This window comes from Pseudoalteromonas sp. L1 (assembly GCF_021728095.1).
Taxonomy (GTDB): Bacteria; Pseudomonadota; Gammaproteobacteria; order Enterobacterales; family Alteromonadaceae; genus Pseudoalteromonas.
Map to the genome: position 1 here is coordinate 1,153,429 of NZ_JAKKCT010000001.1, position 57,671 is coordinate 1,211,099.

At 40.1% G+C, this 57,671-nt stretch carries 57 protein-coding genes and 2 tRNA genes (2 of these 59 only partly in view); 21 read left to right on the forward strand and 38 right to left on the reverse strand.

Features of this window, described 5'->3' with window-relative positions; all coding sequences use genetic code 11:
- The 15 genes from L3V38_RS05365 to L3V38_RS05435 form a co-directional block, all read right to left on the reverse strand.
- Positions 1 to 2,245 carry the 5' end (the start) of an NAD-glutamate dehydrogenase gene (locus tag L3V38_RS05365; RefSeq protein ID WP_237118629.1) on the reverse strand. 2,594 nt of this gene lie to the left of the window's left edge, so the window shows 2,245 of its 4,839 coding nt (coding positions 1-2,245); its start codon is at positions 2,243 to 2,245; the stop codon falls past the left edge of the window.
- 212 nt (positions 2,246 to 2,457) lie between these two features.
- Positions 2,458 to 4,782: an MMPL family transporter gene (locus tag L3V38_RS05370; protein ID WP_130149785.1), complete on the reverse strand. Its 2,325-nt coding sequence runs from the start codon at positions 4,780 to 4,782 to the stop codon at positions 2,458 to 2,460.
- Positions 4,782 to 5,789: a YCF48-related protein gene (locus tag L3V38_RS05375; RefSeq protein ID WP_237118630.1), complete on the reverse strand. Its 1,008-nt coding sequence runs from the start codon at positions 5,787 to 5,789 to the stop codon at positions 4,782 to 4,784. The genes L3V38_RS05370 and L3V38_RS05375 overlap by 1 nt, the downstream gene beginning before the upstream one ends.
- A 120-nt stretch (positions 5,790 to 5,909) precedes the next feature.
- A complete protein-coding gene (locus L3V38_RS05380; protein ID WP_193988957.1) occupies positions 5,910 to 7,274 on the reverse strand; it encodes a DUF1329 domain-containing protein in 1,365 nt (454 codons plus the stop codon).
- A 12-nt stretch (positions 7,275 to 7,286) separates the two neighbouring features.
- Complete coding sequence (locus L3V38_RS05385; RefSeq protein ID WP_062568985.1) at positions 7,287 to 9,371, reverse strand: DUF1302 domain-containing protein; 2,085 nt, start codon at positions 9,369 to 9,371, stop codon at positions 7,287 to 7,289.
- A gap of 310 nt (positions 9,372 to 9,681) precedes the next feature.
- Positions 9,682 to 9,903: a DUF2835 domain-containing protein gene (locus L3V38_RS05390; RefSeq protein WP_062568984.1), complete on the reverse strand. Its 222-nt coding sequence runs from the start codon at positions 9,901 to 9,903 to the stop codon at positions 9,682 to 9,684.
- Positions 9,903 to 12,497: an aminopeptidase N gene (pepN, locus tag L3V38_RS05395; protein WP_237118631.1), complete on the reverse strand. Its 2,595-nt coding sequence runs from the start codon at positions 12,495 to 12,497 to the stop codon at positions 9,903 to 9,905. The genes L3V38_RS05390 and pepN overlap by 1 nt, the downstream gene beginning before the upstream one ends.
- A gap of 42 nt (positions 12,498 to 12,539) precedes the next feature.
- Positions 12,540 to 14,018: a Na+/H+ antiporter NhaC gene (gene nhaC, locus L3V38_RS05400; RefSeq protein WP_237118632.1), complete on the reverse strand. Its 1,479-nt coding sequence runs from the start codon at positions 14,016 to 14,018 to the stop codon at positions 12,540 to 12,542.
- A 169-nt stretch (positions 14,019 to 14,187) separates the two neighbouring features.
- Positions 14,188 to 16,212: a carboxy terminal-processing peptidase gene (gene prc / locus L3V38_RS05405; RefSeq protein WP_237118633.1), complete on the reverse strand. Its 2,025-nt coding sequence runs from the start codon at positions 16,210 to 16,212 to the stop codon at positions 14,188 to 14,190.
- Positions 16,213 to 16,238: 26 nt separating this feature from the next.
- On the reverse strand, positions 16,239 to 16,889 hold the full coding sequence (gene proQ, locus L3V38_RS05410) for an RNA chaperone ProQ (RefSeq protein WP_130149779.1): 651 nt from the start codon (positions 16,887 to 16,889) through the stop codon (positions 16,239 to 16,241).
- Between the two features lie 14 nt (positions 16,890 to 16,903).
- Positions 16,904 to 17,182 carry a hypothetical protein gene (locus L3V38_RS05415; protein WP_237118634.1) on the reverse strand — a complete coding sequence of 93 codons (279 nt, stop codon included), beginning with the start codon at positions 17,180 to 17,182 and terminating at the stop codon, positions 16,904 to 16,906.
- Entirely contained in the window at positions 17,182 to 17,640 is a 459-nt protein-coding gene (locus L3V38_RS05420; RefSeq protein ID WP_237118635.1) for a GAF domain-containing protein, read from the reverse strand. The genes L3V38_RS05415 and L3V38_RS05420 overlap by 1 nt, the downstream gene beginning before the upstream one ends.
- A 125-nt stretch (positions 17,641 to 17,765) precedes the next feature.
- Positions 17,766 to 18,161, reverse strand: a complete 396-nt coding sequence (locus L3V38_RS05425; RefSeq protein WP_237118636.1) for a hypothetical protein — start codon at positions 18,159 to 18,161, stop codon at positions 17,766 to 17,768.
- Between the two features lie 145 nt (positions 18,162 to 18,306).
- Positions 18,307 to 18,397, reverse strand: a tRNA-Ser gene (locus L3V38_RS05430).
- 44 nt (positions 18,398 to 18,441) lie between these two features.
- Positions 18,442 to 18,532 (reverse strand) — tRNA-Ser (locus L3V38_RS05435).
- 259 nt (positions 18,533 to 18,791) lie between these two features.
- On the opposite strand from L3V38_RS05435, the gene L3V38_RS05440 reads away from it, so the two are divergent.
- From L3V38_RS05440 to L3V38_RS05495, 12 genes are all read left to right on the forward strand, one after another.
- A complete protein-coding gene (locus L3V38_RS05440; protein ID WP_130149775.1) occupies positions 18,792 to 19,457 on the forward strand; it encodes a Bax inhibitor-1/YccA family protein in 666 nt (221 codons plus the stop codon).
- A gap of 57 nt (positions 19,458 to 19,514) precedes the next feature.
- Positions 19,515 to 19,868 (forward strand): sulfurtransferase complex subunit TusD, encoded by a 354-nt coding sequence (tusD, locus tag L3V38_RS05445; RefSeq protein WP_130149774.1) that lies wholly within the window; start codon positions 19,515 to 19,517, stop codon positions 19,866 to 19,868.
- On the forward strand, positions 19,865 to 20,221 hold the full coding sequence (gene tusC / locus L3V38_RS05450; protein WP_237118637.1) for a sulfurtransferase complex subunit TusC: 357 nt from the start codon (positions 19,865 to 19,867) through the stop codon (positions 20,219 to 20,221). The genes tusD and tusC overlap by 4 nt, the downstream gene beginning before the upstream one ends.
- Positions 20,218 to 20,484, forward strand: coding sequence for a DsrH/TusB family sulfur relay protein (locus tag L3V38_RS05455; protein WP_237118638.1), 267 nt, complete (start codon positions 20,218 to 20,220; stop codon positions 20,482 to 20,484). Before tusC ends, L3V38_RS05455 begins: the two co-directional genes overlap by 4 nt.
- Positions 20,485 to 20,487: 3 nt before the next feature.
- Positions 20,488 to 20,817, forward strand: coding sequence for a sulfurtransferase TusE (tusE, locus tag L3V38_RS05460; protein ID WP_062568972.1), 330 nt, complete (start codon positions 20,488 to 20,490; stop codon positions 20,815 to 20,817).
- Complete coding sequence (locus L3V38_RS05465; protein WP_237118639.1) at positions 20,817 to 21,464, forward strand: pseudouridine synthase; 648 nt, start codon at positions 20,817 to 20,819, stop codon at positions 21,462 to 21,464. Before tusE ends, L3V38_RS05465 begins: the two co-directional genes overlap by 1 nt.
- Positions 21,457 to 21,891: an NUDIX hydrolase gene (locus L3V38_RS05470; RefSeq protein WP_237118640.1), complete on the forward strand. Its 435-nt coding sequence runs from the start codon at positions 21,457 to 21,459 to the stop codon at positions 21,889 to 21,891. The genes L3V38_RS05465 and L3V38_RS05470 overlap by 8 nt, the downstream gene beginning before the upstream one ends.
- Before the next feature lie 87 nt (positions 21,892 to 21,978).
- Complete coding sequence (gene mnmA, locus L3V38_RS05475) at positions 21,979 to 23,079, forward strand: tRNA 2-thiouridine(34) synthase MnmA (RefSeq protein WP_237118767.1); 1,101 nt, start codon at positions 21,979 to 21,981, stop codon at positions 23,077 to 23,079.
- Positions 23,079 to 23,681, forward strand: coding sequence for a high frequency lysogenization protein HflD (hflD, locus tag L3V38_RS05480; RefSeq protein ID WP_130149769.1), 603 nt, complete (start codon positions 23,079 to 23,081; stop codon positions 23,679 to 23,681). Before mnmA ends, hflD begins: the two co-directional genes overlap by 1 nt.
- A gap of 33 nt (positions 23,682 to 23,714) precedes the next feature.
- Positions 23,715 to 25,085, forward strand: a complete 1,371-nt coding sequence (purB, locus tag L3V38_RS05485) for an adenylosuccinate lyase (protein ID WP_054561603.1) — start codon at positions 23,715 to 23,717, stop codon at positions 25,083 to 25,085.
- A gap of 73 nt (positions 25,086 to 25,158) precedes the next feature.
- On the forward strand, positions 25,159 to 26,304 hold the full coding sequence (locus tag L3V38_RS05490) for a cupin domain-containing protein (protein WP_237118641.1): 1,146 nt from the start codon (positions 25,159 to 25,161) through the stop codon (positions 26,302 to 26,304).
- Positions 26,305 to 26,316: 12 nt separating this feature from the next.
- Positions 26,317 to 26,775 (forward strand): GNAT family N-acetyltransferase, encoded by a 459-nt coding sequence (locus L3V38_RS05495; protein WP_130149767.1) that lies wholly within the window; start codon positions 26,317 to 26,319, stop codon positions 26,773 to 26,775.
- 55 nt (positions 26,776 to 26,830) lie between these two features.
- On the opposite strand, the gene L3V38_RS05500 is transcribed toward L3V38_RS05495, so the two are convergent.
- The 5 genes from L3V38_RS05500 to L3V38_RS05520 form a co-directional block, all read right to left on the reverse strand.
- A complete protein-coding gene (locus tag L3V38_RS05500; protein ID WP_062568965.1) occupies positions 26,831 to 27,277 on the reverse strand; it encodes a DUF4826 family protein in 447 nt (148 codons plus the stop codon).
- Positions 27,278 to 27,368: 91 nt separating this feature from the next.
- Positions 27,369 to 28,613 (reverse strand): lipoprotein-releasing ABC transporter permease subunit, encoded by a 1,245-nt coding sequence (locus tag L3V38_RS05505; protein ID WP_237118642.1) that lies wholly within the window; start codon positions 28,611 to 28,613, stop codon positions 27,369 to 27,371.
- Complete coding sequence (gene lolD, locus L3V38_RS05510) at positions 28,603 to 29,301, reverse strand: lipoprotein-releasing ABC transporter ATP-binding protein LolD (protein WP_237118643.1); 699 nt, start codon at positions 29,299 to 29,301, stop codon at positions 28,603 to 28,605. The genes L3V38_RS05505 and lolD overlap by 11 nt, the downstream gene beginning before the upstream one ends.
- Positions 29,294 to 30,511 (reverse strand): lipoprotein-releasing ABC transporter permease subunit, encoded by a 1,218-nt coding sequence (locus tag L3V38_RS05515; RefSeq protein ID WP_130149764.1) that lies wholly within the window; start codon positions 30,509 to 30,511, stop codon positions 29,294 to 29,296. The genes lolD and L3V38_RS05515 overlap by 8 nt, the downstream gene beginning before the upstream one ends.
- 89 nt (positions 30,512 to 30,600) lie before the next feature.
- Positions 30,601 to 31,482: a LysR family transcriptional regulator gene (locus L3V38_RS05520; RefSeq protein WP_237118644.1), complete on the reverse strand. Its 882-nt coding sequence runs from the start codon at positions 31,480 to 31,482 to the stop codon at positions 30,601 to 30,603.
- Positions 31,483 to 31,592: 110 nt separating this feature from the next.
- Between L3V38_RS05520 and L3V38_RS05525 the strand changes: the two genes are divergently transcribed.
- Both L3V38_RS05525 and fghA read left to right on the forward strand, forming a co-directional pair.
- On the forward strand, positions 31,593 to 32,714 hold the full coding sequence (locus L3V38_RS05525; RefSeq protein WP_062568960.1) for an S-(hydroxymethyl)glutathione dehydrogenase/class III alcohol dehydrogenase: 1,122 nt from the start codon (positions 31,593 to 31,595) through the stop codon (positions 32,712 to 32,714).
- Positions 32,715 to 32,769: 55 nt separating this feature from the next.
- Entirely contained in the window at positions 32,770 to 33,606 is an 837-nt protein-coding gene (gene fghA, locus L3V38_RS05530) for an S-formylglutathione hydrolase (RefSeq protein ID WP_237118645.1), read from the forward strand.
- 99 nt (positions 33,607 to 33,705) lie between these two features.
- Here fghA and L3V38_RS05535 read toward each other — a convergent pair whose 3' ends face one another.
- Positions 33,706 to 35,199 (reverse strand): BCCT family transporter, encoded by a 1,494-nt coding sequence (locus L3V38_RS05535; RefSeq protein WP_237118646.1) that lies wholly within the window; start codon positions 35,197 to 35,199, stop codon positions 33,706 to 33,708.
- A gap of 220 nt (positions 35,200 to 35,419) precedes the next feature.
- Here L3V38_RS05535 and L3V38_RS05540 point away from each other — a divergent pair, with 220 nt between their 5' ends.
- Positions 35,420 to 35,836 carry an MgtC/SapB family protein gene (locus tag L3V38_RS05540; protein WP_130149759.1) on the forward strand — a complete coding sequence of 139 codons (417 nt, stop codon included), beginning with the start codon at positions 35,420 to 35,422 and terminating at the stop codon, positions 35,834 to 35,836.
- 59 nt (positions 35,837 to 35,895) lie between these two features.
- Here L3V38_RS05540 and L3V38_RS05545 read toward each other — a convergent pair whose 3' ends face one another.
- Positions 35,896 to 37,794, reverse strand: coding sequence for a beta-ketoacyl synthase (locus L3V38_RS05545; RefSeq protein ID WP_237118647.1), 1,899 nt, complete (start codon positions 37,792 to 37,794; stop codon positions 35,896 to 35,898).
- A 127-nt stretch (positions 37,795 to 37,921) separates the two neighbouring features.
- On the opposite strand from L3V38_RS05545, the gene L3V38_RS05550 reads away from it, so the two are divergent.
- On the forward strand, positions 37,922 to 38,932 hold the full coding sequence (locus L3V38_RS05550) for a helix-turn-helix domain-containing protein (protein WP_237118648.1): 1,011 nt from the start codon (positions 37,922 to 37,924) through the stop codon (positions 38,930 to 38,932).
- A 123-nt stretch (positions 38,933 to 39,055) separates the two neighbouring features.
- Positions 39,056 to 40,255 carry an ATP-binding protein gene (locus tag L3V38_RS05555; RefSeq protein ID WP_237118649.1) on the forward strand — a complete coding sequence of 400 codons (1,200 nt, stop codon included), beginning with the start codon at positions 39,056 to 39,058 and terminating at the stop codon, positions 40,253 to 40,255.
- Here L3V38_RS05555 and L3V38_RS05560 read toward each other — a convergent pair.
- The 9 genes from L3V38_RS05560 to L3V38_RS05600 form a co-directional block, all read right to left on the reverse strand.
- Positions 40,248 to 40,706 (reverse strand): GNAT family N-acetyltransferase, encoded by a 459-nt coding sequence (locus L3V38_RS05560; RefSeq protein WP_237118650.1) that lies wholly within the window; start codon positions 40,704 to 40,706, stop codon positions 40,248 to 40,250. The genes L3V38_RS05555 and L3V38_RS05560 overlap by 8 nt on opposite strands.
- Positions 40,707 to 40,750: 44 nt before the next feature.
- On the reverse strand, positions 40,751 to 41,245 hold the full coding sequence (locus L3V38_RS05565) for an MgtC/SapB family protein (RefSeq protein ID WP_130149754.1): 495 nt from the start codon (positions 41,243 to 41,245) through the stop codon (positions 40,751 to 40,753).
- Positions 41,246 to 41,263: 18 nt separating this feature from the next.
- Positions 41,264 to 42,367 (reverse strand): GNAT family N-acetyltransferase/peptidase C39 family protein, encoded by a 1,104-nt coding sequence (locus tag L3V38_RS05570; RefSeq protein WP_237118651.1) that lies wholly within the window; start codon positions 42,365 to 42,367, stop codon positions 41,264 to 41,266.
- Positions 42,367 to 43,761 (reverse strand): RimK family protein, encoded by a 1,395-nt coding sequence (locus L3V38_RS05575; RefSeq protein WP_237118652.1) that lies wholly within the window; start codon positions 43,759 to 43,761, stop codon positions 42,367 to 42,369. Before L3V38_RS05575 ends, L3V38_RS05570 begins: the two co-directional genes overlap by 1 nt.
- A gap of 198 nt (positions 43,762 to 43,959) precedes the next feature.
- Positions 43,960 to 44,436 (reverse strand): GreA/GreB family elongation factor, encoded by a 477-nt coding sequence (locus L3V38_RS05580; RefSeq protein ID WP_237118653.1) that lies wholly within the window; start codon positions 44,434 to 44,436, stop codon positions 43,960 to 43,962.
- A 76-nt stretch (positions 44,437 to 44,512) separates the two neighbouring features.
- Positions 44,513 to 45,433: a protein translocase subunit SecF gene (gene secF, locus L3V38_RS05585; RefSeq protein ID WP_237118654.1), complete on the reverse strand. Its 921-nt coding sequence runs from the start codon at positions 45,431 to 45,433 to the stop codon at positions 44,513 to 44,515.
- Positions 45,430 to 47,241 (reverse strand): protein translocase subunit SecD, encoded by a 1,812-nt coding sequence (gene secD / locus L3V38_RS05590; RefSeq protein ID WP_237118655.1) that lies wholly within the window; start codon positions 47,239 to 47,241, stop codon positions 45,430 to 45,432. The genes secF and secD overlap by 4 nt, the downstream gene beginning before the upstream one ends.
- Positions 47,242 to 47,314: 73 nt before the next feature.
- Positions 47,315 to 47,686, reverse strand: coding sequence for a hypothetical protein (locus L3V38_RS05595; protein WP_237118656.1), 372 nt, complete (start codon positions 47,684 to 47,686; stop codon positions 47,315 to 47,317).
- A gap of 221 nt (positions 47,687 to 47,907) precedes the next feature.
- Entirely contained in the window at positions 47,908 to 48,954 is a 1,047-nt protein-coding gene (locus L3V38_RS05600; RefSeq protein WP_199526404.1) for an NAD(P)-dependent alcohol dehydrogenase, read from the reverse strand.
- Between the two features lie 170 nt (positions 48,955 to 49,124).
- On the opposite strand from L3V38_RS05600, the gene L3V38_RS05605 reads away from it, so the two are divergent.
- Together L3V38_RS05605 and L3V38_RS05610 are read left to right on the forward strand one after the other, a co-directional pair.
- Positions 49,125 to 50,906: an ABC transporter ATP-binding protein/permease gene (locus tag L3V38_RS05605; RefSeq protein WP_237118768.1), complete on the forward strand. Its 1,782-nt coding sequence runs from the start codon at positions 49,125 to 49,127 to the stop codon at positions 50,904 to 50,906.
- Positions 50,907 to 50,980: 74 nt separating this feature from the next.
- Positions 50,981 to 51,694 (forward strand): YebC/PmpR family DNA-binding transcriptional regulator, encoded by a 714-nt coding sequence (locus L3V38_RS05610; RefSeq protein ID WP_054561631.1) that lies wholly within the window; start codon positions 50,981 to 50,983, stop codon positions 51,692 to 51,694.
- A 49-nt stretch (positions 51,695 to 51,743) separates the two neighbouring features.
- Here the strand turns inward: L3V38_RS05610 and L3V38_RS05615 are convergent, their stop codons facing one another.
- From L3V38_RS05615 to L3V38_RS05650, 7 genes are all read right to left on the reverse strand, one after another.
- A complete protein-coding gene (locus tag L3V38_RS05615; protein WP_237118657.1) occupies positions 51,744 to 52,865 on the reverse strand; it encodes a sterol desaturase family protein in 1,122 nt (373 codons plus the stop codon).
- Positions 52,866 to 53,021: 156 nt separating this feature from the next.
- On the reverse strand, positions 53,022 to 53,366 hold the full coding sequence (locus L3V38_RS05620; protein ID WP_237118658.1) for an energy transducer TonB: 345 nt from the start codon (positions 53,364 to 53,366) through the stop codon (positions 53,022 to 53,024).
- Positions 53,367 to 53,782: 416 nt separating this feature from the next.
- Entirely contained in the window at positions 53,783 to 54,154 is a 372-nt protein-coding gene (locus tag L3V38_RS05625) for a hypothetical protein (RefSeq protein ID WP_237118659.1), read from the reverse strand.
- The gene (locus L3V38_RS05630; RefSeq protein WP_193988732.1) at positions 54,151 to 54,372 is read right to left on the reverse strand and encodes a hypothetical protein; all 222 of its coding nucleotides are present in this window, start codon (positions 54,370 to 54,372) and stop codon (positions 54,151 to 54,153) included. The genes L3V38_RS05625 and L3V38_RS05630 overlap by 4 nt, the downstream gene beginning before the upstream one ends.
- A gap of 165 nt (positions 54,373 to 54,537) precedes the next feature.
- Complete coding sequence (locus tag L3V38_RS05640; protein WP_237118660.1) at positions 54,538 to 55,065, reverse strand: hypothetical protein; 528 nt, start codon at positions 55,063 to 55,065, stop codon at positions 54,538 to 54,540.
- 478 nt (positions 55,066 to 55,543) lie between these two features.
- Positions 55,544 to 55,699 (reverse strand): hypothetical protein, encoded by a 156-nt coding sequence (locus tag L3V38_RS05645; protein WP_237118661.1) that lies wholly within the window; start codon positions 55,697 to 55,699, stop codon positions 55,544 to 55,546.
- Positions 55,700 to 55,957: 258 nt separating this feature from the next.
- Positions 55,958 to 56,266, reverse strand: coding sequence for a hypothetical protein (locus tag L3V38_RS05650; protein ID WP_237118662.1), 309 nt, complete (start codon positions 56,264 to 56,266; stop codon positions 55,958 to 55,960).
- Positions 56,267 to 56,463: 197 nt separating this feature from the next.
- Here L3V38_RS05650 and L3V38_RS05655 point away from each other — a divergent pair, with 197 nt between their 5' ends.
- Both L3V38_RS05655 and L3V38_RS05660 read left to right on the forward strand, forming a co-directional pair.
- The gene (locus tag L3V38_RS05655; protein ID WP_062568936.1) at positions 56,464 to 57,015 is read left to right on the forward strand and encodes a hypothetical protein; all 552 of its coding nucleotides are present in this window, start codon (positions 56,464 to 56,466) and stop codon (positions 57,013 to 57,015) included.
- A 177-nt stretch (positions 57,016 to 57,192) separates the two neighbouring features.
- A protein-coding gene (locus tag L3V38_RS05660) for a hypothetical protein (protein WP_237118663.1) crosses the window boundary here: on the forward strand, positions 57,193 to 57,671 show its 5' portion. Its footprint extends 34 nt past the window's final position; only the first 479 of its 513 coding nucleotides appear in the window; it begins with the start codon at positions 57,193 to 57,195; the stop codon falls past the right edge of the window.

A 57,671-nucleotide genomic window follows, 5' to 3' on the forward strand; every position in this document is an offset into this window, starting at 1 on the left:
TATCAACGTATAAACGGATGATACGGTCATCATCAAGGTTCGCTACGTTTTCAAGCTCTAGGTAAACTTGACTTACAAGCTTCTCAAGCGCCTTTTCACTTCCTGGGTTCTTAACTGAGAACTTTTTAGTGAATAAGTTAACGATTTGCGATGCGATATGTGGATAATTTGCAAATGTGCTTTCAATATAAGTTTGCGAGAAAGTCACACCAATTTGACGCATGTATTTAGCATAAGCGCGCAGAATAGATGCTTCACGACCTGTTAAACCGCCCATTAATACTAAACGATTAAAACCATCGTTTTCTAAGCGGTTATTCCACACATTTGTTAGTGCAGCACGGAAACGCGCAGACACTTTATCAAAGTCAGCAATACCTTTGTTGTCAATTAGCATGGTGAAATCCATGATCCAATTAACCTTGCCATCTGTCGTTTTAACTGAGTAAGGCGTTTCACCCACTACACGTAAACCAAAGTTTTCAAGCATTGGCATAACGTCAGATAAGTGAATTGGCTCATCTTTGTGGAATAAGCTTAAACGAACAACATTTGTATTCGCTTCTTCTTGTGGACGGTAGAACAACATTTCTAATTTGTTTTCGTCGTTAAGAAGTTCAAGCTTTTCAATATCAACAACCGCAGCGCTTGGCAGAACTTGATCTTTATACGAGCTGGCAAAAGCTTGTGCATATTTACGGTTAAGCTCTTTACCGCGGGCTTCACCTGCACTTTCAAGTAACGCAGATTGTAGTCTATCTTCCCAAGTACGGGCAGCTTCAATTAGGTTGTTTTCGATGTCTTTCACGTTATATTCAATATTATTGTCAGTCACACGCACCGTGTAGTGTGTACGGGCTAATGTTGACTCAGAGAAGAAAGTAGTAAATTCGACTTTATCGTCAGAATTAAATGCGTTTGCTAAAATACGTTGTGTTTCACGACGTAGTGCGGTGTTATAACGCTCACGTGGCACATACACCATACATGAAAAGAAACGACCATAGGCATCTTTACGAACAAAAATACGACACATATCGCGTTCTTGTACTTGTAAAACACCCATTGCTACTTCGAGTAGCTCTGTTTCACGTGCTTGAACAAGTTCATCACGTGGGTAGGTCTCTAAAATATTTAATACCGCTTTGTAGGCATGAGTGCCTTTTGCAAAGTCACACATTTCCATGATGCGATTGATTTTGCTTTTCAGAACAGGCACATCGGTTGCGCTGTTGTTATAAAAGCTAGATGAGAATAAACCAAGGAAACGGTCTTCACCAATCACATTGCCTTCATCATCAAAACGTTTTATACCTACATAATCAATGTATGCTGGACGATGAACACGAGAAACAGAGTTTGTTTTAGTCAAAATAAGTAAATTACTGCTGCGTGCTTCTTGGCGAGCAACTTCAGGTAATTCAGATAAAAGACGACTGTGCTCTTCATCAGTGTTTTTCATTAGGCCAAGGCTTGTGCCTTTTTTACCTTTTAACTGATAGTCACCTTGAACAGGAGAAAGCTCATATTCACGGTACCCCATTAGTGTAAAGTTATCTTTTGCTAACCAGTCTAGAAACTCAACCGTTTCAGCAACTTCGTCTTTGTTGTTATTATGGTGACGGTTTGGTAAGTCCTTAGTTACAGCAACTAGCTTTTCGCGAATTGGCTGCCAGTCTTCAACAGCAATAGATACATCAACAAGGACAGACTCAAGCTCTTTTTTGAAAGACTCGATTACTTTAGCATCAGTTTGGCGGTCTATTTCAATGAAGAAAACCGTTTTAGTCGAGGTTGATTCCTGCTCAGCTTTTAAACTAGAAATACCCGTGATTTTTTCATTCTTATCACGTTGAATTTTAAGCGGAGAGTGAAGTAGCAGGTGAGAAGCGATATTTTCGCGGGTCATCGCCATACGCACAGAATCAACTAAGAAAGGCATATCTTTAGCGATAATTTCGACAATTGTGTGCGATGACTGCCAGCCATCTTTTGCAACTTCAGGATTGAAGACACGGACAACCGCGTCATCAGAATTATTTTTTTCTAGCGAGTTCCATAGGCTTAGTGCAGCGCCATATAAGTCACTATCGTTGCGATGTGCCAAATCCTCTTTAGACATATTGCTGTACAAGGCTTTGGCGAATTTCTCAACGAGTAACACATTATCAGCGTGAACTTTTTTCTGGATCAGCTTACAGACATTATCTAAGATAACCGAGGCTTGCCCTTCATTTCGTGTCATTGTATGTTCCTTAATCTATACTACTTATTGATTAGTAGAATATTTGTACAGCCATTTATTAGCGTGGAGTCAGGTAAATTCTAACTCTTTTACAGCTAATAAACAGCCTTTTCGATGAAATCATTTTAAGCTTTTCAGCTATTTGGTCATCTATTCACAAAATATAGATATAAATGGCCATTACTGGCCATATTGGAGCACAATTATTCACATTATTTTTTCTGGTCAGTCCAGAGGAAACTACCTATTGCAGGTAAAAGTAATACGGCACCCAACATATTCACTAAGAACATAAAGGTCAGTAGGATCCCCATATCAACTTGGAACTTCAAATCAGAGAAAATCCATGTACTCACACCAATGGCTAAGGTGATACCTGTGAATAACACCGCACTGCCTCGCTCTACTAACGCATTACGATAAGCAACCTCAAGTGCAACACCTTGTTTTAACTGCCCCATCATTGATGAAAGAATATAAATGCCGTAGTCAACACCAATACCTACACCTAAAGCAATAACTGGCAATGTTGACACTGTTAAACCAATTTCAAGCTGTACCATCAACGCTTGTGCTAGGGTCGATACGATATACAAAGGTAGTACCACAGCAACAGTGGCTTTCACACTTCTAAAGCTAATTAAGCATAGCAAGATGACGGCACCGTAAACGTAAAGCATCATGGGAAGCTGTGCCGCTGAAACTGATTCATTGGTAGCTGCCATCACACCCACAGGGCCTGAGGCAAGCTTGAACTTCAATTTATCGGTTTCCTCTTTAGCCGCAAACTCTTTTACTTTAGCAACCACATGATCAATAGTTTCGGCTTTGTGATCTTCTAAGAAGAAAATCACAGGCATAACAGAGCAGTTACCATCAAGTAAGCCTGAGCTTGTTTCAACTCTTGCTGTTGATTGTACTAAGCTTGCTGTATTACGCGGTAAGCTTTGCCACTTTAAATTACCTTCATTAAAGCCTGCATTCACTGACTGCGCGACAGAACTTAAACTAACTGCTGATTGCACACCTGGCACATTTTCCATTTGCCATTGGAAACGGCTGATACGTTCCATCACATCATGTTCTGTACACGCAGCAGGATATGCTTCAACAATGACTTTTAAAATATCGGATGAAATGGTGTATTTATCTGAAATCAAGAAAGTGTCTTGGTTATATCGTGCATCTTGATGAAGCGATGGCGCACCAGCGTGTAAGTCGCCAATACGCATTTTATCTGCTTGCCAGTAACCAAAAGCAAACAGTATCACTGTAAGTCCGATAATTAGCCGTGCCGTTTTAGGGTCTGTTGCTTTAACTAGTATCTCTCGTAAATTATCAAGAACATTTGGCTTATCTGAGTGTGTACCAGATTGGATACGCACTGAGCCTTCAAACTGCATGTATGATGCCCAGACAGGAAGCAAAATTAAGTTCGTGAAAATAATCACCGCCACCCCTAAGCTCGCCGTGATCGCAAGTTCACGAATAATACCGATATCAATAGTGAGTAACGTTAAGAAACCAACTGTATCTGATAACAGTGCAATACCACCTGGAATTAATAAAGCCCTAAAACTTGCTTGGCAACAAACTCGCGTGCTGCTGCCACCGCATACTTTCTTGCCAATATCGTTAATCATTTGCACACCATGGCTCACACCAATTGCAAATACTAAAAATGGCACCAGAATAGACATAGGATCTAAACCAAAACCAAGCGATGACAGTAAGCCAAGCTGCCAAACCACCGCAATAATAGAGCAAGCGATCGGTAAAATAGTGAGTTTTAAGCTATGGCAGAATAGCCAAACCATTACAAACGTAAAGGCTATTGCAATTGCGAAGAATAACAGTACGCCTTTGGCACCCTCAGCGACATCTCCCGCCATTTTCGCAAAACCAATAATATGAATACTGACTTTATCCGTGCTCAGTGGTTCACGTACTTGCGTTTCTAGCTTTTCTGCAAACGCTAAAGTATCGAGCTTTTCTTGTGTTTGTGGATCAGTTTCCAATAACTGAGCTGTTACCATGGCGCATGAATAATCGCTGGCAATCATACGGCCAACGACTTTGGCTTTTTCAATGTTCTCTTTTACAACGGCAAGTCCACGCTTATCCGCGGTAAAATTAGCCGGAATAATGGGCCCCCCGGCAAAACCATCTTCAACGACTTCAACAAAACGGGCACTGGGGGCAAAAATTGAATTAACTAACGGACGATTTACACCAGGAATAAAGTAAAGCTGGTCATGAACAGCTTTAAGCTGGGTGAAAAATTCTTCATTAAAAATATCACCATCTGCATCACAGACAGAAATCAAAATGCTGTTAGCTCCACCAAACTGTTTTTCATGCTTGGTGTAGACCTTCATGTAGTCATGATTAAGTGGAATATTTTTATTAAATGATGCATCTAATTGAATCTGCGTTGCTTTAAAAAGTAAAAAACAAGTGATTAATGCAAAAGAGATAATCGCAAATAAACGGTGACGGAATACCGCCTTTTCTAAAAAATCTAAAAAACCACGCATTACGGATTCAACTCCTTCACTTTAATACCATCTTCTGAAGCCATAATGAGTTTATTTTGAAATACAACACCATCAAGTAAAGACTTGCCATCATCCATTTGTTCTTCAGTTAGTTCATCATTTTTAATATGAAAAATGACACCGCTATTGGCAAACAGCAGCCATTCGTTATTGTAGTTAATTGCACTGTTTACTGTTGCGAAATTGTCTGTGTGGATTTGTTGCCATTGTTCACTGCCTGCTTGACGAGTAAAAATATTCCCTCTTAAACCTGCAACTAAGTCTTCTCCTTGGGATTGATCTGCAGTTGACGCAAACGTAAAGAAAGACCCCATATATATTTCTTCTAGACGTTGCCACGTGTCACCGTTATCAAAACTTTCAGCCATCAACCCCATTTCACCAACCAATATTAAACGGTCATTGGTTTTCACAATACGGTTAAAATGTGGAAGAATCGAAGCTGTCTCATACTCATACCCTTCTGGGTCACTCTTTTTTAGTTCATTAAGGTATGCACGGTCTTCTTCAAAAAGTAAGCTATCTAAAAATCGTTTTTGCCATTTCTGGCCACCATCCTGCGTTTCAAAAAACATGCCGTATGCACCCACAGCATAGCCATGCTTTTCTGAGGTGAAAAGTATATCTAAGCAAGGCTTATCCATATCTGGAAGTGCTTGCTGAAGCTGCCATGATTTGCCCGCATCCGTAGTATTAATAATAGTGGCATCATGACCACATGCCCATCCTAGGTTCTTATTATAGAAATCGACTGCGGTGAGTAAAACTTGCGTTGGAACACTGGCTTGCTGCCATGATTGTGCATCGTTACTGGTGATTACGACGCCATGTTTTCCAACAGCCACTAATTGATCATCAATTAGTTCAATATCTGTGAGGAGTGTTTTGTCTGCATTAACAGCACTAATAGCATGTTCTAGTTGGGGCATGTCCTGAGAAAAACATGAAGCACTATAAGCAAGACAAGCATAAAGCAAATACTTCATAAGGGTAAATCGCCTTCGAAAAGATAAATGAGTAAGCCATAAGTCACGTGTTAAACCAATTGTGCCTAATTGACTAATATGAATTGCAAAGGCACCTGATAAAACAGGTGCCTATTTAGATTAACGGCCTTCGCGGCGAAGTGCGCTTGACGTAAACTCGTTATCGTTAAATGATTGTGAGAAGTCATACATCTTCTCTTGGTTATCTAAACCAATTGCCAAATAACGACGTGAATTAAGATCATGGTAAACTTCTAAGGTACTCCAGTGAGTTGGTACTTCATAGTAGTTTAGGCCATGGGCCATCGCCACACGATACATTTGGTCACGATTATCATATATATCTGCTACGTGAACTTGCCAGCTGTCTTCATCAATATAGAACACACGTTTTTTATAAATGTGACGAGTGCCCTCTTTTAAGTTAGCTTCAACAACCCAAACACGGTGCTTCTCATAACGAACATATTCAGGGTTGATATGACCTGCTTGCAAGATATCATCGTATTCAAGCTTATCGCTGTGCAGTTTGTAGCTGTTATATGGAATATAAAGCTCCTGTTTACCTTTTAACGTCCAGTTATAACGGTTTGGTGAACCATTAAACATATCGAAGTCATCGGTAGTACGTAAACTATCTGCTGCAGTACCTGGTGCATCATATGCCACGTTTGGCGCACGACGAACACGACGCTGACCAGAGTTATAAGTCCACGCTTGACGAGGTGTTAAAATTTGGTCCATGGTTTCATGGACAAGTAATGCAGTACCAGCAAGACGCGCAGGCTCTGTTACTTTTTGCTTAAACTTGAATAGAATGTTTGATTCTTGAAGTTTTTCAGGTGTCGCTTTTGGATCTGAATACTCAACTAACAGTTGCTCATCAAAGCCAACATAATTATATGAGCCTGATGCCGTTGGTGCAGCTTGTCCACCAAAACGTTCAATAGATAAACCTCTAAAACGTAATAGATGATTCCAGATAGCCTCTAAGCCATCCTTAGGAATAGGAAACGGAACACCAACCGCCGTGTTTTTAATACCATTACCACCTTCAACCAGCTCAGCTGTCGTTGCATATTTTTTAGTTGCATCATAAACAAACTGAGGATAAGAAGCGCTACGGCGAGTTTGATAAATATTCATTTTGAACGTATCAGGATATGTTTTGAATAGTTCAATTTGACCAGGGCTTAGGTATTCTTTGTATTTATCTACGTTTGACTTATCAATGGTAAATAAAACTTTATCTTCAGCGTATGGGTCTGGGTGGTGCATTCCCGCTTTATAACTAGCAGGAGGTGTAGTAATTCCCCCTGTCCAAGCTGGAATAGAACCATCTTTATTCGCCGCTTTCTCTGCACCGATTGGTGTTAAATCATTACCTAAACGTGCTGCTTCATCAGCGGTAATTTTTGCAAGTACACTTGAGCTTGCGAAAACACTGCAAAAAGCTGCAGCAATGAGGGTAGGTTTTCTAATAATCATAATTTACCCTTAAATTGAATATTTGATATTGAAAGAAACATAATCGCGGTCAGAGAATGTATTCGTCGCGCCACCACCCCAGAATGAGTTGTAGCTAAAGTCGAACGACCACGCATTTTGATAGTTGAAGTTCATAGTTACACCGAGTGATTTACGGTCTTCAACAAATAAGAACATTGGGTCTGGTGTAATACCATTCACGTCATGTGAAAATACAAAACGAGGGGAAAAGTTCACACCGTTAAAGATATTGAAATAATCACCCTTTGCGATTAAACGGTAGCCCCACGCTGATGCAGTTGGGAAAGGGTTTGTCTCTGGGCCATTAGAAAGACCTAAGTGCAATGTAGAATAATCGTCAGCCAATGGACCTTGGATAACGCCACTACGCCCTGTACCTGCCACGTTTAAACGAAGCTCATCATATTCCGGCATATTATTAATTCGTACACCACCAATTTCACCGACCACAGCCCAGCTATCAGCACCTAAAGATGGACCAAATAAATGAGTCGCCGTGAATTGCAATTGCGCAGTATTACGTAAAATAAAGCCTTGTGCTAATTCACCAGGACCGACAACGCTTGTTGCATCACCTGGGCTCATTTGTGAGATACCAGCAAAATCAGGGCGGATACCTGCAACAGCTAATTGCTCAGGCATACCAGCATAAAGTAACTCTACGTCATCAATTTGCAAAGGCTCATCTTGACGGAAGGCAAACTCACCCGCAAATGCGGTTTCGCCTAACGAAGTATTAAAGCTTAAACCGTAAAGCTTAATATCTTCAGGGTATTCTAATTGGCCCTTAGTAAACGCTTGTAAGCCAGTTACATTGTCTTCAGTAATTTCAGTGCTAAGTAACATACCAATATCAGACGCGATTGCTGCGCTTGTAAAATTAGAAACTTGACCTGATATTACCGGACGACGGCTATGATAGTTGATGTGATATAACGCAACTTCAGTATCATTTAGCTCAGGTAAAAACATACCTAAACGCAAACCATATTGACCACCATCATCAGGCTCACTCTTACCTGCGTTGCCCTTACCTTTTAACGCCACTTTAGTTGGGTAAGCTAAGTACAGCTGTGCCATCATCGCTTGGCCTTGCGCTGATGTAGGGTCGATTCCTTGCGAGCGCACAATGTCATCTAAGCTATTTAAGCTTTCTGTTAAAAATGCTAAATCAATGTCAGGGTTTGAGGTAAAACCAAGTTGGATATTTTGTTGGTAACCATTCTCTGATGCAAAATCATTGGTTGAGAAGTAAGTACCCGCAGCAGGAAGACGTGTCTCGTGCCACTCGTACTGATAAAACCCTTCCAAAGTAAGGTTATCGGTAATACCGAGTGATGCCCAAAGCATACCCACAGGGATGAACGCTTCTTTAAGCTCAGCACCAGGTGCTTTAAGTCGGTCAATATCAACCGGGTTGACATTAATACCATGAGAGATCAGTGTACTTTCACCCCAGTTTACGACTTGTTGACCTAAACGGATAGATAGCGGGTTACGCCCTTCATTTAAATCGAAGTTAGCCCAAACGTAGGCATCTAAAAGTCGTAGGTCTGCACACACTTGTTCTTTAGTATCGTCATCATCACATGGATCGACTTTTTGCCCAGAAGTTGGATTGTTGTAGGCGAAATCACCATCCATCAAAGCAAAATCATAGAAATACATGAAGCGCGTGAAGAAACCATAGTTATCTTTGCTAATTGATAACTCGTGGTTGCCTTTTAATAGCTTTGAAAACGAATCGCCACTATCGAAGTTTAAGTTACCAGCATCACCGTTATTTGAATATGCACCTGGCTGGTTCCAAACATCCGCAGACGAGTAGATAGGATTTAAAGCTGAGTGATAGCCGGTCCAATCGAATGACGGGTTATTACTTTTACCTATATGCTGAAAGTCGCGGTCTTCAACACGAATGCTCTGTCCATAAGAAAAACTAGAGTCAAAACGGACGTCAAAATCCCCTAACTCAAAAGTTGCCGCGTGCAAAGCAGTGCTTGAAAGCCCAAGGGTTGCTGCCGCAAGCCCCAGTGCTATTTTGTTTTTAACAAAAAGCGAGCGTTTTATCATTGTGTTCATCCCCCTGTAACGGGTTGTTTTGTGATCAAATTGTTGTTTTTAGTATCTTTCTAACGATAGAAGCGAAATAGTAAAAATACAATATAGAACGCGTTCAATCGGTTAATATTTATTTAATTATGTGACGTTTACGTATTGGTAAGACGTCATACCAGATAATTTATACACGTAAATTAACAATAGAACAAACCGAATTAACAAAAATATAATAAATTTAGTTAATTGGGGACAGCAAAGTACGGTTAATTTTAGAACAAAATACCGTACTTTGAAGAAGAGTTATAAATTAGATTTCATGCTTTTAGCTGACTTTCTCAAGTTTAAGGAATCTGTTTTGCTCAGTGAGTATCAGCCTAAAGCGCCCTCTTATTCCTATCGAAGAAATAAAAGGACGCAAATGTTCAGCATCGAAACGAACTGTTTTACCACCATCTTCCGTCACTTGGACTGATTTATATTTACCATGATAATAATCTAAACATTTAGAGTAACTCAGGTAGAGCGAAAAATAGTATTCGTTCATTAACTAGCAAGTGCCTTCTCTACTTTTTCATATAAGTCGTCACTTAAACCATCCAATGACGCTAGCCGAGTAAGTTGTGCCTTCATCGCCGCTGAACGATTGTCGTCATAGCGACGCCATGACATGAAAGGTGTCAACATTCTTGACGCATTCTGTGGGTTTATTTCATTAAGCTTAACCAATAGATCACCCAATAACTGATAGCCCTTGCCATCTGCACGATGAAATTGCGTAATATTAAAATGACTAAAACTACCCACTAATGCTCGAACACGGTTAGGGTTGCCAAAATCAAAACTTGGGTGCTCATATAAACCTTTAATTTCATCGATACAGGTATCAGTATCATTCATCGCCTGTAAGGCAAACCACTTATCCATTACCAGTACATCATGACGCCACTTGGCATCAAATTCACTCAATAAACGCTCGCCAAGAGAATGATTTGCTTTCACCACAGCACCCAGTGACGCGAGCACATTTGTCATATTCGCGCTATTTGCAGCTTCAATGATTAGCTCATTGATAGCTGGATCAGGTGTTTTAGCTAAGTAATGCAAACAAACTTGTTTTAATGCTCGCACCGCAACAGCGTCAGCAGATGTTGACCCATCATCTTCGAGTGATTGATAACAATTCGTTAAGGACTCTGAAAGACTTGATGCAATTTGTTTTTCAAACGCATTTAATACATCAATAATATTATCAACAGGAATGACTTTGTATTCAGCAGCCAGAGTATCGTAGCTTGGTAATTTAAGTAATTCAGCAATCAATGCTAAATCACCTTCCCGCTTAGTAATAAGCGTATCGAATGTATTAATAACCGACGGCGATAACTCGTTATTACCCGACGAAATCGCTGTTTTAATTTCATTGGTCAAAAGACGTTGTTGCGCATCCCAGCGAGAGAAGTCACTACGAGCAAAACGCATTATATGCAGTAAATCCTCAGCCGAGCTTGATTGATTGACAATACAAGGAGCCGAGAAGTCTTCCAATAGAACAGCAACAGGTCGCTCAGCGAGTCCTTCAAAAACAAATTGTTGCTTCTGTTTAGTCACATTCAATACTGAATCATGGGCTTGATCATTTACTACCAGAGGTAATGACTCCCCCGCCGGATTCAATAACTCAATAGCAAATGGAATATGCAACAGGTCATTCTCAGGTTGATTGTCTGGTGCGAATTGCTCAATTGTTAAAGTAAACGTTTGTTTTTCGCTATGGTACTGTTGCTCAACATTCAGTTTTGGAGTGCCAGCTTGACTATACCAACGTTTAAATTGGCTTAAATCAATGCCTGACGCATCATTCATAGCAGCGACAAAGTCATCACAGGTCACAGCTTGTCCATCATGACGTTCGAAATAGAGTGACATGCCTTGCTGGAACTTCTCTTCGCCCAATAAAGTGTGCATCATACGAATAACTTCAGCGCCTTTGTCATAGACTGTGACAGTGTAGAAATTATTCATTTCAATCACTTTTTCAGGACGAATTGGGTGCGCCATAGGCCCTGCATCTTCGCTAAACTGGTGGGTACGCATAACCTTAACCGCGTCAATTCGGTTAAGTGCTCGTGAGCCTAAATCACTGCTAAACTCTTGGTCACGAAAGACCGTTAAGCCTTCTTTTAATGATAGCTGGAACCAATCTCGACACGTTACACGGTTACCGGTCCAGTTATGAAAATACTCATGGCCAACGATAGACTCAATGGTATGGTAATCTTTATCTGTGGCCGTCTCTTGGTTGGCTAGTACGCATTTGCTATTAAAGATATTTAGCCCTTTATTTTCCATCGCACCCATATTAAAAAAGTCGACAGCAACAATCATGTATATATCTAGGTCATACTCAAGATTAAAACGCTCTTCATCCCACTGCATTGACTTTTTAAGTGAAGACATTGCATGCGGGGTTTTAGCTAAATTTCCTTTATCGACAAATAATGCCAGCTCTACGTTACGACCAGACTTAGTTGTGTAGTGGTCACGCAAAACATCAAAATCCCCTGCTACTAGGGCGAACAAGTAACTTGGCTTTTTGAATGGGTCTTGCCATTTTACAAAATGACGACCGTCATCCAATGTGCCAGCGTCAATTTGATTGCCATTTGATAATAAATGAGTGTATTTCTGGTCCGCGATAATGGTGACATCAAAGCTGGCTAAAATATCAGGGCGATCCATGTAATACGTAATTTTTCTAAAACCTTGCGCTTCACATTGCGTGCAATACGCACCGCCAGATAAATACAACCCTTCAAGTGATGTATTTGTTTGTGGATCAATATGATTTTCTATTTTAAGTGTAAAGCTGTCAGGTAAATGATGGATAATCAGCTTTTCATCTTCAAGTGTATAATCATCGTATTGTTCATTATTTACAGATAATGAAATAAGCACTAAATCCACACCATCTAATATTAGATCGGCCTCGGTATTATCCGTACGACTCATCGTCATTGTCGATTGCACTGTGGTTTTTAATGGTGCTAATTCGAAGCGTAAATCGATATGGTGAATTGAAAATTGTGGGGCTTGGTAATCTTTTAGATATTGAGCTTGAGGTTTATTCGTTACAGACATAAAAGGCTCCAAATGGCCCCACTTCTGTAGGGCCTTACGTTATTATTCAACAGTGCTTGGTTTCGCATGTTTTGGGGTAATGCGTAAAATCTTAATTCCCAAATAAGCATAAATAACCGCTAGGAACGGATTAATTAAATTAAAGAAAGCATACAGTGCATAATCAAATGGATTGATTAATAAAACACTTTGCATATACGCACCACAAGTATTCCAGGGGATCAATGGACTAGTTATCGTTCCGCCATCTTCTAAGGTGCGTGATAAGTTAACCGGCTTTAAACCACGTTTTTCATATTCTTCTTTAAACATGCGGCCAGGCACGACAATGGCAATGTATTGATCAGCCGCTACCGCATTTGTACCGATACACGTAGCAATCGTTGCGGTAATAAGCGAGCCGGTACTCTTCGCTATTTTTAAAATGCTCTTTACGAACATATCAAGTAAGCCCGTTTTTTCCATAATGGCACCAAACATAAGCGCAGTCATAATTAACCATGTAGTCGTTAACATGCCAGCCATACCACCACCACTGAGCAATGAATCCATTTTTTCATCACCAGTATCGATACTAAACCCATCGAAAAAAGTGGTCCATACTAGTTTAAAATAGCCAATAATTTCACCTTGTGATGCATCAATTTGGCTGCTAATTAAATCTGATTGAAATAGCATTGCCCAAATAGCACCAAGCACAGCACCGATTGATATAGCAGGAAAAGCTGGCATTTTACGAATAGCTAAAAATAGCAGCACAGCTAAGGGCACTAGCATTTCAAAACCAATGTTGAAGTTTTGTTCCAGTAAATTGACAATTTCTTCAATACGCCCCGCCTCAGCTGAGCCACCGGCATTAAAGCCCATAAAGATAAAAATAATTAAAGCGATGATAAAGCTTGGTACCGTTGTCCAAAGCATATGGTGAATATGGTCAAATAAATCGGCACCGGCTACTGCAGGTGCTAAGTTTGTGGTTTCTGAAAGAGGGCTTAACTTATCACCAAAGTATGCACCAGAAATAACAGCACCAGCAGTAACAACTTGCTCAAGACCAAGACCAGTTGCAACACCTAATAACGCCACACCGATAGTTGCAGCAGTGGTCCATGAACTACCAATACTCATAGCTACAATGCCACAAATTAAACAACTGGCAGCATAAAACCAACTTGGATTAATGATTTGAAGGCCATAATAAATAAGGGTGGGCACAGTACCTGATAATAGCCAAGTACCAATTAAGGCACCAACCATAAGCAAGATAATAATTGCACCAAGGGACAAGGTAATCCCTTCAATCATGGCTTGTTCAAGTTTTTTCCATGTATAGCCATTTTTTAAACCAATTAACGCCGCTGTAAAAGTAGCAAACAATAATGCAATTTGGTTAGGACCTGATGACGAATTATCACCAAACAAATAAACAGCAGCGCCTAAAAGGCACACAAGCACAGTAATTGGGATCAAAGCATCTAAAAAACTAGCCTGCTTGATCGGCTTTTCTTCAATAGAATTCAAAAGATAGTCTCCTACACGTCTTATGTGGCGTGTTTAATTATTATTGTAAGCTTGACGCAAAACTTCAGTGGCTTTTTTGACAGCCAGATTGTCCAATTATAACAAGCTGACCTGTTTTAGGTAGCAAAAAAGGCGCCTAAGCGCCTTTTTATTAATCATAAGTAAGTATTTATTTTTTCGCGATACGGCCGTACTTGATGTAATCTTGCGTGATTAATGCCGCTTCTTCCAAAAATGGGTCAAGATCATCTAAGGTGTCAGGTAAATCGTCTAAGTTCTCTACCGGCTTTTCACCTAGGCGAACTAAACGTTCATTGGCACGCTCAAGTGCTCGTTCTTCACCTTCATCTTTCTCTTTAATGCGAGCGGCTTCAACCAGGGAAATTGTTTTACGATCTTTCTCTTGTTGATAACGCTTAATATCATCAAATACGTAACCGAACTCTGGCTCGCTCGCAATACGTGTATCATGTAACTTATTCACATACGCAATTGCAGGCTCTAGGTTATCAACAGAGTTATACTTAGCACGAATGATACTATCCCACGGTAACGCGTTGTCTTGTTGGCTTTCGCCCCAATCCGCTGGATCGATTGCCGATGGGAACGATACATCTGGTATCACACCTTTATGCTGAGTACTACCACCATTAATACGATAGAATTTAGCAATTGTGTACTGTACGCTACCTAATGGGTGATCATATAAGTCATAAGCACGACCAAGTGGTTTATGCTGTTGTACTGTACCTTTACCAAAGGTTTGCTCACCAATGACAATTGCACGACCATAGTCTTGCATTGCAGCTGCGAATATTTCAGATGCTGAAGCACTGTATCGATCAACTAAAACGGTTAATGGACCATCATAAAAAGTGACACCATCGCGGTCTTTTTGCTCTTCAATTCGATTATTTAAAGTGTGGATTTGTACCACGGGTCCTTGATCGATAAACAAACCTGACAACTGAGTTGCTTCGTATAAAGAACCACCACCGTTTTGACGCAAATCGATAATAATACCATCAACCTTAGCTTCTTTTAACTTAGCTATTTCAACTTTAACGTCTTGCGACAAGTTATTGTAGAAACCTGGTATTTCAATCACACCAATTTTACTGGTTAAGTCTGAATATTTAGCTTCAAATACTTCTGATTTAGCTGCGCGGTCTTCAAGGCGAATTTTATCACGCGTAATCTCAACGACTTTAGGTGTACCATGGGCGTCTGCACCTTTTAAATATTGCAAACGAACTTTAGTGCCTTTAGGACCTTTGATTAAGTCAACCACGTCATCAAGACGCCAACCAATCACATCAACAAACTCTTCGCCATCTTGAGCTACACCAATAATTCGGTCATCGGCTTTGATTTGTTCTGATTTATCCGCAGGGCCACCTGGCACTAAACTACGAATAACCGTGTAATCTTCATCATAGCTAAGAACGGCACCTATACCTTCCAGCTCAAGGTCCATATCCATCTTAAACTGTTCAGCACGACGTGGCGATAAGTAAGAAGTATGTGCTTCGATGCTACGTGCAAATGAATTCATCACGATTTGGAAAGCATCTTCACTGTTTGTTTGCACTAAACGTTTTTGCGCATTGTGGTAGCGCTTGGTAAGAACGTCTTTAATTCCTTGCCAATCTTTACCCGTCATTTTTAAACGTAACGCATCATATTTAACGCGTTGACGCCAAAGTTCATCGAGCTCAGCTTGGCTTGTAGCCCAATTAGCTTCTTCACGGTCAAACACGTACTCATCTTCTTTATCAAACTTCATTTCCTTTTCTAGGAGCGATAAAGAATAGTCATAACGTTCAAAGCGACGTTTTAGGCTCAGATTAAAAATATCAAATGCAAAACCAAGTTTGCCTGTCGACAATGCATTGTCAAACTGATCTTTATACTGCTCAAAAGAAGCAATGTCTGAGGCTAAAAAGACACTCTTATTATAGTCAAGAGACTCAATATAACGTTCGAAAACTTTTTCAGATAAGCTATCGTTAAAACGTATTGGTTTATAGTGTGCACGAGTAAATAAGTTTGTCACCCGTTTGCTTGCTGTACTATGCTGGCTTTCTTGCTTGAGTACTGGCAAATCATCTTCAGTTAAATTATCTGCAGCGGCCAATAATGAGCCTGAAAACAGGGCAGCGACTAACGGAATGAGCGTAAACTTTTTACTCATACACAACTCCTTTCTTTTTACAGCTATTAAATGATATACAGGCTGTCTGCTTTGGTCTTAACTTGCATCCCTGTTACTAACTCAACATGAACTTCATCTTTGTTCACTTCTGTTATAACAGCATTTACAAGGGCTTGGCCAAGTTTAACTTTCACTTTGCTATTAACCTTGACCTCAGAGGCAGGTAAAGGTTCAACTTTTCCTGAACGTTTAGCAGGTGCAGCTTTTGCAGGCTTATTACCTACTCTAGCGCCTTTATCACCAGATTTGGCATTTTGAGCACCGTTCTTTTTGTAAGATTTTGTGTCTGAATCTCTACGTGGACGTTGCTGCTTTTTACGCTTAGCCATTTTGGCGCGGCTTTCTTCAAGTGCTTTTTGGGCGTGCTCAATGTGTTCTTGTTCCACTTTTTCATCTTGATTACCATCAAGATCGATGCGGAACTCAGATTTAGTCACTGCCTCTAAATAGCGCCAATTTGAGGTATACTTTCTAAGTGCTTGACGAACCTGAGTTTTACTTACTTTCTCAGAACCTTCAATGCGCTCAGCGATATCTTTAAAGATACCGACTTTAAGCGGCTGAATGCCGTCTTTTTGTTTAAAACATTGCGGAAATTCTTGATATAAGAAATCCAGTACTTCATTAATATCTTTTAGCTTGTTTGTGGTTTCCATGTTAGAACCTTTTATTACATCTTTTCATCAAGTGATGAATCGGCATAGTGTGTTACCCAGTCGGTCAACTCTTCGAATTCGGCCTCTAAAAGTGCAAGCTCCCCTCGAAGGTGTTCCCAAATACCATTTATAATTTCATCAATCGATTCACAGTCAAGGTCGTCAGGGAGACGATCCCAAGCCATGTGAATCAACTCATTGAGCCTTTCGGCTACAACTTCTTCTTCTCCTTCCCAATCACCAACATCTTGAATGGAAAAAAGGTAATCTTGCACGTTTAGCAGATCTTTCATTACAGGTTTGCCTCAAAGCATTTTACAAGTGCTTCTAGACCTGTGCGGTCGTCAACATCGAAACGTCCGATACTTGGACTATCAATATCAAGTACGGCAAAAATTTTACCATCTTTAAAAATGGGTACCACAATTTCAGAGTTAGATGCAGCGTCACAGGCTATATGACCGGCAAATGCATGAACATCTTCCACTAATTGTGTTTCTTGTGTCTTAGCAGCCGTGCCACATACTCCTTTACCTACAGGAATACGGATACAGGCTGGATTGCCTTGAAACGGACCAAGTACTAGCTCATCTGGCGAATCCATTAAATAAAAACCCGCCCAGTTAATATCCTCTAACGAGGTAAACAAAAGCGCACTAATATTTGCCATATTCGCTATAACATTTGACTCACCATTAATCAGCGATTCAGTTTGTTTAACTAATGACTGGTAAAATTTTTGCTTCGACATACCAAACTACTTCTTATTAAACATACAGTAGCTAAAGGTACTCTTTGTGGGCGACAAATGAAACCTTTTAAAGGCAAAAAAAAACATTTTGCCCTCAATTTCAGTCAGCTTGATTAAATATTCTGCTATTGATGGGGAGTTTGAACTGCCAAGCCCTGTCTTAATCCAAATAAGAATAAACCTGCAGCCAATGCAGACATAAGTGCATTCACAATAAATGCGGTACCCGCCGTTGCACTTAGCAAGTAACTAAAAATAGCGCCACCTAATAAACCCAGTGTTAAAACACCCGAGTAGTTCACTTTCGCGTACTTATACATTAATAAGTAACCAGGCACGACAAAGGCCGCCATTGTTAAGCCAACAATATGGGCATTAGAAATGGCGCTCACTAAGAGGTTAAAGAAAATACTTAAGCCATTTCCTTCTAAGGTAAACGCATAATACAGGCCTAAGACACAACCAATGATCACAGGCGATAATAAAGATAGTCCTACACTCTTTGCTATACGATGTTTCATAAATTCCCTACTTTAACAAAGATAATACGAGAAGTAATAAGCATGGACTAACTAGAGAAAATCCGAAATATCGACAATAGTCGTACTAGAGATGAGAAAGGATTAGACACAAAAAAGCCGCTGAACTAATCAGCGGCTCTGATGATGGTGGAGAGATAGGGATTTGAACCCTAGAGGGGCTACAAACCCCTGCCGGTTTTCAAGACCGGTGCATTCGACCACTCTGCCATCTCTCCGAATGCGAAATAACTACTCGCTTGCGCAAATAGCTTAGTAATAATGGTGGAGAGATAGGGATTTGAACCCTAGAGGGGCTACAAACCCCTGCCGGTTTTCAAGACCGGTGCATTCGACCACTCTGCCATCTCTCCGACGGCGTGCATAATAGATAAGCCAATGAGCTTTGTGAAGCTTTTTTTTCAAAAAACTGTTTAAGTGATTAAAAAACAATTAATTTGCTCAGCATTAGTACAGCAGCGTTTAGATTATGCGCAACATTGAACTTTTCAATTATTTATCGTGTCTATTGAACTACAAAGGTTTGCCCAAATATATAACTCTTGGTAGTCTTAGTTCTAGTTTAATAATTGGAACTAACGAACTAAATAGTTCATTTAAAGGAGCTCTACAATGGCGTTTAATCACTCGTACAATACCGCTAAACCGGTTATGTCGACCATTGAAACAAACAAAGTACTTAAAAATACTTATTTCTTACTGGCCATGACATTAGCATTCAGCGCAGTGACAGCCGGTATTTCAATGGCGATGAATTTACCTTACTTCATGGGTCTGGTATTCAGCCTTATTGCATTTGGTGTACTTTTTGTAGTCAACAAAAAAGCTGACTCAGCCTCTGGTGTCGCTTGGGTATTTGTATTTACAGGGCTTATGGGCGCAGGCCTTGGTCCTATTTTAAATTACTATGCAGCAATGCCAAACGGCCCATTACTCATAATGCAGGCTCTTGGTTCGACCGCGTTAATTTTCTTTGGTTTATCAGCCTATGCACTGACGACTAAAAAAGACTTCTCATTCATGGGTGGCTTTTTAACAGTTGGTCTAATCGTTGTTATCATTGCCAGTTTAGTAAACCTATTCATCGGTAGCTCTATTACTTTTATGGTTATCAATGCTGCTGTAGTTTTAATCATGTCTGGCTTAATCTTATTTGACACAAGCCGCATTATTAACGGTGGTGAAACTAACTACATTCGTGCAACTGTAGCCCTTTACTTGAATGTATATAACTTATTTACATCACTTCTGCACCTACTTGGCGCAAGTGATGACTAAATAGATATTTATCTGATAAAATAGCCCCTTTCTAGGGGCTTTTTTATTGGATGCGTTTTGGCACAATTTGTACTATCTCTTCATACCGCACCGACTGATCATGATACAACACAGCGCTTAATTAAGTTTGCTGAAGCTTGTATTGCAGGCGGCCACACCATTTCAGCTATTTTCTTATACCAAGCAGGAATTTTCCATGCGAGCAATCATTTAGATCTTGCTAGCGATGAACTACCTATAAAACAACTTTGGCAAAAGTTATCGGCAAAAGAAGTTCCTCTATTGTTATGCGTTACAGCAGCCGAAAAACGTGGTTTGGATACACAGAATACGGGTGTTTTCAAGGTTGCAGGGCTTGCTGAGTTTGCAATGCTAGCCAGTGAAGCAGATAAATGGGTGCAATTTAAATGAAAAATGTTTTAGTAATAAGTCAACATGCTCCATTTGACGACCAACACATTCGGGAATCGCTCGACATGGCACTTATCTTCGCAGCTATTGATCAGAATATCAGTTGGTTATTAAGTGCGGATGCAGTGCTAGCACTTAAAAAAAACCAACAACCTGAACTGTTAGGTATTAAAAATTATTTTAAAACGATAAAAACGCTTGAGTTATATGATGTTGAAAACATATATGTGTGCGAGAAGTCACTTGTGGATTTTAATTTAACTAAGGAAAATCTCATTATTGACGTTAAAGTTGCTAACTTTGAACAGCAGCGTGCTTTAATAGCTCAACAGCATCAAGTGGTGACTCTATGAATACCTTACATATTTTTTCAAAACCTTTATCGCATTACTGCCTTAATACACTTGAGAATTTGATAGATAGCAACCACGCTGTACTTTTGGTTGGTGATGCTTGTTATAACATCAACCAATTTAAACAATTTTCTGCTACCCTGCACTTATTGGAAGAAGATGCCACTGCACGCGCCATCTCACTAAACGAAAGTGATATTAACATTAGCTATGCTGAATTTATAGAACTCACATTATCAGCTCAAAACACGATTACTTGGTAAATCATGCTTGAATTTAATAACAAACAGATTGAAACAGACAAACAAGGCTATTTGCTCGATACAAATGATTGGAGCGAAGAGCTTGCACCTATTATTGCCGAGCAAGAGAACATTACCTTAAGTGAACAGCACTGGGAAGTTGTGCATTTTGTGCGTGATTTTTATCTTGAATACAACACCAGCCCCGCTATTCGTATGCTGGTAAAAGCAATGGCTCAAAAGCTAGGTGAAGAAAAAGGTAACAGTATGTATTTATACAAACTATTTCCAAAAGGCCCTGCAAAGCAAGCAACTAAAATTGCAGGTTTACCTAAACCGGCTAGGTGCATTTAATGGTAAAAAAACCAAAAAATAAACCGCGTCGCAGCAATGGCCGAACATACTCAAGACCTACGCAAAAACGAGAAGTAAAAAAAGTAATTAGCCCAGAGCAACGCAAAGTGGTGCTGTTTAACAAACCATTTGATGTGCTTTGCCAATTTACTGATGACCAAAACCGTAAAACCCTAGCCGACTTTATTACTATTAAAGACGTGTATGCGGCAGGACGCCTAGACAGAGACAGCGAAGGACTCTTGCTTCTTACAAACTGCGGTAAGTTACAACACACACTAACTGAACCCAATAAAAAAACAGCTAAAACATATTGGGTGCAAGTAGAAGGTGATGTCAGTGATGAGGCTATCTTTGCCCTTAACAAAGGCGTAGAACTTAAAGATGGCATGACCAAGCCCGCTAAGGTCAGACGTATTGACGAGCCATTAATTTGGCCGCGTACACCACCCGTTCGCGAGCGGAAAAACATTCCAACCAGTTGGTTAGAAATCTCTATCACTGAAGGACGTAATCGCCAAGTTCGCCGGATGACTGCTCATGTTGGCTTTCCTACTTTGCGATTAATTCGGTACAGCATTGGTGACTATACTCTCGATGGCTTAGATAACGGCCAATTTAAAGTAGTGAACAACCCAGATGCATAAACCCAATGTCACAGTGGCCGCTATTGTCACGTGCCAAGAGAAATTTTTACTTGTTAAAGAGCGTGACAAACACACAGGTGAAATCTGTTATAACCAACCTGCCGGCCATTTGGAGGCAAATGAAACCTTAGCAGATGCTGCACATCGTGAACTTATAGAGGAAACGGGCATTAGCCTTAGCCCCAGCCACCTTGTTGGCATTTATAATTTGCATGCCGCGAATGGCGTTCACTATATGCGTTTTAGCTTTGCTTTTAATAGCCCAGAGCTGTTTAAACCATCTCCCCTAGATGATGACATTCTAGGCGCAGATTGGTTTAGCCTTGAGCAAATTAAAAGCCTGCCGCTTAGAAGCCCTCTAGTTTTAAAATGCATTGAAGATCATTTAGCTGGCAAAGCCTACCCACTGAGTTTGATTTACCAATAACGGCTGTGATTTTGGCTGGTTTGGGCGTCTAAAAGCATGCTATAATGCCAGCCTTTCCATAGCAGTTAAAAAATGACAGCGAATATTATGAGCGAAAATAGTCACATTAAAGTCATCGTGGGTATGTCCGGCGGTGTGGATTCTTCTGTATCAGCGTATTTATTAAAGCAACAAGGCTATCAAGTTGAAGGCCTGTTCATGAAAAACTGGGAAGAAGACGATAATGATGAATATTGCGCTGCAGCTGAAGACCTTAAAGACGCACAAGCTGTGTGCGACAAACTAGGCATTGAGCTTCACACTGTAAATTTTGCAGCCGAATACTGGGACAATGTGTTTGAGTACTTTTTAGCTGAGTACAAGGCAGGCCGTACGCCAAACCCAGACATTATGTGTAATAAAGAAATCAAATTCAAAGCATTTTTAGAATTTGCAGCAGAGGCTTTGGGTGCTGATTACATTGCCACAGGCCACTATGTACGCCGCGAAAAGCGTGGTGATAAATTTGTTATGTGTCGTGGTCTTGATGACAACAAAGATCAAAGTTATTTCTTATACACTCTAAGCCATGAACATATTGCGCAAACACTGTTCCCTGTTGGCGATATTGCTAAACCTGAAGTTCGCCGCATAGCTGAAGAACAAGACTTAATTACGCATGATAAAAAAGACAGTACCGGTATTTGCTTTATCGGTGAGCGTAAGTTTAAAGACTTCTTACAAAAATTCTTACCAGCACAGCCAGGTAAAATTGAAGATACCGATGGCAACGAAGTAGGTGATCACGAAGGCTTGATGTACCACACCCTTGGTCAACGTAAAGGTTTATTAATTGGTGGCATGAAAGAGGGTTCAGGTGAACCTTGGTATGTGGTTGATAAAGACGTTGACCGTAACGTATTAGTGGTTGGTCAAGGTAAAGACCACCCTCGCCTGTACAGCAATGGTTTAAATGCAAATCAACTTCACTGGGTTGACCGCGAAGGCCCCAAAGGTACCACACGCTGTACTGTTAAAACCCGTTATCGCCAAGAAGACATCAGCTGTACTTTACTTGTTGGTGAAGATGGAATGGCACGCGTATTATTTGATGAGCCACAAAAAGCAGTTACACCAGGTCAATCAGCCGTATTCTATGCTGAAGAGGTCTGTTTAGGTGGTGGTATTATTGATTCGGTGATTAAATAATGACAGAACACCAAGTCATGGCTTTAGCCGCCATGTGCCAAGTTGCCAAACAAGTACAAAAAGTTGCGCAATATGGCCAAGGCAGTGATCACGAATTAGAAAAATTACTAAACTGTATTGTCGAGACATCACCTAATAGCCCTGAAGATGTATATCAGGGTAAACATAATTTACGTGACGGTTACCGTGTCTTAATCGCCCAGCTTTCAGCAGGCTCTGACAAAGACGTTGAAATCGTAAAATATGTGGGTGGCTTAATGCAGTTAGAGCGCGCATTAAGTGCAAAACAAAACAGTTTAAATGAATTAGGTCGTCGCATTGATGATGTTAAGCGTCGCCTCGACCATTTTGCTATCACAGATGATACTGTGGTCGCAGCGCTTGCCGATATTTACTCATCGGTGCTAAGCCCCCTTGGGCATCGTATTCAAGTGTACGGCAAGCCAGAGTTATTAAAGCAGCAACTCACGCAAAACAAAATCCGCGCCCTATTATTGGCCGGAATTCGTAGTGCCGTGTTATGGCGACAAATGGGCGGTAAACGCCGTCACTTTTTCTTTTCGAAGAGAAAAATCCTTGCCATTGCTAAACAGTATATTTAATTATCGTTCAAACTAGACAATTTAGGAGTCATTATGGAGCTTTCAGCGTTAACCGCTATCTCTCCGGTAGATGGTCGCTACGGCAGCAAGACCACGGAACTACGCAGCATTTTCAGCGAATTTGGTTTAATCAAATACCGTGTAACTGTTGAAGTTCGTTGGTTACAAGCTTTATCTGCAGCTAGCGCAATCAAAGAAGTACCGGCATTTAGCGACGAGGCTAATGCTTTACTTAATGCCATTGTTGATAACTTTAGCGAAGCTGATGCAGCACGCGTTAAAGAAATCGAGCGCACAACGAACCATGACGTAAAAGCGGTTGAATACCTACTTAAAGAAAAAGTAGCAGACAACGCAGAGCTTAACGCAGTAAACGAATTCATTCACTTTGCATGTACTTCAGAAGACATCAATAACCTGTCTCACGGTTTAATGCTGACAGAAGCGCGTGACAAAGTATTACTTCCATACTGTGACCAACTTCTAAATGCATTAAAAGAAAAAGCGGTTGAGTATAAATCAGTAGCGATGATGACGCGTACACATGGTCAACCAGCTACCCCTTCTACAATGGGTAAAGAGTTTGCAAACGTATACATGCGCTTAAAGCGTCAACGTGATCAAATTGCTAACGTCGAAATGTTAGGTAAAATCAACGGCGCTGTAGGTAACTACAACGCTCACCTAAGTGCATACCCAGATTACGATTGGCACAGCCACGCTGAGCAGTTCGTAACGAGCCTAGGTTTAACATTTAACCCATTCACAACACAAATCGAGCCGCACGATTACATTGCTGAGTTATTCGATGCAGTTGCACGTTTCAACACTGTATTACTTGATTTTGACCGTGACGTTTGGGGCTACATTGCACTTAACCACTTTAAACAAAAAACAATCGCTGGTGAGATTGGTTCTTCAACCATGCCTCACAAAGTAAACCCGATTGATTTTGAAAACTCTGAAGGCAACTTAGGTATTGCTAACGCTATCTTTACTCACCTTGCGCAAAAACTACCTGTTTCTCGCTGGCAACGTGACTTAACTGACTCAACAGTGTTACGTAACCTGGGTGTTGGTATGGGTTACACACTTATCGCTTACCAAGCGACATTAAAAGGTGTTAGCAAGCTTGAAGTAAACGAAGAGCGTTTATTAGCAGAGCTAGACCAAAACTGGGAATTACTAGCAGAGCCAATCCAAACGGTTATGCGTAAATATGGTATCGAAAAGCCATATGAAAAACTTAAAGACCTTACTCGTGGTAAGCGCGTAAACCAAGAAATCATGGCTGATTTCATCGATGGTCTTGAGTTACCTGAAGAAGCAAAAGTAGAAATGAAAAAATTAACACCGGCTAATTACATTGGTCGTGCTGTTGAGTTCATCGACAACTTAGCTTAAATTCAAATTAAGACTTAAAAAAGCGAAAGGCCTTCCTTTCGCTTTTTTTATATCAATTCGCTTAGGTCATGTTATGTATCAATTAACCATCAATTCATTAACCCAAGAGCAATTTTTAGCTGAGTATTGGCAGAAAAAACCATTACTTATTAAACAAGGCTTCAAAGATTTTGCTGATCCTATAGAGCCCGAAGAATTGGCCGGTCTAGCCATGGAAGAAAGCATTGAATCACGTATTGTGACCAATCACTCAGATAATTGGCAAGCATATCATGGCCCGTTTGAAGACTTTAGCTTACTGACAGAGCAACATTCAACACTCTTAGTGCAAGCAGTTGACCATTGGCATAACGATGCAGCGCAACTGCTAGAACCATTTCGCTTTATTCCAAACTGGCGTATCGATGACTTGATGATCAGCTACTCAACCCCAGGTGGTGGTGTAGGCCCGCATTTAGACCAGTACGATGTGTTTATTATACAGGGTGAAGGTAAACGCCACTGGCGAGTTGGTATGCCTGACGCGAATTTAAAACAATTTGCGCAAAATAAAAGTCTGTTGCAAGTTGAGCAATTCCCTGCGGTTATCGATTGTGTGTTAGAACCTGGAGATATTCTCTATATTCCACCAGGTTGCCCACATGAAGGTTACGCAGTTGAAAATGCACTTAATTACTCTGTGGGTTTTAGAGCGCCAAACCAACGCGATTTATTATCACAATTTGCTGATCACCTCATTGATACTGAACTTGGCAATCAACGATACGGTGATGCAGAGCTTAAATTACGCTCATCAAAAGGTGAACTTAACCAAACTGAAGCCGAGAAAGTAAAACAATTAATGATTGCTGCGATTAATGATGACGCAGTGTTTAAGACTTGGCTAGGCAATAGTATGAGCCAGCCAAAGCATGAAATGGATTTAGCGCCTTTAGAAGAGCCCTACACATTAGATGATGTAAATGACTTACTCAATGATGAAGACGTTGTTTTTGAGCGTTTAGGCGGTACTCGTGCAATTTACCAAATAATTGATGAACAGGTTCTATTAAGCATCAATGGTGTTAACTATATGCATGATTTAGATGAACTTGAGCTAATCAAAAAGCTCACCGATCAAACTTACCTGACAGCTACCGACATAAATAGTTCAAAAAATAATCACATTTTCTTGAAAACCTTTACTACACTTTTAAATGAGGGTATTTGGTTTTGTTAGGAGCGTGTGTTTATGGGCTATCATATCGATGAAGTTGAATGGAGTATCGACAAGGAACTCTTGCAGCAAATCAGGGAGCGTGTGTTTGTATATGAATTACACATCCCTAAACACGTAGAATTCGATCATCTTGATCAAACAGCGCACCATGTATTGGTCACAAAAGATGGTAAATGCCCTGTCGCTACAGGGCGTTTATGTAATGATGGGCTCATAGGCCGTATTGCTGTCTTGCCTGAGCATCGCAATCGCTCTGTCTATAAATCGCTACTAACCTATTTAGTTAAAATGGCTGAAAAACAAGGGTGCGACTGTGTGAGTATTAATTGCATTTTGAACGAAGTTGACAGGTTTAAACGAAATGGTTTTGCAGCAGACGGCTTAGTATTTATGGAAGCTGGTATTCCAAGACAACGAATGCTTTGCCCCATCAAACAATTTGATACGCGACCATTCACCTTGGTGCATTAACGATACAAAATAAAAAGCTGAATAGTTCTATTCAGCTTTTTACAGTAAACTCAGATTATGCAGGCTCGTTTTGCCACATATCATCTTTTTCAAATAACTCATATAAACCGTGTGCACGATTTATCAACAGGTTTGCAAAATCAACTTTTGTTTTATCAACTGCACCTGATTGCATAAGTTGGTCTGCTTTAAGCTGCCATTGCATCGAAAAGAAGCGTAAAGCTTCACGTGCATCTTTCGCTGCGCTCGCTTCGGCGTGGTCCGTTGGTAAACGACCCGTCACCACCCAGTAGCTTTTACCATTTTGGGCTTTGAATTTCCAAACAGCAACTAGTGGCGCAATAAAGCGGCTTTCTTTTTCAATGACAGTTTGCGGGATCACACCTTTTTCAGCTAAATGCTTTTGCGCGTTCTGGAAACATTCTCGTTGCCACATAATACTTTGCTTGTGTGCTTGTGCTTGCTCTTCTTCTGTCAGTGGCTTAGCTTGTTTTTGTTCCATATTGGTTACTCTTTTACTACATTTAGGACACTTTAAGGCTTAATATACTAGGGTGCAAGTGTTTGCGAGCATTTAAGCTTGATTCACACTTTTAGTTACCTAACACCTTTGCAGGGTCAATTCTTGTTGCCTGCCATGCTGGATAAAGTGTTGCTAGTATAGCCAAAATAAAAGTAACAAAAACTGTAACAACAATATCTTGCCAAACTAACTTACTCGGTAGAAACTCAACAAAATAAACACCTTGTAACGGGTTATCACCAGCTAGGTTGCTTAACCAAGTAAACAGCTCACTTATATTAAGTGCCACCATAACACCAATAACAGTACCTAACAGCACACCAATTAGGGCTTGAGTAAAGCCTTGCATAACAAAAGTTGCCAAGATTGTACTATCTTGTGCACCCATGGTTTTTAAGATAGCAATGTTTGCCTGTTTCTCGCGTACTTCCATCACCAAGGATGAAACAATATTAAAGCTGGCAACAGCAATAATTAAAAACACCACGATATAAACAATCGTGCGAACCATTTGAATATCCTGATACAAACTGCCTTGTGTTCTAAACCAACTAGACACATACACATAGTCGGGGATAACTTGCCCGACCCGCATCGCCGTTTGATGTGCTGCAAAAACATCATCCACTTTTAACCTAAGCCCTGTTACTTGGTTTTTAGTAAAACCCAGCACAGCTTGTGCTTTATCTAATCTTATATACGCAGCTGTTTCATCTATAGGCCCGCCCATATTAACAATACCCACGAGCTTTAAACTCACCCGCTTTGGTGACAATAACTTACTCGTTTGTTGATTAATCTGTGGGATCAATAACGTAACAGGGTCGCCAATTTCTAGGCCAAGCTTATTGACGATTTGTTGACCTAATATGACATCTTCTTGCTGTAGTTGGCTTACTAAACGGCCATGAGTAAACTGATTAAGCGCAGAAACTTGGTTCTCTAAATCGGCTTCAACTCCGCGTACCTCAACCGCTTTCAGTTCATTTTTAAACTGTGCCATACCACTTACACTAATAAAAGGCGCTGCGCCAGCAACGCCATTTTGCTCATGTAGTAATTTGACTTTATTTTGCCAATCATTGATCGGTTTATTTGGGGCAACATATTCAACTTGTGGCACAACAGACAATAATCTGTGCACCAATTGCTGCTCAAAGCCATTAATGACCGATAGCGCAACAATAAGAACAGCAACACCTAATAGAATACCTATGGTCGAAGCCTTTGCTATAAAACTCACAAAACCATTTTGACCATCTTTATGACCACTGTGTGCGCGAAAACGTTTTGAAATAAAGGCACTAAGCAACATCTTGAGACTCTTTAATTGCAAGCTTACCATCATCTAAATAAGCAATTTTTCCCAGCTTATCTGCAAGCTCTAAATCATGCGTGACCACAACAAAGCTTGTTTTGAGACTGCTATTTAACTCTTTAATTAAGTCATAAATTTTTATTGCATTTTGTTTGTCTAAATTACCGGTTGGTTCGTCTGCAAGTACTAACGCAGGCTCAGTAACTAAGGCCCTTGCAATGGCAACACGTTGACGCTCACCGCCTGATAACGCTGAAGGTTTATGCTCACTGCGATGAGAAAGACCTACTTTATCAAGCATAATTAATGCTTTTTTGTTCGCTTCAATTGCACTTAAGCCTTTTATAAGCAATGGCATAGCAACATTTTCAATCGCAGTGAATTCCATTAACAAATGATGGAATTGGTAAATAAAACCAAGATTTTCGTTGCGAAAGTTAGCTTGTTGTTTGCGGTTTAGCTTTCCTACTTGCTTACCTTTAATTTCGACTGTGCCGTTTGTTGCATTATCGAGGGTTCCTAAAATGTGCAATAAAGTACTTTTACCCGATCCTGAGCTGCCAACGATGGCCAACATTTCACCCTGTTTAAGCGCCAGTTCAACCCCTTTTAATACTTCAACTTGGTTATCGCCATCTTGATAAACTTTGTTCAGCTGCTGACAATTGATGACTAAATCACTCATAACGTAATACCTCTGCTGGATTCACTTTTGCAGCTTTTCGGGCAGGATACAAAGTGGCTAAAAAGCTCATCGCAATACTCCCTGCGGCAATTAGGCTCAAACTCATAACATCAAATTTAACGGGTAAGCTCACACCTGCTAATAAATTGATGCCTAACATATTCAATAATTCATTGATATTGCTACTTAACAATACCCCAAGTAAAGCACCGATACTGGTACCGATAAGACCGTTATACAAGCCTTGTATCATAAATACATGTTGTACTTGCTTGGGCGTTAAACCCAGCGTTTGCAAAATTGCTACTTCACTTTGCTTTTCGCTCACCATCATGGTCAACGCTGAGACAATATTAAATACAGCAACTAAAACAATCAGTCCCAATAGCATTGACATGATCCTTTTCTCCATTGCTACAGCGGCAAAAAGGGTTCCTTGCGTGTCTCGCCAATCTGAATACTTAAACCCAGCCAACATCTGACTGTGTGATTGTAAAACATCCTCAACAGCAAAAGGCTCATACAAGGATACACTTAAATTAGGTGCTGCTGATGATGCTATTTTTAAAACTCGTTGTAATGAGTAACCACTGGTGAAGGCTAAAGAGGTATCGATTTCAGATTGCGTTTCGTATAAAGCTGCGACCGTAAATAAGCGTTGACTCGGCACCCTACCCAAGGGGGTATACGCGCTTGCATTTGGCATAATAACTCGCACTTTATCACCAATGGAGATACCAAGCTTGCGACTTAAATAACGACTTATGGCAATATGGTACTGTTTATCCATCACCAATGACCAATCACCCACGACAATTTTATCTTTAATCTGATAAAGTGAGTTTCCATCATCATAAAGCCCTTGTAACAACACACCATGTAAGTCTTTATTTGTTTGTAAAATGGCTTCACCATGACGGTATAGGTTGACTTGTTTTACATCTTGAGAGTTTGTAAGCTGAGTTTTAAGCGTCGCCATTGCCTCTTTTGAATGGGAATCCCCTTCTACTTCAATATGAGGAATTAGCCCTAGCATATTGGTTTTTAGATTATTCTCGAAACCATTCATAACCGAGCTAACCGTAAAAAGAGCCATCAGGCCAATAGCGATGCCTGCAATAGAAAAAAATGAAATAAATGAGATAAAGGCATTACCCTTTGAAGAGCGACTATATCTCAGCCCTATAAAAAGGCTAACAGGTTGAAACATAATAATTTATGGGTAATCCAAGGGCTAAATATGCGCTCATGTTAGCATATATTTAGCCATGATGGGATGCGAGAAATTGTAAAAAATAATTATAAATCCGATACTTGAACACTCTCAACAAGATGATCAAGTAATGCTTTTACATTCGTTGCAATAAACTGTCTTGGTGGATACACCCCCCATACACCTTCAGGTGCAGGCGCAACATTCGATAACACAGCAACGAGGTTCCCCGTATTTAAGTGCTCATTTACATAATAGTCTGGCAGTTGCACAATACCTAACCCTTTAATTGCAGCATCTACCAATGCCCAACCACTGTTACATTGTAAGCGCCCTGCTACTTTTATGTGTTTATCTTGGTTTTGCTCTTTTACCCGCCAATAGCTGTTATTACCAATTAAGCAATGATGATGGTGTAACTCACTCACACTGTGTGGTTGCCCATAGTTGTTTATATATTCAGGGCTACAGCAAATAACTAGCCTGCGCTGATTAATGCGCCTTGCTTTTAAAGAAGAATCTTTTAAATGCCCTAGTCGTATTGCCAAATCATACCCTTCTTCGAGTAGATTAACTTGCTCATTACTTAAATGGCTGATCACTTCAATATCAGGGTGCTTTTGCATAAACGAATGCACCGCTGGCATAATATAACTTTCTCCATACATTACAGGAGCAGTCAGCTTTATAGTGCCTTTAGGTGTCAATTGCTGTTCTGCAAGCAGTGCCGTTGCATCATCCATTGCATGCTGAAGTTGCTTTGTTTGATGAGCAAATATTTCACCTTCTTTGGTTAGCACAACTTTGCGGGTTGTTCTGGTCAACAGCTGTGTATTTAAACGCTCCTCTAATTGACTGACATACCGACTCACATGCGCCACCGACATACCAAGCATTTTACCAGCCCTAGTAAAACTGCCAGTTTCTGCTACTGCTAAAAACTCATCGATTCCATGCCAACGATTCATTATTACCATACTGTAAAAGTGTTTTAATAAAACTGAGATTATCATTCATTGAGAAATAAATAAAATAGACTAGGTTTATTACTTACTTCCAACAACTATAAGGGAACGTTATGACTGATTTTATTAAATCAAAAGCGGCTATCGCTTGGGGTCCAAATCAACCACTATCAATCGAAGAAGTGGATGTAATGATGCCAAAAAAAGGCGAAGTGCTTGTAAAGATTGTTGCTACTGGTGTTTGCCACACAGATGCATTTACTTTATCTGGTGAAGACCCTGAAGGTATTTTCCCAGCAATCCTTGGCCATGAAGGTGGTGGTATTGTTGAAGCTGTGGGTGAAGGTGTGACACATGTAGAAGTAGGCGATCACGTAATCCCTCTTTACACTGCCGAGTGTGGTGAATGTAAGATGTGTAAATCAGGTAAAACCAACCTATGCTCTGCAGTGCGTGAAACTCAAGGAAAAGGTTTAATGCCAGATGGCACCACTCGTTTCTATAAAGATGGTCAACCGATTTATCATTATATGGGTTGCTCTACCTTCTCTGAGTACACAGTATTGCCTGAGATTTCACTAGCTAAAGTGAGCAAAGAAGCGCCACTTGAAGAGATTTGTTTACTTGGCTGTGGTGTTACCACAGGTATGGGTGCTGTAACGAAAACAGCTAAAGTACAAAAAGGCGACACTGTGGCTATTTTTGGCCTAGGTGGTATTGGTTTATCAGCGATTATTGGTGCGAAAATGGCAGGCGCAAGCCGTATTATTGGTATCGATATCAATACTAGCAAATTTGATTTGGCTACAAAACTGGGGGCAACAGACCTAGTAAACCCGAAAGATTTCGACAAACCAATTCAAGAAGTCATTGTTGAAATGACTGACGGTGGTGTTGATTTCTCATTTGAGTGTATTGGTAACGTTGATGTTATGCGTTCTGCACTTGAATGTTGTCACAAAGGCTGGGGCGAATCAGTCATCATTGGTGTAGCTGGTGCTGGCCAAGAAATCTCAACGCGTCCATTCCAACTTGTAACAGGCCGTGTATGGCGTGGTAGTGCATTTGGTGGCGTTAAAGGTCGTTCTGAGTTGCCTGAAATTGTTGAGCGTTATATGAATGGTGAGTTTGCGTTAAACGACTTCATCACTCACACCATGAAACTTGAAGATATCAATGAAGCCTTTGATTTAATGCACGAAGGTAAGAGTATCCGCTCAGTCATTCATTATTAATCTATAAACCTGACGCTTGGCTGACCCCAAGCGTCTTTGTTTCAAGGATGCGGTTATGCTAGAAAACATAAGCTCAACAAAAGTCAGCGGTGGCTGGCATAAACAATACACACACCAAGCAAGCAGTACCCATTGTGCTATGCGTTTTGCAATATTTTTACCGCCTGGTGCCAGTGAAACAAACAAAGTCCCCGTCATGTATTGGTTATCAGGTTTAACCTGTACTGATGAAAACTTTATGCAAAAAGCAGGTGCCTTCAAAAAAGCGGCTGAGCTAGGTATTGCAATCGTTGCACCAGATACGAGCCCTCGTGGTGATAATGTGCCTGATGATGAAAACTACGACTTTGGCCAAGGTGCAGGTTTTTATGTGAACGCTACAGAGGCACCTTATAACGTGCATTATAATATGTACGATTATGTTGTTTCTGAGTTACCTGCACTTATTGAGGCACACTTCCCCGTCAGTGATAAAAAAGCCATTGCAGGTCACTCAATGGGTGGTCACGGCGCATTGATGATTGCCCTTAGAAACCCTGAGCAATATGTAAGTGCCAGTGCCTTTAGCCCAATCGTAAACCCTGTTAACTGCCCATGGGGTGAAAAGGCGTTTACTAACTATTTAGGTAGTAACAAAAGCAGTTGGCTTAAATACGATACGTGTGAACTAATGAAGCAGGCACAAGCTGATAATTACCTGCCAATACGCGTTGATCAAGGCGACGCTGATAACTTTTTAACAGAGCAGCTTAAAACAGAAAACTTATTTGCAGTAGTGAATGAAAGAGATTATCCCGCTGAGATAAACATGCACGCAGGCTATGATCACAGTTACTTTTTCATTAGTAGCTTTATTGATGAGCACTTAGTGTTTCATAAGCAATACCTTTAATTGCCATTTGATGAGTGTGGGGGATCAATTTCCTCACACTCATAATAACTCATTAAGTATATTGCTATACTTATATTTTACCGTAAAAAAGTGTTCGAATTATGCACACAAGTCACGAACAAACTCTTTCAAAAACCCTGCTAATTGCAAAATAAAAACAGCTAAAAATGGCAAAGCCCCTAAAATCGCTATACTCCGATTTAAAGGCTCATCTTGTTGTAAAAGCAGTGCAAAACTGCACATAAATAACGCCAAACACCATGCATACAGTGTGCTCTCATTTTTAAACTGATTTTGAACAAGCTGCCTTATCACTAAAATAGCGGAGTCCGCCGAGGTTGCAACAAACACTAAAAGTAATAACAAGCTACTCCATATCAAAATGGTTCCTTGCCAGCCTAACTGACTAAAAAATACAAACAACCCTTGAGTGTAGTCATGCTTAATCGCTGATAAAATACCGGCTTGGTTTAGTTTGTCCCACTCAATTGCAGCGCCAGAGAATACAGAAAACCAAATAATCGTGACACATGTAGGAATACCGACAACCGCCAAAATAAATTGCCACACTTTTCTGCCTTGACTAATGTTGGCTAGAAATACACCGACAAATGGCCCCCAAGCTAACCACCAAAAATAATAGTTATATGTCCAGTGCGTTGCCCAAGTGGATGTGTTTAATTGACTATCAAACTGCCATGTTCCTGTGGCTAGTAATTGTAAATAATAACCTGTTCCATCTAGTGCAATCTTCATAATAGGTGCAACAGGCACGATAAATAATAGCCAAATCAATAATGAAAATGCTAAAAGGACATTAAAGATACTTAACGATTGCACCCCTCTTCTAAGGCCTAATTTCGCTGATAAAGTATAAATAACAAATAATACACTTACGATTACAGTGCCTATCAATAAAGGCGATGTAATACCCAGTTCAACCTCAACGCCCTTACTAATAAGTAATGTTGAGTTTGCAATTGTTCCAACAACGCCGAAGAACACAGCAAAAACAGCAAGTAGTTTAATCGTAAAGACCACTCCTCGCTTCTTACGTAGGCTAAGTTTATTTCCAAACGCACTCATAACAGGTGCACATATATCGCCAGAGTTACCACTGTATTGCGTCAACCCTCCTAGCACTAAGCCAAACACGGCATACAAGGCCCATGCATGAGCTCCCCAATTAACAAGGGTTAATGCAAGGCTACTTGCTAACCTATCAGGGTATAGACTTTGCTTTAAAGGAGGGTTCATAAAATGCAGTGCAGGCTCTGCAACTCCCCAAAAGACCAGTCCTGATCCCATTCCGGCTGCGAATAACATGGCAAACCAACCAAAGTTGGAATATTCAATTTTTGCATGCTCACCGCCTATTTTTCGGCCGCCCAAGGGGCTAAATGAAAGAATGATAACGGCAAATAATAAGAAGTTAACGAACAGGAAAAAGCCACTTCCTAGAAAAGAGAGGATGTCCTGAACCACAGGCTGTATATGTTCCGTCATCAGCTCAGGCTGAGCCGCAGCAATGAGCGCAATAAAAATGCAAATAGCCAGCGCTGTTTTTTCTAGCATGGTGATTGAATATTTCAAATTATAGCCTACATAGTGAACACTTTTAAAAAGTGCATGACGGTGTGCAAATAAACTAAGTCTGAAAATTTGACACGCTACTGGGTAAAATTCGCAAAATTATAGCAATTAAGATCCACTAAAACTCGGCTAGATGTCCTAATTACCTTATTTTTCTATAAATATTAACTAGGTACTAAACTTGCTATGTAAACAGAGTGTATATTTTAGGAATTGATAAATGGACTTTAATTTAGACTGGCATGAAGTCATTGATAATTTAATTCACCTAGGTATTGCCTATTTACTTGCCTTACCTATGGCCTTTGACCGAGAAAAGACAAGTAACGGAGCTGGCTTAAGAACTTTTCCGCTGGTTGCAGTGGCGTCCTGTGGCTATGCATTGGTTGGCATGTCAGTTTTAACAAGCTCAGAGGCTGAATCAAAAGTACTTGAAGGAATTATCACCGGTATAGGCTTTATTGGTGGTGGCGCAATTTTAAAGAATAAAAATTCCACCTATGGTACAGCGACTGCTGCAAGTATTTGGAATATGGGTTTAATTGGCATTGCCGTTGCGTTTAGTCGCTATGAAATAGCTTTTTTGATGGCGTTGATCAATTTTGTAACCTTACGATATGTAAAGCGCTTTAAATAAGAAAAAAGGCGCTATAGAAGCGCCTTGCTGTCAAGAATGTGCTTAAACATGTCTTGATCTTAAAACATATCCTGATACGGGTTCGATTTTGATAACGCAATTGATTTATCAAAACCTGGGATTGTCATTGAGTCAGCACTCATTACAATCTCATTTTCATCGATTAAACCATCCCCAAAACGGTAAATTAGCTCATAATGACCTAAATCAGCTTGTTGTTGATAGTCAGCTTGTGCTAGTGCAACTTGAGTATGACGGTCTTGATATTGTGCCATGGCCGCATCGCCATGACGCTTAGCTAACATCTTTAATGTCATTGCAGGTGAAAGCACTGTTGCTGTCGCATTATTACCACCAAACCCTTTTGAGTTAATAAATGCGACATCCATTGCATCACACTGGTAATGCTCAGTGCGGATATCTAAATGATCGCTATACACATCCTCAGCGACTTTATCGATTGTCGTAATACCTGGCATAATGTTGTGGCTAAACACGCCCAGTGCCATAGCCAACTGATCACCACTAGCTGGAGCAATCGTATGGCCAACATACGCTTTAGGCGCAGCAACCTTCCAGTTATCAATAGCAAAGGTCTCTGCTACCTTATGGTAGATAAGCGATTCTGTAACTCGGTTTTGGGGTGTACTTGAACCATGCGCCAAAATAAAGCTACGTTTTTGCACTGCTTCTTGGCCAACAATACGACTAGCCAGCGCGACTGATTTAGCCATAGTAATATAATTACCAGGTCCAGGGGCGGTGATTGATTTTTTAATACCATCTGCATTAACAAATACATCAGCAACGGAACCTTGAATGTCTGCACCGAGTTCTAAAGCAAGGGCATCATCCATCAAAATAACAACCTGTGCTCCCTCACCAATTGTGAAGCCACAGTTCTCGCCAAATGGGCGGCTTGTACGGCGGTGATCAACCACCTCTGTATTATCTAAACGCTTGAGTCCTTCTTCATTAGCAAGCGCACTCATATTGCCAAAACCTTCAACAATTTCAGGTGTGATTGCACACTCAACCGATGCCACAATCGCGACACGAGTACGACCCGCTTGAATATCATTTACCGCAGCACGTAGGTTATATAAAAATGTCGCACACGCACCTGATGTGGTAAACGTTGTCCCAACATTACCCGTCACATACGCGTTAATGAAGTCAGTCGACATGGTATTTAAGCCAAGTGCTAATTGTTTAGTACTTACACGGTCGCCCTGCTGACGTGAGCGGATTAAACCACCTAACCCTTCGTCATCAACTTGTCCAACAACAGATGCTGAATAAGTGCCAATTTGATCAGGTTCAACGCTATTCATAACATGCTGCCAATCAAGCCCTGTTGAGCGAATTGCATCTGTTGCGGCAAAAATAGTTGCTTGAAGGCCCCTAGGTTGATAACGACTGTTGTACATATTTGCAGGTTCAAAACCTGTTGGTAACTGACCAGCTGCTTTAATAGGGTTATCACGTGTGCTGTCATGTTTAACTGCAATATCAGCACTAATAGTTACTTTTACTTTTTTATCGCTAAGGTCTTCAACTAACCAACTTTCAGGTACTGGCGTTGGTAAATCACGACGACGCGTTTCAAATACAATCTGTTGCTCATCTGATGCTGTCAGCGTCATTTTTTGTTGCCAAGGTGTGGCGTCAACATCAAAATGATTTTTTTCAATCTTACGAATAAGCGTACCAGCTAAAACCTGCTCACCGAATCGAGCTTCAATATCAGCTTCATTAACAGTGTTTCCATCTGCATCTTTTAAAACACCTTCAGTCAACGTGACTAAATTCATGAGTGTCGCTAACCCTAAAAATGTTTCTTGGCGGGCTTTAGCGTCCAAGCTGTCTAACACGATACGACGATAACCTTGATGAAAAGAAGTGCGGCCAGCGGCATTAATACCACCCATACCAACAATAACGGGTAATGCTGTCATAATTAACCTTGAGAAAACGTGTTACGAGAATTAAGCCAAGTTTAAATGGATTAACCCGCACAGTTTGTGCTTAAATAGCCAAATATCCTGCACAATGAGCCAAAATTAACTGGTCGGAGCAATTTGAGTGACGAATCTTCAACAAGCAAAAGCGATAGAAATTAGTATATTGGTTTATCCTCACTTGCTAATAACCAGTTTAACTCTGCCCATCGAAATGCTCAGAGCAGGCGAAGCTTTTGCTAAAAGCCATTCGCAATCAGAAGAATTTAGGCCCTTAAACATTAACTTGGTAGCAAGTAACTTAAATGCCATCCCCAATCGTACAGGTCTTGCTATTGTGCCAGACTGCGAAGCTGACACTGCCCCCACCAGTGACTTAATTATTGTACCTGGTATTTGGCGTAACCCGCGTCCGGTAGTGAGTAAACAACAGCAATTAATACACTGGCTTAGCGATTCTTGGCAGCAAGGAAGCAATATTATTGGTGTGGGGACCGGCAACTGCTTAGTAGCTGAGGCTGGGTTGCTGGACGGTCACCCCGCAACTACTCATTGGCATTATGCAGAGCAATTTAAGCGGGATTACCCAAATGTGCAGCTTAAACCTGACTTTTTCATCACGCAATCTGAGCGCATGTATACCGTTGCTAGTTTAAATGCCCTTGCTGATGTGATTGTCCATATTATCAGCCAATATTATGGCCGAGAAGCAGCGCAACATGTTGAGCGCAACTTTTCCCATGAAATTCGTAAGCCTTATGAAGATCAACGCTACCTTGAAGGTGCTGTTGATAAACACCCTGATGAACTTATCGCGCAGATCCAGTTTTGGTTAAAAAACAATTTAGCCTCTGAGCTAACACTGCATGAGGTTGCGGCGCAATTTAGCTTGAGTTATCGCACCTTCACGCGGCGATTTCGCCAAGCCACCAGCCAAACGCCCGTTGAGTATTGGCAGCAATTACGCGTACAAGCAGCAAAAGAGCTACTAGCTTCATCAAATTTATCGATTCAAGAGGTGGCACTTGAAGTTGGCTATAATGACCAAGGCCATTTAACCCGGGTTTTTAAAAAAGTGTTATCACAAACGCCCAGTGAGTATCGTACTGTAGTAAGACGAAAGCTTTTTGGTTAAACATAGGCCATATGAATTAAATAAAGTTAAAAAATTAACACCAATACAGCTTATTCAAGTTGCTGATTTAGAAATTATTACTAAGCTTTTAAATAGTTGTATCTCACTATTTTGAGCCAATAAATGTATCAACCTGATTATAATGAGTTAGTGCAGAGTTGGAATAAAACGCTTGAAGTTTTAGCCCTGTTTGCCAATGTCCCTGTTGCGTTAGTAATGAAAGTCGAAAACAACATTATTAGCGTATTTTCGAAAAATGATTATCAAGAAAATCCCTATAAGATTGGTGACAGCGAAGAATTAGAAGATTCAGGCCTTTATTGCGAACATGTAATAAAAACCCAAAAACTGCTTAATATTCCAAATGCACTGATTGATGATGACTGGAAGGAAAACCCTGACATCAAACTTAATATGATTTCGTATTTAGGCTTGCCAATTAGTGCTGGAGATACGACTCCGTTTGGCACTATTTGCATTCTCGATAGCAAACCGCATGAGTATGACGAGCCTGTAATCAAGCTTCTTGAAACAATAAAGCAAAGTTTTGAAACACAGCTCAAGTTACTGTATCAGCAAAAGCAAGCGTTTGAACAACAGCAATTTGCAGAGCTTGCAACCTTAATCAGAGGGATTGCTCATGAAGTTAATACCCCTCTTGGTAATTGCATCACCGCAGTAGACGTAACAGAGTTGGCTGTAAAAGAGACTCAAGCTAAACTGCTACAAAAAAGATTAAGTGAACTCGCATTACAAAACACATTAAGCACAATAATAAACACCAGTGAATTGTTAAATCGAAACTTATCAACTTGTGCGTACAAAATCCGCATTTTGCAGGATTTGCTTTATCCTAATCCACAATCAAATAAAACGATTATGTCCTTAGCTGAACTTGCTGAGTCTCTAACGGATCATTTAGAAGAAAAAATGAAACATCAGAATATTAAACTTACAGTGAAATATCAGGATCCACATAGCCAATGTGAAGTAGCGACTGATTTACTCAAACAAGTCCTGTTTATTTTACTGCAAAACTCCATTGAACATGCATTCAGTAAAACCGATAACCCAGTCATTGAGATTAATATTTATGATTTTGACGAAGTTTTAAAAGTTCATTACATAGATAATGGCATCGGCATTAACAGCAACGAACACCACTTTATTTTTACCCCATTTTACAAAGGCAAAGATAATCAATCAGGTATGGGGCTTGGCCTGAGTATCGCGAAAAAAATAGTGACCCAACAACTGCAAGGTGATATATGTGCGCTTGAGAGCTCAGTAGGGGCACACTTTTTAATAAACTTACCTAAGTAGTTTTATCTGGAAGAAATGTTTTGGAAAATAAAATTTTACTACTTTGTGGTGTGCCTTTGTCTTCATAGCCCACTATTTGATAGTCATTTTTAATAAGCATACTCAGCATTGCAGGAAAACGATTCATCGATTTTACATGAATAGCATCATAATCATGTTCTTTAATCCATGCTTCCTGCGCTTTCAATAATGCCTGTGCAATCCCCTTCCCTCGCCATTTTGGCGCCACTGCACCAAGCCAGCTATAGAAGGTATTTGCATGTAACGCATAAGCTAGTTTGTAGGCCACAGGCTCATTATTTATATAGGCACCTAAAATAAGGTGCTCACAATTAGCTATCCTAGCTTGTAATTTATTGAGCGTATTTCTGCCATCAAATTCGGGAATTTGGCAATCAACCAGCAATACGTCTTGTAAACTAGCAGGCTTTATTGTGTAACAAGGTGCCATTAATTTTATTTTCCGTTTAGTGTTGTTTAATAGCTAACTTTTGCTCACTTTTCTTTACGATAGTACAACTTTGAATAGCGTTTTACCCGTGCGTGCACGCCGCGCCCTAAGTTTTTAAACTTAGCCTCAAGCACATCAACACCATATAAAATAACAACGACTAACACTGAAAGCTTTATCGCAGCGAGTAAGTTATCGGTGGCAATGACAACGCCAATAGATGCCAGTACCCAAATGGTCGCCGCAGACGTAACGCCAACCACTGCGCCATCCTTCGCTAGCATAACACCTGCACCTAAAAAGCCAATTCCGGTAATTATTTGCCCAACCACACGGGAGTGATCAATCACATCACCATGTAACATAAAAGCCGTTGCTAAAAACAAATAAGTCCCTAATACAATTAATGCAGATGTACGAATACCCACCGGCTTACCACGTAATTGACGCTCCATACCAATAATAGCACCGCAAAATGCAGCGCTACCAATCGCTGGCCAAGAGTATGGAGCAATATCTAATAGACTACTAAACGTCACTGTACTTCCAAAATTATATTAAATAGAAAAGGCCATTGCGGTACTTAACCTTGATGAACCAAAGCTGGCCATTTTAGTAAAATCAACTTTCGCTATCGGCACATGCTGACAATCAATCGCCAATTGCTTTTCATTTTCACAAAACGGGTCATGCACGTATAAACAATGCTCATCAATATGCGTTACACACACCCAATGCGGTGATTTTTTACCATCGAACCGATAGGTGCTGATCAATAACACCACCGCTTTACCCTCAGCAAGCCAATCTTCAATAGCTAGCAAAGTTAACTCTTGATACCGCACCGGCAGTTTTGCAGTAATCGCCTCTGCTACAAACTGATTGTGTACTGTATGCAAGATGGCTTTTTTCTTTTCGCTTCTTACGCCATCAATAAACAACGAATCACGGGTATTTAAAATAACATCGGCTTTGAAACCACGTTTCATTGCAGCAAGTGCTAACCCTAGAGGATGACAACCGCCATGACCTGATGTCATAAAAATAGTAGTTGCTTCACGCCATATATCCAGCTCTTTTAGCTGACTCATAGGTGTTTCGTTTAATGACGACATCGCCATTAATAATGCCGCGGGACCACAGGTAAACTCAGTTGTTTGCTGATACCAAGGCGTGTGTTTATCGGCATTAAATTCGATATTACGACGAATGTTTTTTTGCATTCGATGGGCATCACTATGGTCGTCATAATAATCACTGTAATGACCAAACACCTGGTAACCCTGCTTTTCATACAAGCGAATTGCTGATTGGTTGTTTACCGCAACTTCTAAACGCATGTATAAACGGCCCCGTTTAGCCGTTTCATTTTCAAGCGCAAGCAGTAGCTGTGAAGCAATACCTTTGCCTTGCTGAGATTGCAAAACAGCCAATGAATATAACCGAGCAAGGCGGGTCCCCTTGTGGCACCACACTAAACCATAACCAACCAATTGATTATCTACCTCGGCCACCATCAGTAAGCCGTGGCTTGCGCTGATCCAGCGCTTTAAACTACGACTACTTAATCTATCTTGGCTAAAGCTTTGCTCTTCAATGGCAACAAGGGCCGCCAAATCCGCAGCCTTAGCAAAACGGATTTGACAAACAGATGCATTCATTAACCGCGGCCCCGCGCTTCAAGGCGTTGTTTAAACTCATCCATAATGATCATATAAAGCTCATCACCTAAATAAGCATCTTCGACTTTATGGTCAATACTTGGGTTGTCATTCACTTCTAACACGTATGCCTTGCCTTGGTGTTCTTTAACATCAACACCATACAAACCTTTACCCACCGTTTTACAGGCTTTTAATGCCGCATCAAGTACCACTTTAGGTAGCTCAAATGTTGGCAAGGTTTCAAAGCCACCTGAGAAGAAACGTTTTGCATCATGGTTGTAAATTTGCCAGTGATTACGCGCCATTAAATAACGACACGCATAAATTGCACGGCCATTTAACACCCCGACACGCCAGTCGTATTCGGTGTACATGTACTCTTGTGCAAGCACAAGTGCACTGAACTCAAACAGCTCAGTTAACTTAGCAACTAACTCATCACGATTAGCGACTTTAAAGACGCCTTTTGAGAAAGAGCCTTCTGGCATTTTTAATACCAGCGGATAGCTAAAGTGCGCTTCTAAGCTTTCAATTGTCTCTTCACTTGTATCAGCCACAACGTGAGTTTTTAAACTCGGCACTTTTTGATAATTAAAGGCATCGTGCAAATACACTTTATTACAACAGCGCAGTATCGACTCTGCATCGTCAATCACCACCAGCCCTAAGCTTTGTGCTTTACTCGCTAAGCGATAGGTTGGATGGTCGATAGCCGTTGTTTGGCGAATAAATAGTGCATCAAACTGTGCGATGCTGGTAATTTCATCAAATGTCAGTGCTTGGGCATAAATACCATGTTTAGCAGCTGCTTTAATAAATTTAGCAATAGCATCTTTATCACTTGGCGGCACCTTTTCTTGGTGATCAACCAATATAGCCATATCCCAACGGTAACGACGTTTTTTATCGTTTATACGCCACACGGATTCTGTAAAGCTACTGAGTTGTTTTACAAACTCCGTAAAGGTGGTGTCATTTAATGAAGCAATCGTACCTTGCTTAACAACCCCTTGCTCATCACACACTAAAATAGGCGCTGGGTATTGTGAAAATAGCGCTTTAGTTGCTTTGCTTTGCTGCTCTTGATCTGTGTGACCAAAAAATACTGTGCCACCAGCAAGCTCTTTATGACGCGTACTGTGCTCATCACTGCGTAGTGCATTAATTGTTTTTACACTCGGTAATACCTGATGCTTTCTTGCTTCAGCAAGTAAAGAACAATAATAACCTTTACTTAAATACTGCCCTGTATCACACAAGTTTAAAATGCGAGTTTTTGGCTCATTATGTTTTGGGTAATCACGTAAGTAGGTGTCAAAGGTAATGACATTTTCGAAATTTTGAGCAATACGTTGCTCATTGTTATCAACCACAATCAAGGTTTTAAACACGACTTTTCCTAAATTAAGCCATAGATAAAATGAAAAACACCCAACCAATTAAGTGAACGCATGAGGCTAAATTTCACTTAACTAGATGGGTGCTTATAAGCATTATGCTTGAAGTGATTTATAGAGGTTTTTTTGCTTTGTTACCAACGAGATATTTTTTACTTGAAGATGAAATTTACTGATTAAAAATACCAAAAACTAAATTAACTGATCTATGGTGTACAGCTGTTTATTACCAGCAATAGAAAGTTCAACTTCATCATCAATTTGTTTGCCAATCAATTGCTTACCTAACGGCGCTTCTCGGGTTACAACATAAATAGGCTGCTCTTTTACGGTCACCACTAAGCCACCTGCACTTGGACCCATGAAGAACCACTTTGCGTTATCTTGCTCATCGATAAGACACACTAATGCACCTTCACGAACCTTATTAAATTCGCTTTCTTTGAACACCGTATTGAATGCTTGAATATCACGGTAGCACTCATTAACTCGTTCAGCTTGCCCTTGCGCTAAGTATGCGGCCTCTAAACCCAAGGTATCGTATTGGGTTTCAGCGACACTTTCTTCGTGAGTTGCAGCGTCATGAGCCGCTTTTGCCGCTGCTTTGGTGCTCTGTAGTTGTGCCTCTAGCGCAAAGCGTAAATGTTCAATTACGTGTGTTTTATTCATATCAAAGCAGTTAAAACAGAAAAGCCGCTATTCTATGGAAAAATAGCGGCTGATGAAAGTAAGTTATAAAAGTGACTTATGGCATATCCATATAGGCTTTGGTTTTATCATCCAGTGTTTGGGTGTAATTTTCTGAACTTAACCCCAATAACTGCGGCAAGGTCGCAGCGATACAAATCGATGAGAAGGTGCCCACCACAATGCCTACAAATAACGCGATGGCAAAACCCGTTAATGCAGCCCCTGCAAGCAGCCAAATGCAAGCAATGGTCGCAAGTGTTGTGCCTGAGGTGATCAATGTACGCGTTAACGTAGAGCCAATTGCATCGTTAATTACAACATGGGTATTAATGCGTTGATTGTCTGGCTGAATACGTAAAAGCTCTCTGACTCTGTCGCCAACAATAATTGAGTCATTTAATGAATAACCAATAATAGCCAGTAAACTCGCCAGCACGGTTAAATTAAATTCAAGCCCTAACAAGGAAAACAAACCAAGCACTAAGATTAAATCATGTAACAGTGCAACCACTGAACCTACCGCGAGTCGCCATTCAAAGCGCACGGCAAGATAAACCATAATTGCAATCAGCGCCGCAAATAAAGCTAAACAACCTTGCTCAAAAAGCTCATCACCCACTTGTGAACCTAAAAATGAGCTAGATAAGACGCTATAGTCTACACCTTGCTCATTCAGCTCTGCTTGCCAAGTACTCGCTTTGCTAGCCTCTGGTGCTTCTCTTAAAACAAAGTGATATTCACCCGCTTTACTAATGGTTAATTTACTCGCAACCTCAGGGCTTAACTTTGCTTTTAAATCAGCAATTGACGTCACTGACGTTGTGTTAATTTCACTGATGTAGCCACCTGTAAAATCAAGACCAAAGTTTAGCCCTTTTACAGATAAAACACTTAAGCTCGCGATGACTAAAACACAACTTAGTAATAACCCTAAAACGCGCGCTTTACTCGCTGCAGTTAATGTTGACCATCTCATGCTTTAGCCCCCGTTAAATTAGTTAGTTTAATGTAGAGTGTTTGGCTAAGGGCTTTCGAAATATAAACGCCAGTAAAAACGCTAGTTAATAGTCCAAGCGCTAATGTGATTGCAAAGCCTTTCACCGGGCCATAACCTATAGCGTATAAAATAATTGCCGTGATCATGGTGGTCACATTGGCATCAAAAATAGTCGTAAAAGCTTGGTTATAACCTTGCTCAATCGCTTGATATGTAGGTCGACCTTTACGCTTCTCTTCTCTTATTCGCTCAAAGATAATCACATTTGTATCAACTGCCATCCCTATCGTCAGTACAAGTCCTGCAATCCCCGGTAAGGTCAGCACAACCCCCGGTAATAACGACATTAAACCAACTAAAGCCGTTAAATTAAGCAGTAAAGCAATATTGGCAATCAGCCCTAAGCGACGATACCAAAGCGCCATAAAGGCAAGGGTAATACCGATACCCAGCATTAACGCAGCTAAACCGTGTTCAATGTTTTCACTGCCTAAGCTTGGGCCTATGGTTTGTTCTTGAACGATTGTCACTGGCGCTGTGAGTGACCCTGCGCGTAGTAAAAGCGCTAAATCGTAGGCTGCTTGCGGGCTTTTCATGTTAGTAATGCTAAAACGAGAACTTAAATGTTGGGCAATGTTTGCCACATTAATCACTTCGCTTTTTTTCACAACGTCGCCATTTGCATCCCGTGAGTATTCAGAATACACCGTGGCCATAGGCTTACCTATGTTGTGCTTCGAAAAAGCAGACATCGCATCACCACCTTGCGAATCTAAACTAAGCTGAACTAAAGGCTTGCCCCATTCATCTTTGCCAACACTGGCATTATTAATGTGATCACCTGAAAAAATCGCCATCGGATTTAAATTAACAACGCCACCGCCTTGTACATTAAACGCTTTACCACCTACTTCGACGACTTGATAAAAATCGAGGGTCGCAGTTGCACCGATAATACGCTTTGCTTCAGATGGGTCTTGCACACCGGGTAACTCAATGCGAATGCGCTGCTTACCTTGTCTTTGCGTTACTGCTTCAGTGATACCAAGCTCTTCAATACGACCACGCAGGGTTGTTAAGCTTTGCGCCATAACTTGTTTATTGAATTCATTTTGGCTTTGCTCATTAAAATGCAGTAATACCGTGGTTAAGTTATTCGTTGTTGATTTAGTTTGCATCAGGCCTTTGAATTGACTTTGTAACGTTGAGACAAGCCCTGCCAGTTGCTCCTCACCGCTTGGTAAAATTTGTAGCTCAACCCCTCCTTTTACTTCACTTGCCCGAATCCCACGAATTTTGTCTTTGCGAAGCGTCAATTTAGTTTGTTGATACACACTGTTTAAGTGCTCTTGCATTGCTTTATCTAGGTCGACATCAAGTACGAATAACACCCCACCATTTAAGTCGAGTCCCAACTTAATCGGTGAAAGGCCAAGCTGCTGAAGCCATTGTGGACTTGTCGCATGCTCAACAATTTTAGCCTCTAGCTGTGGGTATTGCGTTTTTATAAAGCTCAACGCATTAGCACTTTGAGTCGGCTCAGCTAATAAAATAACCAGTTGTGCTTGGCTATCATTGGCTTCAGTCACTTCAAAACCATGTTGATTTAGTGACGTTGTCACACTTTGCAGCGTCACAGTTTGATCTGGTAAGCTAATGTGCAACCAAGATTTGTTAGGGTAAAGGTTAGGTAGTGCGCTAACCGCTAATAAAATACACGCCGCTATCATAGCGACATAACTCATTTTTAGACGACGCCATAGCGCCGGCTTAGATTTATGTGACATACATGACTTCCTTCCGGCATTGTCAGCCGGTAAAAATTAATTCCAAAAAATAAAAAGTAACGAAGGAAGTCGTTTAGTTATGGTAGGTCGTGTTGGCTTTATATAAAAGATTAGCGTCTTTCCAGCCACTAATGCGAGATTTACGTTGAGTGGCTAACGCAAACCATGGGATCACACGCACAGCACCTGGCGGCGCTAAAAAGTGCTCTTTTCCCCAATCTTCAGCAAAGAATTCAATCAATAGCTCGTAATCAGGATCAACCTGACTATGATAAAGAAACAATGATGAATTACTGGCAGTTAAACGCGGCACAAGGGTATCAAACCCCGATGGTTCTACCGGTTTAGGATGCTCAGCTGTATGAGTTTGGGAAATAACAGGGGTTTTAGTCAGCTCCACTTGGAACAATTTAGTCGCAGCAAAGTGTGAGTGATTGTCAGGCATAGCCATGCTCTGTGCACTAAAGAACACAGTAAAGAGCAAGATAATGACTGAGAAAAACCGTAACAAGAACTGACCAATAAATTAAGCGGATAACAGGGGTATAATGAGGGTAAAAAAATAAAACACAAGGCATTACTTAAACAAATAGTGACAAAATAAAAGTAACTAAAATAAAGCGGGCCTAATTAGGCCCGCTTAGTCATTTAACTTTGTTAAACGAGTTAAACTTCTAATGATGACATGTCGATAACAAAGCGTGAGGCCATATCACCTTGCTTTAACTTATCGAATGCGTCATTAATTTGTTCCATTTTGATCATTTCAACTTCTGGCAAAATATTATGTAACGCACAGAAATCGAGGATTTCTTGGGTTTGCGCAATACCGCCAATTAATGAGCCAGCAACACGGCGACGCCCCATTAATAACGGCACTGAGTTAGACTCAGCAAGCTCACCTACTTGACCAACCAATACTTGCGTACCATCAATATCTAAAAGCGGAATATACGGCGTAAAGTCGTGTTTTACCGGAATGGTATTAATGATCACATCAAACTGATTAGCATGCGCTTGCATGGCAGCTTCATCGCTCGATACCAATAAATCTTTTGCGCCATAAGATAAAACCTGCTGTTTTTTCTTATCACTACGGCTAATTGCCGTAACATGTGCGCCCATTGCAGCTGCGATTTTAATTGCCATGTGGCCTAAACCACCTAGCCCAATCACACCAACACGACTACCTGGGCCGACATTCCACGTGCGTAGTGGCGAATACGTTGTGATACCGGCACATAGAATTGGCGCACATTTAGCAAGGTCTAAACCTTCTGGTACGCTCAATACAAACTCTTCTCGCACCACAATGTGTTTTGAATAACCACCTTGAGTGAGTTCACCACTGATACGGTCTTGGCCTGAGTAGGTCCCTACCATACCTTCGCGACAAAACTGTTCTTCACCATGATGACATTGGTCACAGCTTAAACAGCTATCAACCATACACCCTACTGCAACATTATCGCCCACTTTGTATTTAGTAACGCCACTGCCTACTTCAAGGACACGGCCAACAATTTCATGGCCTGGTACGACAGGATACTGAGTCCAGCCCCAATCGTTTTCTGCTGTGTGTAAGTCAGAATGGCACACACCACAATACAGAATTTCAATGGATACATCTTCATCACGAAGTGCACGGCGTTCAAAATGATACGGCTCTAATGGTTTTTCAGAATCATGTGCTGCATAACCGACAGTTTTCATGCTTACTCCTTAATTTTCTTCGTGTTTAACTCATGCATTAACTAATTTGCTAATGCGCTGGTGTATACTGCATTCAGTATAGAGGTAAATCTGCAAACTACACTTGCCTAAAACACGAAAGCTTTTGCCTATTTTTATCAAATTGATTTTAAGAGACCCCCATGCGTGGAATGAGCCGCAAAGAACAGGTGACGAGATCGCCTGATGCAATGAACCTATCACAAAGCATCAAAACACTCTGGCCCTATTTAATGAGCTTTAAAGGCCGCGTTATTTTAGCCATCTTGGCGCTTATTGCTGCAAAAGGCGCCACATTACTGATGCCTTGGGCACTAAAAGAAATAATTGACGCGGTTGATGCAAGTACCAACCCGCTATTAAGCGTTCCTATTGCCTTACTGATCGCTTATGGTTTACTGCGCTTTGCCAGTGTATTTTTTGGTGAAGTACGCGATGCATTATTTGGTCGTGTTACAGAGCACGCTATGCGCCATATTGGCTTAAAAGTATTTAAACACTTGCATAGTTTAGAACTTGCCTTTCATCTTGATAGGCAAACCGGTGGAATTAGTCGCGATATAGAGCGTGGTACAAGTGGCCTCAGTTTTTTAATGCGCTTTTTGATGTTTAATATCGTACCAACCTTATTTGAAATAATCACAGTAGCGATTATTTTTGCAACCTTGTTTTCACCTTGGTTTGCACTTGTCACATTAATTGCAGTCGCTACTTACATTGCTTTTACTGTGATTGTAACTCAGTGGCGTAACCGATTTATTCGTGAAGCAAATGCTGCCGATAATAACTCAAACAGCCGTGCTATCGATAGCTTACTAAATTACGAAACCGTTAAGTACTTCAACAATGAACACTATGAAGCGAGCACCTACGACGGCTTTTTAGCTAAGTGGGAACAAGCGAGGCTAAAAAATCGTTTATCATTACTGGCGCTTAATTCAGGGCAAGCGCTTATTATTGCCGCGGCTATTACAGCGCTAATGTGGCTAGGTGCCAGCTCAGTGGTCAATAAAGAGCTGACAATAGGTGAACTAGTGATGATCAATGCTTACATGATCCAGCTATTCTTGCCGCTTAACTTTTTAGGCTTTGTTTATCGTGAGATACGCCGTGCGCTGACTGATCTTGAAAATATGCTGGGGCTGTTAAATCGAAAAGCCGCTATTAGCGATGACAAAGATGCAAAACCATTAAATGCAACCAAAGCTGCTATTCGATTTGAAAGTGTGTCGTTTAGTTACGATAAACAACGGCCAATTTTAAATAACTTAAGCTTTGAGGTAACTTCAGGCAGCAAAGTGGCGATTGTGGGTGCCAGTGGCGCAGGTAAAAGCACGCTAAGCCGCCTGCTCTACCGTTTTTATGATGTTGATGAGGGTAAAATTTATATCGATGAGCAAGCAATCAACACAGTAACACTTGAGAGCTTGCGCCAAGCTATTGCCATCGTACCGCAAGATACCGTGCTATTTAATACCAGCATTCGCGAAAACATTGCCTACGGAAATCCAACAGCAAGCGAAGATGAAATTGATAAAGCCATAAGCCTTGCCCATTTAGATGGATTTATTGCAAGCCTAGATAAAGGCGATAAAACCCTTGTTGGTGAGCGCGGTTTAAAAGTGTCGGGCGGTGAAAAACAGCGCATTGCAATAGCCAGAGCCATTTTAAAAGGTTCACCGATTTTATTATTTGATGAAGCAACATCGGCGCTAGATTCGCATTCAGAGCAAGCCATTCTTAGTGCGATGCGTGAAGTCGCACAAAAGCACACCAGCTTAGTGATTGCACATCGTTTATCAACAGTTACTGACGCAGACAAAATTATTGTGATGAAACAAGGACAGGTTGTTGAACAAGGTCAGCACCATCAACTGCTTGCAGCGAATGGTGAATACGCACGAATGTGGCAGTTACAGCAAAGCGAAGAATAAACACTGTTAACTAGTAGGTTAAATGATTAGAATAACCGCTTTATTTTTATCTATAACAAAAAGGCAACACGCAGATGGGCAGAGCTTATCAAAACAAAAAAGACTCAATGGCAAAAACTGCGGGTGCAAAAACCAAAGTTTATTCAAAGTACGGAAAAGAAATTTATATCTGCGCTAAGAATGGTGGTGTTGATCCCGATGGCAACTTAGCGCTTCGTCGCTTAATTGAGCGTGCTAAAAAAGACCAAGTACCTACGCACGTAATCGAGCGTGCAATCGATAAAGCCAAAGGGGGTGGCGGCGAAGATTACGTAGCAACTCGCTACGAAGGTTACGGCCCAGGCAACTGTATGATCATTGTTGACTGCTTAACCGACAACAACAAACGTACCTTCGCTGACGTACGTGTTTGTTTTACAAAAGCAAATGCAAAAATTGGCGCACAAAATTCAGTATCACACTTATTTGATCACCTCGCTATTTTTGTATTTGATGGTGATGATGACGAAGCTGTTTTAGAAGCACTAATGATGGCTGATGTAGATGTAACTGATGTAGAAGTTGAAGACGGTAAAGTGACTGTATTCGCTCCACACACTGAATACAACAACACGCGTACAGCACTTGAAGAAATGGGCATTACTGATTTCCACGAAGATCTAATTGCCTTTGTGCCGCAAGTAGAAGCACCGATTGAAGGTGAAGACGTTGAAGTCATGGAACGCTTTTTAGCCATGCTAGAAGATTGTGACGACGTACAAAACGTTTATCACAACGCACAATTTTAATGTCATATTATTTAACGGCTAATAATTTAGCCGTTAAATAACCTAGCGATTACTTTTGTTTTTTAAAAGGAAATAGCTGCTGCCTAAGCATGCCTTCAGGCATGTAGTCACCAACCACCCCGTATTTATCGGGCCATTCAGCTTGACCTTTTACAGCGGTACCTAACAAATAATCTAAAAACGAAAAGTGCGCGGCATAGTTTCTGTCGATGGCTGCTTTATCTGAAGAATGGTGCCAATGATGAAATTGTGGTGTAACAATCACATACCTTAACCAGCCAAATTTCACTCTTACGTTAGCATGGTTAAACACAGCCTGAAAACCGACAATAATCACATAAAGGCTAATCACTTCAGATGGAAAACCTAACACAAAAATCGGTGTGAGCACTAAACTTCGGGTGACTAAAATTTCTAAAATATGCTGTCGAGAGCCTGCCAACCAATCCATTTCTTTTGCACTGTGATGTACAGCATGAAAACGCCAAAGCAGTGGCACTTCATGATAAGCACGATGCACAAAATACTGCATTAAATCGGCTACTAAAATAATCAAAAACAGTTGTAAAAGAAACGGCATTTGTACAATAAAGCCTTGCACAGTCTCTGATACCGCCCAACCAAATGCATGATGCACAAACTGGTTAGTAGCAAGCAGTACAAAACCGATAATTAAATGATTTACAAAGAAATGGTTCAAATCACCTTGCCACTCAGAGCGGAGGATCTTTTGCTCCCTACGATGCGGTAAAAGCTTTTCTATTAAGATAAAAATGAGTGTAGAGCCAAGTAAATCAAGAATAAACCAATCTAGCCCTAAATACGGCGTGTTATCTCTGAAGTCGCCCACTTCAACATTCGGCCCACCAAACGTAATTGCCACAACGATAAAAAACCAAGCCGTTGCACCGAGCCGTTTATTAGTATTACGAACAAAATTCAAGAGCCCTAAACTGCCCGAAATAATTAATGCCACAAACATTAGCTGACGTAAAAACTCAACACTGTAATTTTGTCTGAGCTCTGGCGTCGTTAAGTACTCAGGAAAGTGAAACGCTAAAACCCCTAAACAGGATAAAATAGCCAAAAAGCACGCAATATAGCCACTAATATTGCCTTCACCGATCTGGAATTGTTCAGCGCGGAACACTCGTTGCGAAAGACGAGACATAACACAAAAATCCATTTAAAAATTTATCGCAGCATAGCACAGAAGCTTTTAGGAAAAAATATCAGCTAACCTTGCGTAATTATATGTACACAACTCATTGATATTAATACCATAAAGCCTAAAAAATTGGTTTTTAGTGATACAATGCTTAATCAATTAACCTAATTTAAAATCTAACTGCACTTGAAGGTTTTTTTGCATTACTGCAACACCGTTTTCAACTTTAGGCGCATATTTCCAATTAGATAGGGCCTTAATCGCGGCTTTATCAAAGATGTGTTCAGGCACAGAGTTCAAAACGTGAATATTAACTGGTTCACCATGCTCACTAATATCGAAACTCATTTGAACATAGCCTTCAATTCTATTACGTACAGCATGAATTGGATAAGTTGGATTTGCTGTTTTTTGCAGAACTGCATGAGGCCTTTCTGGCTGTGGTGTTGATGAACACCCCATAAATAAAACGAATGATATTGACGTTAAAATTGAATATTTCATTAAAATCCTTTTGTATAGCTGACGCCTTAATAAACAGTAAAATTATTAAACTGCAATAAAGGACAAAGAAGCATAAACCTACCGCTTTTCATCCTCAGCTTAATTTTAAGATAACATTTGGCACTTTAGAAGCCTTACGAGTAACCACATGAACGATTTCTTTTGCAATCAATAAACCAAATCACTCAGTGTTGTGTCATAGAGTACGGTTTCAGGCTTGAGATAATCTATTAAAATCAGTTTTTAGTGCATGCGTTAAAAAGTTAGGTTTGTGTCTGATTGACCATTTATGTACTGCTCTACATTAGCTTTAATGTAGCAACCTTAGCTAGCCATTCATTAACGGGTGACTTTGAGTTGTCTTGAATACTTGCTTTGTGCGTCATTGTTGAGCGGCTTGCTTACACGCTCTTTAATTAAACAAGAAACTCTTTGGAGTCCTTTGATTTCCAGTCCTTTTTTCTCATTACCGTGATAGCTATATTTTCTTGATGATCATCACCATCAACCTCAATCTTATTTACAGCGCAAGGCATATTTATGTGTGAGGCTGTACACCTGATATTAAAAGTATCATTGTGACTTAATTTTTTAAGCGCCCCTACGTGTAATGTTGTTAACCTATTAAATATAGAGTTAAGCTCAGCAATCATTATCAACGGATTATTACGTGTATCATTCATTCTATCTTTAACAAAGTGCTTAGATAACTTAAATGACATTTTATGGCGACGTAAAATTTCATTTACTGAGCTTTCAAGCGCAGCTATTTGAGCTTGTGAAATCATGTTCGCTTTTCCATAATGCTAAGATAAAGCTCTTCAAGCTTCGCGTTCAATTCAGAGTCACTTTTCGCAGAAATTGAGCCAACCTCCTCTGATTCACTTACATTTCCGAGCCTCACATCAAAATTTTCATTATCAAAACTATCAACAAAAATATAGTTCTCACTCTCTTCATCAAAGAATGAAGCAAAGTTATCATCAACAGACATATTAAATTTCATCTTTTCCTCTTAATTACGTTTATGAATATCAATGCTGTCTTGGCACACTAACGCCCTGTTAAGGTTTGAGCGACGCAATACCGATACTGACGCATACCACATTAAACACTAAGGCCAATGCATGATGAAAATGCCACGCGTTGACAATAACCCTTAAAGATTTTGTTATACCTCTGATTTTTCATACTGTTTTTTAATCACTCTATACCCCTCAATCAATTTGCCACCAGGGGTAGATTTAGTCAATTTTGAGAAAAAATTGTCCATCTCACATAGCCCAGATTCACTACGAATCATTAACTGAGCTTCTTTAATACCTTTGCGGAAACCTTTCAACTTTTCAGAATCAATATCGTCTCTAAAAATGTTACGAGCCTCAACAAAAACCATTCCACAGTGCACCGTAATCTCTTCATTAAGGTAGAAGTTGTGCTCATCAGTGAACTCCATCACTTTTAAACCCGCTTGAAAAGCCAGTTCTTGTTTTTGCTCAGTATCAAAATCTTCTGAATCGACTAAATTTGAAATTAGTGATGCAGCTGAGCTAATTTCTTTTGAAAAACGCTCGTAAATTTCTAAGCGTTTTTCAAAAACCTTTTCTGAGTATTTCTCTATTCTGGCATTTCTACGGAAATATTCGTTTAATAGAACACCAAGTAAAACACCGACTAAACCTACAACAATTTTTTCCATATGACCTACTTACTATACACAGATATAATGCCTTGCTTACCGAAAAAATTGGAAGCAAAGCGAGTAATTTTCTCAAGTGCAGCAACTTGTTATATCTACTCAAATGTGGCTAGAATCGATTAGTAACGAACATCTACCCAACATTTAGACATCCATTTTGATAGGTAAACATTAGCCGTGATGTCGGCGAATGTGTTTAATTAAGCCTAATTGATCAAACTCAAGTGAAACAATATTGGTTTTATTGTACTCGATAGTTTTGTCTAAATGAGCAGGCTTAACTTTGCCTAATTCAGTCATTTTACAAAAACGACATTAGCGCCAACCATTACCTCATTTATTTCTATTGAACTAAAGATAACTTCATTATTTAGCTTACTAACCATATCCTCTCGGAGTTTTGATTTATCTGTATAAACAAATTTGAATTTGACGTGTTCATCAATAAAATCATCGGCTAGCAACGAGATAAAGTAGTCTATTCTTTAGTTGTCGTGTTGGGCTGTTGACGCGCATTTTTTGCTGCTACAAATGTTTTAGCTTTCTCAATTAATTGTTCTGAGGTGAATGTGTCTTTTGCACTACCAGAAAATGACAGAAGAAAACAAATTAATATCAATATAGATTTTTTCACGAAACTCTCCTTGTATGTTTAGACATAATAGCTTTCAGATGGTATTAGCCTCAGCTTTTTTATACGTTAGCTTAGTACGAAGCCAGACAAAAAATTATCAAAATACGACTTTTAAAAATTAAATTACACATAACTATTAGGAATCACAATTGTTTAGGCTACACTAGAATCGTGAATATATAAGTAGAAAATATCGCCGCGGTAATGAGTAAAGCTACTCACAAGATATTCTTCATTGTATTTCCTTTGCCATTAAAATTAGCCATAAAATTCTACTTCAGTTTGTACATCGAATGGTAAAATAAATTCTCTAAATTCTGGGTCGCCTTTTTGTGCCTTTGGATATTTAAGCTGGTACATATTCTTTTTAAACATATTTAAGAATTGCTTGTTTTGTAATTTTTTACCCAACACACTGACTTTCACAACATTACCCGCTTGATTAACCATCATCATAAATAAAATTTTATTATCTGAGCGTCTAAATTCGTCTTTTGCTTGCGATATCACGTCTTTGGGAATAGTAAAGTCTGGTAAGTCACTCTGTTCTGTTGATGAGCAGGCCACTAAAAATTTTTCATTATCTGCCCATAAAAATTTAAGAGGCAAGATACTGTAAATAAAAACTTTTTAGTAAAAACCAAAAGGCTAAGAAAACTATAAATCTAAAGAAGTTATACCTTCATGGTAGATACGATTGACTTTAAAAAAGGAACTACGTAATCTTATCAACGACTTTATAAACAATTTTTAAAGGAATAAAAATGTCAACTTTCTCAATAAATAACCTTCCTTACACCCTGCCAAGTAACTCAGCTGAACAACTTAGGGCGCTGGCAACAATAATTGAAATACCATATGCATTAGTTAAAGATGGAGGTAACAATGAAGTCGAAGCTATTTGTGGAGCAATACTTTATCGCCACTTAGATCGGTATCAAAGAGTCGAAGTTATGACTCTAATCAGAAGCTTACCTAATAGAGCTCTAACTGGGAAGCTAATATCAGTTGCAGTAGAGCCTACACTAATTAACAAAGATTGGGGGGTGTGGTCACTAACAAGGGAAGAATTACTTGCGGAACAATCCTTCCACTCTCAAATTGATAATATCGCGTCTTTTACAGGTGTAGGTGCATCTCTTATGAGCGGGAAAGACTTTATTAAAAAGTTATGGAAAGAGAGAAAACTAACTAAAGGTGGTTTGGTTACTATTGTTGTATGGGGGACCGTTTTTTTTAACAAGTCAGAACTTAACGAAGTAAACTCAGAAATTAAGAGACGCTCTTCAATTAACACTATAAATACACCAAATTAATAATGAATAATATTGTTAGGATGATAGCTGGAGTATTCTTAATTGAGCTTTTAGCCTTATTAGGCTGGTATTACTCTTCTACGGAAATGCAAAAAGGTATCGTCTTTTTTTCAACTGTAGTAATTTGTATTATCTACTTAAACTACTTATCTTTTAAAATAGAAAAGAATGTAAAAAATGATTAGAACGATGATTTTTCTTTCCCTTTGTTGCATTAACTTTACCGTTCACGGGCAATCTAAGGTGAAATGTAACACAGCTTCCGAAAGGCTTCCTATTTACTCTGAACAAATATCTTCTAACTCAATTGAGGCAAGCCTTAATGTATGGAAGTTAACTAAAGATAACCTCAAAAAAAGGGAAATATCTTCAACAACACCAGTGGATAAGATTTATAATACTTTTTTAAATGCATACCAAAAAGAGAACTTAGAAGAACACCTTTTTTATAATACTAAAATCATTCAAGACATAAAAAATCCATTTAGCCATAATAGAATTATTCAAGCTAAATTTCCTAATAGCCATGACTTTGATTTATTTTTTATAGAAGTAAAAAATGATAATAATGAATTTTTTATGAAAACGATTATAGTGCCAAGAATTGAACAAAATAGTGTTCAAGAAGCAGTAGCATTCATAAATGACCTTTCAAC

Bases quoted from the DNA above. Each gene is read 5' to 3' on its own strand.
- L3V38_RS05370 (WP_130149785.1), bottom strand. From the start codon at position 4,782: ATGCGTGGTTTTTTAGATTTTTTAGAAAAGGCGGTATTCCGTCACCGT.
- L3V38_RS05375 (WP_237118630.1), bottom strand. From the start codon at position 5,789: ATGAAGTATTTGCTTTATGCTTGTCTTGCTTATAGTGCTTCATGTTTT.
- L3V38_RS05385 (WP_062568985.1), bottom strand. From the start codon at position 9,371: ATGATAAAACGCTCGCTTTTTGTTAAAAACAAAATAGCACTGGGGCTT.
- L3V38_RS05390 (WP_062568984.1), bottom strand. From the start codon at position 9,903: ATGAACGAATACTATTTTTCGCTCTACCTGAGTTACTCTAAATGTTTA.
- pepN (WP_237118631.1), bottom strand. From the start codon at position 12,497: ATGTCTGTAACGAATAAACCTCAAGCTCAATATCTAAAAGATTACCAA.
- prc (WP_237118633.1), bottom strand. From the start codon at position 16,212: ATGAGTAAAAAGTTTACGCTCATTCCGTTAGTCGCTGCCCTGTTTTCA.
- proQ (WP_130149779.1), bottom strand. From the start codon at position 16,889: ATGGAAACCACAAACAAGCTAAAAGATATTAATGAAGTACTGGATTTC.
- L3V38_RS05415 (WP_237118634.1), bottom strand. From the start codon at position 17,182: ATGAAAGATCTGCTAAACGTGCAAGATTACCTTTTTTCCATTCAAGAT.
- L3V38_RS05420 (WP_237118635.1), bottom strand. From the start codon at position 17,640: ATGTCGAAGCAAAAATTTTACCAGTCATTAGTTAAACAAACTGAATCG.
- L3V38_RS05425 (WP_237118636.1), bottom strand. From the start codon at position 18,161: ATGAAACATCGTATAGCAAAGAGTGTAGGACTATCTTTATTATCGCCT.
- L3V38_RS05440 (WP_130149775.1), top strand. From the start codon at position 18,792: ATGGCGTTTAATCACTCGTACAATACCGCTAAACCGGTTATGTCGACC.
- tusC (WP_237118637.1), top strand. From the start codon at position 19,865: ATGAAAAATGTTTTAGTAATAAGTCAACATGCTCCATTTGACGACCAA.
- L3V38_RS05455 (WP_237118638.1), top strand. From the start codon at position 20,218: ATGAATACCTTACATATTTTTTCAAAACCTTTATCGCATTACTGCCTT.
- tusE (WP_062568972.1), top strand. From the start codon at position 20,488: ATGCTTGAATTTAATAACAAACAGATTGAAACAGACAAACAAGGCTAT.
- L3V38_RS05465 (WP_237118639.1), top strand. From the start codon at position 20,817: ATGGTAAAAAAACCAAAAAATAAACCGCGTCGCAGCAATGGCCGAACA.
- L3V38_RS05470 (WP_237118640.1), top strand. From the start codon at position 21,457: ATGCATAAACCCAATGTCACAGTGGCCGCTATTGTCACGTGCCAAGAG.
- mnmA (WP_237118767.1), top strand. From the start codon at position 21,979: ATGAGCGAAAATAGTCACATTAAAGTCATCGTGGGTATGTCCGGCGGT.
- hflD (WP_130149769.1), top strand. From the start codon at position 23,079: ATGACAGAACACCAAGTCATGGCTTTAGCCGCCATGTGCCAAGTTGCC.
- purB (WP_054561603.1), top strand. From the start codon at position 23,715: ATGGAGCTTTCAGCGTTAACCGCTATCTCTCCGGTAGATGGTCGCTAC.
- L3V38_RS05490 (WP_237118641.1), top strand. From the start codon at position 25,159: ATGTATCAATTAACCATCAATTCATTAACCCAAGAGCAATTTTTAGCT.
- L3V38_RS05495 (WP_130149767.1), top strand. From the start codon at position 26,317: ATGGGCTATCATATCGATGAAGTTGAATGGAGTATCGACAAGGAACTC.
- L3V38_RS05500 (WP_062568965.1), bottom strand. From the start codon at position 27,277: ATGGAACAAAAACAAGCTAAGCCACTGACAGAAGAAGAGCAAGCACAA.
- L3V38_RS05505 (WP_237118642.1), bottom strand. From the start codon at position 28,613: ATGTTGCTTAGTGCCTTTATTTCAAAACGTTTTCGCGCACACAGTGGT.
- lolD (WP_237118643.1), bottom strand. From the start codon at position 29,301: ATGAGTGATTTAGTCATCAATTGTCAGCAGCTGAACAAAGTTTATCAA.
- L3V38_RS05515 (WP_130149764.1), bottom strand. From the start codon at position 30,511: ATGTTTCAACCTGTTAGCCTTTTTATAGGGCTGAGATATAGTCGCTCT.
- L3V38_RS05520 (WP_237118644.1), bottom strand. From the start codon at position 31,482: ATGAATCGTTGGCATGGAATCGATGAGTTTTTAGCAGTAGCAGAAACT.
- L3V38_RS05525 (WP_062568960.1), top strand. From the start codon at position 31,593: ATGACTGATTTTATTAAATCAAAAGCGGCTATCGCTTGGGGTCCAAAT.
- fghA (WP_237118645.1), top strand. From the start codon at position 32,770: ATGCTAGAAAACATAAGCTCAACAAAAGTCAGCGGTGGCTGGCATAAA.
- L3V38_RS05540 (WP_130149759.1), top strand. From the start codon at position 35,420: ATGGACTTTAATTTAGACTGGCATGAAGTCATTGATAATTTAATTCAC.
- L3V38_RS05545 (WP_237118647.1), bottom strand. From the start codon at position 37,794: ATGACAGCATTACCCGTTATTGTTGGTATGGGTGGTATTAATGCCGCT.
- L3V38_RS05555 (WP_237118649.1), top strand. From the start codon at position 39,056: ATGTATCAACCTGATTATAATGAGTTAGTGCAGAGTTGGAATAAAACG.
- L3V38_RS05560 (WP_237118650.1), bottom strand. From the start codon at position 40,706: ATGGCACCTTGTTACACAATAAAGCCTGCTAGTTTACAAGACGTATTG.
- L3V38_RS05570 (WP_237118651.1), bottom strand. From the start codon at position 42,367: ATGAATGCATCTGTTTGTCAAATCCGTTTTGCTAAGGCTGCGGATTTG.
- L3V38_RS05580 (WP_237118653.1), bottom strand. From the start codon at position 44,436: ATGAATAAAACACACGTAATTGAACATTTACGCTTTGCGCTAGAGGCA.
- secF (WP_237118654.1), bottom strand. From the start codon at position 45,433: ATGAGATGGTCAACATTAACTGCAGCGAGTAAAGCGCGCGTTTTAGGG.
- secD (WP_237118655.1), bottom strand. From the start codon at position 47,241: ATGTCACATAAATCTAAGCCGGCGCTATGGCGTCGTCTAAAAATGAGT.
- L3V38_RS05595 (WP_237118656.1), bottom strand. From the start codon at position 47,686: ATGCCTGACAATCACTCACACTTTGCTGCGACTAAATTGTTCCAAGTG.
- L3V38_RS05600 (WP_199526404.1), bottom strand. From the start codon at position 48,954: ATGAAAACTGTCGGTTATGCAGCACATGATTCTGAAAAACCATTAGAG.
- L3V38_RS05605 (WP_237118768.1), top strand. From the start codon at position 49,125: ATGAGCCGCAAAGAACAGGTGACGAGATCGCCTGATGCAATGAACCTA.
- L3V38_RS05610 (WP_054561631.1), top strand. From the start codon at position 50,981: ATGGGCAGAGCTTATCAAAACAAAAAAGACTCAATGGCAAAAACTGCG.
- L3V38_RS05615 (WP_237118657.1), bottom strand. From the start codon at position 52,865: ATGTCTCGTCTTTCGCAACGAGTGTTCCGCGCTGAACAATTCCAGATC.
- L3V38_RS05620 (WP_237118658.1), bottom strand. From the start codon at position 53,366: ATGAAATATTCAATTTTAACGTCAATATCATTCGTTTTATTTATGGGG.
- L3V38_RS05625 (WP_237118659.1), bottom strand. From the start codon at position 54,154: ATGATTTCACAAGCTCAAATAGCTGCGCTTGAAAGCTCAGTAAATGAA.
- L3V38_RS05630 (WP_193988732.1), bottom strand. From the start codon at position 54,372: ATGAAATTTAATATGTCTGTTGATGATAACTTTGCTTCATTCTTTGAT.
- L3V38_RS05640 (WP_237118660.1), bottom strand. From the start codon at position 55,065: ATGGAAAAAATTGTTGTAGGTTTAGTCGGTGTTTTACTTGGTGTTCTA.
- L3V38_RS05655 (WP_062568936.1), top strand. From the start codon at position 56,464: ATGTCAACTTTCTCAATAAATAACCTTCCTTACACCCTGCCAAGTAAC.